A 56,724-nucleotide genomic window follows, 5' to 3' on the forward strand; every position below is an offset into this window, starting at 1 on the left:
ACCGCCTTCGCCGAGCGGCTCGGCCCGGACCGGCCCGAGGCGGCAATCGGCCTGGTGCCCAACCTCGCCGCCTCGCGCGTCGCCAACCGGCTCGACCTGCGCGGGCCCGCGTACACCGTGGACGCCGCCTGCGCGTCGTCGCTCGTCGCCGTCGACCAGGCGGTGGGCGAGCTGGCCTCCGGGCGGTGCGATGTGATGCTGGCGGGCGGTGTGCACCACTGCCACGACATCACCCTGTGGAGCGTCTTCACTCAGCTGCGCGCGCTGTCACCGAGCCAGCGGATCCGGCCCTTTCACCGCGCGGCCGACGGCCTCCTGATCGGCGAGGGCACCGGCGTGGTCGTCCTCAAGCGGCTCGCCGACGCGCAGCGCGACGGGGACAGGGTCTACGCGGTGATCCGCGGCACCGGCGTGGCCTCGGACGGCCGCGCCACGGGCCTGGTCAACCCGGACCCGGGCGGACAGACGCGGGCGGTACGGCAGGCGTGGCGCGCGGCCGGCCTCGACCCGCGCGCGCCGGGCTCGATCGGGCTGCTGGAGGCGCACGGCACGGCCACACCCGCCGGGGACGCGGCCGAACTGGCCACCCTGGCCGACGTGTTCGGGCCCCGGGCAGCGCGTGGGGACACGGCCGTCATCGGCTCGGTGAAGTCGATGATCGGCCACACCATGCCCGCCGCCGGTGTCGCGGGCTTGGTCAAGGCCGCCCTCGCGGTCCACCACGGGCGGCTGCTGCCCACGCTGCACTGCGACGACCCGCATCCGGCGCTGGCGTCCACCCGGTTCCGTACGCTCGACTCGGCCGCGCCCTGGGAAGCGCCCGTGCGGCGCGCGGCGGTGAACGCCTTCGGATTCGGCGGGATCAACGCCCATGTGGTGCTGGAGCAGCCGCCGTCGGCTTCGGTGAAGCGGCGGCCCGCGACCGTCGTCACGGAACCGGAGCAGGTCCTGGCTCTCGCGACGGACACCCCGGAGCGGCTGGCCGAACTGCTGGCGGCGGACGACGCGACCGTACGGTCCACCGTGACGGGGCGGGATGCCCGTACGAGGCTGGGCCTCGTCGAGCCCACCGCCAAACGGCTCGCGCTCACGCGGCGCATGGTCGCCAAGGGCCGTCCGTGGCGCGGCCGCAACGACATCTGGTTCACACCGGCGCCCCTGCTCGCCGCGGACCCCGCGCCCGCCGGGAAGCTGGCCTTCGTCTTCCCTGGTCTCGAAGCCGAATTCGAACCCCATGTGGAAGGCGTCGCCGAGTACTTCGGGCTGGCCCGCCCGGCCGGCGACCGCTCCGGCGGGGCGGCGCGCGTCGGTGACATCGGCCGCCATGGCGTGGGCGTCTTCGGCATCGGGCGACTGCTGGACGCGGCGCTGCGGCGGATGGGGGTCGTGCCGGACGCGGTGGCCGGGCACAGCGTCGGCGAGTGGACCGCGATGGCCGCGGGCGGCCTCTACGCCGGCGAAGCGGTCGACGCCTTCCTCGACTCCTTCGACCCCGACGCGGTGCGCGTGCCCGGCCTGGCCTTCGCCGTCCTCGGCGCCGGCGCGCAGCGGGTGCTGGACGCGCTCACGGAGCGGGCGCGGAGCCGGATCGTGCTCTCGCACGACAACGCGCCGAGCCAGTCGATGGTGTGCGGGCCGCGGGCCGATGTCGAGGAGTTCGTCGGGGCCATGCGCTCCGAGGGGGTGATAGCCCAGGTCCTGCCCTTCCAATCCGGCTTCCACACGCCGATGCTCGCCCCCTGCATCGGCCCCATGCGCTCCGTGGCGGAACGCTTCGAGCTGCTCCTGCCGCCCCGCGTCCCCGTCTGGTCCGGGACGACCGCCGCGCCGTATCCGGCGACCGAGGCCGGGGTGCGCGAACTCTTCCTGCGGCATCTGCTGGAGCCGGTGCGCTTCCGGGAGCTGACACAGGCCCTGTACGAGGCGGGCTTCCGCGCGTTCGTGCAGGTCGGCACCGGTCAGCTGGCATCGCTCATCGGTGACACGCTGCACGGCCGCGACCATCTGGCGGTGGCGGCCAACTCCCCCCACCGCGACGGCATCGCCCAACTGCGCCGGGTCGCCACCGCGCTCTGGACGGAAGGCGCCCAGGTGGACCCGACGCTCCCGCGCATGCGCGCGCGCTCCGCCAGGTCCCTCCCTCCGGTGCGCCTGAACCTGGACGGCGCGCTGATCTCCCTGAGCGAGCCGAACCTGACGGCCCTACGCGCCGACCTGACGTCTGCCGCATCGGCTCTGTCCCCCCACCCACCCCTCCCCGGGGCCGCGGCAGGTGGCGCAACCCCGGCCTCCGGCTCCGGCGACGGCGACGGCGACGGCGACGGCGACGGCGACCGTCCGGTTGTGGGCAATCGTTCCTCCCCCGGCTACCGCCGGGAGGTGCCCCCAGGGCGGAACGGGTGGGCACAACCCGACCCGCACCCGGCGACGGCGAGCACCCACCACGGCGCGACGCCGCACCTGCTCCATACGTTGGCGGCCGGCCACCCCGCCGCGGCCGAACTGAAGGCCCTGCTCCGCGACACAGCCAACACGGCGGCCGAACTGATCGCGGCAAGCCGCACCAGGCAACCCACCGAACGCCGAACCGACCTCCGTGTCTCCACCGAGACGATGCCCTACCTCCGCGACCACTGCTTCTTCCCCCAACGCCCCGGCTGGCCGGACGAGTCGGACCGCCGGCCCGTGGTCCCGGCCACCACGATCGTCCACTACCTCATGGACGCGGCGGAAAAGATGGCGGGCGGCGGCGCCGTGGCCGTCGCCGTGCACGGCGCCCGGTTCGACCAGTGGGTGACCGCGTCCCCGCCCAGCACCGTCACGGTCACCGCGACGCCCTGCCCCGACAACCCCGCCCACCGCACCGTCACCTTCGGCCGCGGCGCCCGCGCCACCGTCGAGCTCGCGCCCCGCTACCCGGAGCGGAACTCCCCCTGGCGTACGGACCCCGGCACCGAGCGCACCCCCGACCACACCGCGGCGGATCTCTACGACGAGCGCTGGATGTTCCACGGCCCGGCGTTCCAGGGCATCACGGAGATCACCGCGATCGGCGAGGCGCACATCCGCGGCACGATCACCACCCCGCCCGCACCCGGCGCGCTGTTGGACAACGTCGGCCAGCTCCTCGGTTACTGGATCATGGCGACCCGCGCCGAGCGGACCGTCGTCTTCCCGGTCGGGATGCGGCTGATGCGCTTCTTCGGCCCGCATCCGCGCCCCGGCACGCGAGTGCGGTGCGTGGTCAGGATCGGTTCGCTGACCGATGCGGCGCTGGAGGCCAACGTACAGCTGCTGATCGGCGGCGAGGTGTGGGCCGAGCTGTCCGGCTGGCGGGACCGCCGGTTCGACAATCACCCGGACACCCGGCCCGTGGAGCGCTTCCCGCAGCGCAATACGCTCTCCCGGCCCCAGCCAGGCGGCTGGTCGCTGCTGCACGAGCGCTGGCCGGATCTGGCGTCGCGCGATCTGATCATGCGTAACCATCTGGGCGGGGCCGAGCGCGCCGGGTACGAGCGGCAGGCCCCGCGCGGCCGAAGGCAGTGGCTGCTGGGCCGGATCGCGGCCAAGGACGCCGTACGGCGGTGGCTGTGGGAGCACGGGGAGGGCCCGGTCTTCCCTGCCGAGATCCGGATACGCGACGACGAGCAGGGCCGCCCGTACGCCGTCGGCGTGCACGGCCGGGCCCTGCCCGAGCTGGGTCTCTCGCTGGCGCACCGGGCCGAGGCCGGGGTCGCCCTGGTGGTGCCGCGCCGCGCGGGCGGGGGCCCTGGCCCCGGCATCGGTATCGCGGAGTTCGCCGATCGCGAGGAGCCCACCCTCGCGATCGCCTTCGGACCATCGGAGCTCGCGCTCCTCGCGGCCGTACGCGCCGCGGACGGCGGGTCGAGCGCCCGGTGGGCCGCCGCCTTCCGGGCCGCGAAGGAGGCGGCCGCGAAGGCGGAGGGCACCGGCATCCGCCTTCGGCCTCGGGACGTCACCGTGGTCGACGCGGAGGTGGCACCGGGCGACAGCGAAGGAGACACGCGAGGCGCCCGGCTCGTCGTCGAGGTGGCCACGGCCCCCGGGCACCGGCCGCGCCGCTACGAGGTGGACACCACGACCCTCGCCAACCCGCCCGGGTTGCCGAGCAGGAACTACGCCGTGGCTTGGACGACCGGCCCGGACCATGGCGAACAGGACGAGGAGAGGGATCAGTGACCAACGTCAAGCAGACCGCCCCGGCGCCCGTGGCCGATGAACCGATCGTGCTCGCCGGCATCGCCGGGATGCTCCGGAGCATGCTCGACGAGTACGGCCTCGACGACATCGAGGTCACGATGGAGACCCGCTTCGCCGAGGATCTGGAGCTGGAGAGCATCGACCTGGTGACTCTGGCGGGCAGTCTGGAGGCCCGGTACGGGCGGCAGGTCAACTTCGCCGCCTTCGTGGCCGATCTGGAGCTTGACGCGATCATCGACCTCAGCGTCGGGCAGCTCGTGAGGTACGTCGTGCGGTGCCTCAGGACAGCCGAGGAGGGCTGACCCATGGCGGTGATCCACACCGGCGGCGGGCCGGACGGCGTCGGACTGCACGTACAGCGGCTGTCCTCACCGGAGGACCGCCCGCCCACCGCCACCGCCGTGCTCGTCCACGGCCTGCTCACCGACTCCCTGGCCAGCTGGTACTTCACCGTGGCACCGGGTCTCGCCGCCGCCGGGCTGGATGTGGTGATGTACGACCAGCGGGGGCACGGCCGCAGCGAGCGCCCGGATTCCGGCTATCGGCTGGACGCGTTCGTCACCGACCTGGAGCGGCTGCTCGACCGCCTGGAGATCACCGGTCCGGTCCATCTGGTGGGCAACTGCTTCGGCGGAACGGTGGCGTTCGGGTACGCCATGCTCCATCCGGAACGAGTGGCCGGCATCTGTGTGATCGAGGCGAAGCCCGCCACCGAGGGCTGGCTGACGGAGATCAGCGGGATATTCCGGCGCGTCGTCGCCGAACTGGTGGCGCACGAGGCGGAGTCGCTGGCCTGGCTCAGCGCCCACCGGGGCGCCCACACCGCGCGGCTGGCCAAGTCGGCGGCCCGGCTGGTCCGTACGACCACCCTCGCCGAGGACATACCGGCGAGCCGGACGGTGAGCCAGGAGCAGGTCCGCCGGGTGCGCTGCCCGGTGCTCGCCGTGTACGGCGCCGACTCCGAACTCGCCGGACATGAGGGGTGGCTGGAGTCGGCGCTGCCCGGCACCCGGACGGTCGTGCTGCCGGGGCAGGGGCACTCCGTCCTGGCCGAGGCCCCCTCGCACATATCCGAACTGCTGGTGTCCTGGATCCGCGAGCCGGGGACCGGCGCCCCGGCAGCGGTCCCTCTGCTGGAGGCCGACGCCTCATGAGCGAGCCCACTGGCGCAACACCACCCCCTTCCCCGAACCGCTTTCTCTTCGTCGTGCCGCCGCTCGTCGGGCATATCAACCCCACCGTCGGCGTGGGAGCCGAACTGACCGCCCGTGGCCACCAGGTGGCCTGGGCCGGGCTGCCGGAGGTCGTCGGGCGGCTGACCGGGGACGGGGCGAGGATCTACCGCTGCCCCGGGCCGCTGCTCGGCGAGGGCGGGGCGGAGCGCCCGCCGGACGTACGCGGACCGGGGGCGCTGAAGTTCCTGTGGGAGCGGTTCCTGGTGCCGCTCGCCGAGGCCATGGCCCCGGGTGTCCGTACGGCGATCGAGGAGTTCCGCCCGGATGTGGTGGTCGCCGACCAGCAGACCGTGGCGGGCGGACTGGTGGCCGAGCGGCTGGGCGTACGGTGGGCCACGTCCGCCACCACCTCGGCGGAGTTCACCGGCGCGCTGGACGGCATGCCCAAGATCGACGCCTGGCTGGACCGGCTCCTGGGCGAGGTGCGGGGCCGGATCGGCGATCCGGCCGGCACGGCCGACCCCCGGTTCTCGCCCGATCTGGTGCTGGCCTTCACCACCGAGGAGCTGGCCGGGCGGCCCGTCCGGGCGGGCGACCGCATCCGGTACGTGGGCCCGTCGATCGCCGAGCGCCCGGCCGCGGCGGACTTCCCATGGGAGTGGCTGGACCCCGCGCGCCCCACGGTCCTGGTCACGCTCGGCACCGCGAACGTGGGCGCCGGGGCGCGGTTCCTCGCCGAGTGCCGGGAGGCCGGACGGGCCCGCGCCGACCGCTTCCAGACGGTCGTCGTCGATCCGGCGGGCTCGCTCGGCCCGGCCGCCCCGGACGGCAAGGACGTCCTCGCGCTCCCCTACGTCCCGCAACTCCCACTGCTGGAGCGGGTGGGCGCGGTCGTGTGCCACGCGGGGCACAACACCGTGTGCGAAGCCCTGTGGCACGGCGTCCCGCTCGTCGTGGCCCCGATCCGGGACGACCAGCCCGTCGTGGCCGCACAGGTGGTGGGCGCGGGCGCGGGCATCCGGGTCAGGTTCGGCAGGGTACGGGCGCCGGCGCTCGGCGAAGCGCTCGACGCCGTCCTGTACGAACCGGGCTACCGCGCGGCGGCCGAGCGCGTCGGCGCGTCCTTCCACGCGGCGGGCGGCCCCGCCGCGGCAGCCACCCATCTGGAACGGCTGGCCGGCGAGGCCACCGCCCGGACCACTCCCACCTCCGAGGGGGAACGATGAGCCACGGCACCGACGTACCCAAGACGCCTGGGACGACACCCGGGTTGTCCGTCGGGCCCGGGGCGCCCGCGAAGCCGTCCCGCGCCGAGACCGTCGCCGGGCTGCGCCCCCGCTACCAGGCCGACCTGGCGCACGGCACCGGGCGGTTCTTCGAGCCGCGCCGTACGGACTGCCCGTGGTGCGGCTCGGCGCGGCTGAAGCGGCGGCTGCGCACCAAGGACCGGTACCAGAACAAGCCGGGCCGCTGCCTGCTCGATGTGTGCCGGGACTGCCGCCATGTCTTCCAGAACCCCGCGCTGAACGGTGACGGGCTGGAGTTCTACTACCGGGACTTCTACGACGGGCTGGGCGAGAAGGACCTCGGCAATGTCTTCTCCGGCCGGGAGAAGATGTACCGGAGGCGCGCCGAGTCCCTGAAGCCCCAGGCCGACGCCCCGAAGACCTGGCTCGATGTCGGGACCGGCCACGGCCACTTCCCCGAAGTGGCCCGCACCGTCTTCCCCGGCACCCGCTTCGACGGGCTGGACTTCACCGATGGCGTCGACCTGGCCGAGCGGGCGGGACGGATCGATCACGGTATCCGGGGCAGCTTCCGGGAGCGGCTGGCCGAGAGCTACGACGTGGTGAGCATGTTCCACTACCTGGAACACAGCACGGACCCCCGCGCAGAACTGCGCGCCGCCCGTCGGTCCGTCCGCCCCGGCGGCCATGTGCTGATCGAGGTCCCCGACCCGGAGTGCTGGTTCGCCCGCCTCTTCGGCCGCTTCTGGCTGCCCTGGCTCCAGCCCCAGCATCTGCACTTCCTCCCCGTGGCCAACCTGCGGAAGGAGCTGACCTCGCTCGGCTTCACCGTGGTCGTCGAGCAGCACCGTGAGCCGTCCGACACGGTCGATCTGCTCGGCGCGGTATGGCTGACGGTGAACGCCGTCGCACCGCCCGAGGACTCCCCCTCGCTGGCCGAGCCGCCCGGTCGGGCGCGCCGGCTGCTGCGCTGCGCGCTCCTGCTGGCGGCCGTTCCCGCCCTCGTCGCCGCGACCGCGCTGGACCGGCTGCTGCTCAAGCCGCTTGCGGGGCTCGGAAAGGTGTCCAACGCCTATCGGGTGGTGGCCCGGCGCGACTGAACCGGGCCGGCACACCGCGGCGCGATCCGCGGTGTGCCGACCGTGGCACCCGCCATCAGGCGATGAGGCGGGCGCGGGGTGACGATGGAGGTGTCGGGGTTCGGCCATCCTGTTCTCTCGAGGAGGTGGACGACCATGAGTTTCTCCTCCGACAAGCCTCATGGTGCCGATCAGCATGGTGCCGATCAGCATGGTGCCGATCAGCGGGACGAGCGCCCCCATGGCGCCGACAGCCCGTACGCAGGTCTCCTGAACACCCTGTCCAATGCCACCTGGCAGGTGGTGCTGACGGCGGGCGTGATCGGGATAGCGGTGGGCATCCTCGTGCTGGCGTGGCCGGGGGCCACCCTGGTGGTGGTCGGCGCCCTGTTCGGCGCCTATCTGCTGGTCAACGGGATCTTTCAGCTGGCCGGGGCCTTCGGCGTGCATGTACCGGGGCATATGCGCGTGCTGAGCTTCGTCAGCGGCGGGCTGAGCGTGGTGCTCGGTCTGCTCTGCTTCCGGGGGCCGGCCCAGTCGATCCTGCTGCTCGCCCTGTGGATCGGATTCGGCTGGCTGCTGCGGGGCGTCATGCTCACCGCCACGGCGATCACCGCCGAGGGGCGTCCGGCCCGCGGCTGGCAGCTGGCCCTCGGCATTGTCACCGCCCTGGCCGGTATTCTGCTGATCGTCCTGCCGTTCGGCTCCATCACCGTGCTCACCATAGTGGCCGGAATCTGGCTGGTCGCCCTGGGTGTCATCGAGGTCATCCACGCCATCCAGCTGCGGGGCGAGCTCGGCCATGGCACCCCCCGCAAGGCACATCGCGGCCTGCACTTCCGTTCACAGCCCCATCCTCAGCCGTAGGCAGGCGGCCCTCGCGGCTGCGAGGCCGCAGCGTGGGGCGTAGCGTTGATCTACGGCGGAGCGGCGCAGGGGGGCCGAGCCGGCAGGGAGAGCACGAATGATCTTGGCAGAGCAGATCGACCGGATCATCCGGTTCGACGGACGTGGACTTCCGGTGGTGTCCGCCTATGTCGGGCTCCGTCCGGAACCCGCCGATCTCGTCGCCCGCCGCGCGCATGTGAGGGACGTGCTGAATGAGCACGTCAGGCCGCTGACGGAGGACAAGTCGCTGGCCCACGACGTCCGGATGTCCCTGCGCGACGACATCGAGCGCATCGCGGTGGAGGTGTCGCAGGAACAGTACAAACCGGGAACGGTCGCCGCCTTCTCGTGCAGCGGACACGACTTCTTCGAGGTGGTCCAGCTGCCGAGGTCCATACGGGACCGGGGCCTGGTGGATTCGACGCCGTGGGTCCGGCCGATGCTGGCCGTCCTGGACGAGTACCACCGCATCTGTGTCGTGCTGATCGACAAGGCCTGGGCCCGCGTATGGGAGCTCTACCTGGACGATATCCGCGAGCTGGAGAAGGCCCACGACCGGACGTTGCGGAAGAAGGACTACGCGCGCGGTCTCGCCGAGGACCGGGTCCGCAACAAGGCGGACGAAATCACCAAGCGGCACTTCCGCCGGGCGGCGGGGATGCTGGACGAGGTGTTCCGGACGCACGACTTCGATCTGCTCGTCATCGGCGGCCACTCGTACGAGGTGAAGCACTTCGTGGAGTTCCTGCCCCGCGACCTGCGTGAGCGGATGGCCGGCACCTTCGATGTCGACCCCAGCACCGCCTCCCAGGGAGACATCCGGGCCGGCGCCGGACCCGTCGTCGAGCGCTACGAGCTCGAAGAGCAACAGCGCATGGTCGGCGATGTCCTGGAGGCGGCGGCAGCCCGGAAGCCCGCCGCCGTCGGCCTGCGGTCCTGTCTGTGGGCGGGATCGGTGGCCGCCATCCAGCAGCTGCTGGTCCAGGAGGGCGAGACCGCTCCCGGTGTGGTGTGCGACCAGAGCGGCTGGCTGGCCACCTCGGGGGACACCTGCCCGCTGTGCGGAGAACCGACGCGGCAGACTCCCGATGTGATCGACGAGCTCGTGGAGGCGGTGATCGACGAGGGCGGCGGGATCAAGCATGTGCGGGCGGACACGGAGCTGCGCAAGCATCTCACCGCCGCGTCGCTGCGCTTCCCGCTGCCTCCCGAGCCGTAGGCGTGGGCGTCAACCCAAAATCCGCCCCTGGGGCACTTGACTTCGGACAAGTCCGGGCAAACCCTGTAAGTAGGAGCCGGACCCTCGCAGGCGCGGGGGCGACGTCAGTGGAGACGTCCCACTGATGCATCCGCGCATGCGATTCCGGCCAGGCTCCCGGCGGCTCCCATTGAGGTCGGAGCCTTCAGTGACGACTGGACTTCTGACGTCGATGGTGAAATTCCGGGGGCCGTTTCATGTCCAAGCCCGTGCCGGCCGGGGCCACCGGCGGCACAGCCATGGTCGCGGCGCGCCGCACCGACGGCAGGCGCTGACGGCGCGGCGGGCCCCACGACGGCGGGGACCGCCCCGTGTCGGAATAACGGTGCGCGGCGGCCCCGGTACGGGCCACTATGCGAGGAGGCACACCAGGGGCGGGGAAGGGCCGGAATGCTCAACTCTGAAAGGCCCGGGCGGAGTTCGGATATAGCGGCACTGCGGGCCGGCGAATTCGGGTACCTCGACGCGGGCGGACATGTCTACCTCGACCACACGGGTGCGGGGCTGCCCCCGCGCTCGCTGCGGCGTGGTCATGTGCGGCGCATCGAGACCGGCTGCTTCGGCAATCCGCACTCGGAGAATCCGGCCTCACGAGCCTCCGGCGAGCTCGTGCGGGGTCATCACCCAGCTGATCGCCCGGCCCGCCCACGCCATCCGCGGTACGGGGACGAAGGCGCCGGAGAACAACACCTGGGGGAAGCACAGCAACGGCAGCATCAGCGTGGCCTGCCCCGGTTCCCGCACCGCGGCCGAGGCGAGCAGTCCGAGCGCCAGAGCCGCCGCGGAGGCCAGCACGCTGGTGACGAACAGCGAGCCGTACGTCGGCCAGTCGGCGGTCGGCAGCCGGTCGAGCGCCCGCAACACGGCGAGCAGCACCGCGTCGGCGACGGCCAGGACCGGCAGCATCACAGTGAGCTTCGACGCCACGTAGGGGCCCAGGCGCATCCCGGCGAGCCGTTCCCTGCGCAGCACCGGCAGTTCGGTGCAGATCTGCAACAGGCCGTCGCTGAGCCCGAAGAAGAACGCCCCGAAGGCGATCCAGAACAGGATCATCGCGGAGCTTCCCGGATCGGGCGAGCGCGGGTCGAAGGCTCCGGCGCGGAAGAGCACCGCGAACATCGCCACGATCATCACGGGCGAGCCCACCAGCACCGCGACCGAGAGCCGGTTGCGCAGCAGCGTCTCCGCCCCGCGCCGGGTGAGCAGGGCCCACTGGCGCAGGGTGCCGGCGCCCAGCCGGACCAGGGGCGCGGCGGCGCGGGTTTCGGTTTCCGGTCGGGTGAGTTCGCCGAGCGGCTCGGCGGCCACCCGGGCCCCCGCCGCGACAGCGCCGTACACCTCCTCGACGGAGGGCACCGCGAAGGCCGCGCACAACCCCGCGGCCGGCCCGGTGTAGGCGGGAGTGCCGTGCGGGGAGAGAAAGACCACCTGGTCGCAGACGGCCAGATCGGCCGGGGTGTGGGTGGTGACGAGCACGGTCGTGCCCTGGCCGGCGAGGGTCCGCAGGGTCCTCATGAGGTCGGCGCCGGTCACCGGGTCGAGCCCTGAGGTCGGCTCGTCGAGGAAGAGGACGCGCGGCCGGGTGAGCAGCTCGACGGCGATGCTCGCGCGCTTGCGCTCCCCGCCGCTGAGCGAGCCCACCGGTACACCGGTCCGGCGGGAGAGCCCCAGAGTCCCCAGGGCAGCGGTCACGGCCTCGTCCACCACGGCGGGCGGGGTGCCCGGCGCCATCCGTAAGCCGGCCGCGTACCGCAGCGTCCGGCCGAGCGGCAGCTCGCGGTGGATGATGTCCTCCTGCGGTACCAGCCCGAACTCCGGCCCCGCGGGCCCCGGCCGGCTCCCGTCGTGCAGCACCACGCCCTGCGCGGGCGTCCGCAGTCCGGCCAGGGTCTCGAGCAGCACGGTCTTGCCCGCCCCGCTGCTGCCCGCGATCGCCGTCAGCTGTCCCGGCAGGAGATCGAGGGACACGTCCCGCAGGATGTCCCCCGCCTTCTTGACCCGCTGTGTCACGTGTCGCGCCTGAATGCGGAGCCCTTGTATCGGCATGGGCCGCAGCATGCCAGATGGCGCGGCGGGTGTCCGGGCCGCGGACCATGCGGTGGCTGCAGCGGCCCGTCCGGCGGCGTCGCCGCGCGGCTCCACCGCGCGAGTGGAAAAGGAGGCCGGGAGGACGCCCTGTGTCGCGACGCGTGGCGGGCGACGTTAGAACGGGACCATGAACGAAAAGGCCTACCGCCCGGGTGAGCAGGTTCCGGAGAGCGGCATCTACCGATGTGACTGCGGCCAGATCCACGAGTGGAGCACCGACGTCAAGGGGAAGAAGTTCCCGCCGCTGCCTCCCGGCTGCCACGGCGCGACCTGGGTCCTGCAGACCCCCGCCCACCGCCACTGAGGCCGACTGTTCAGTATGAGGGGCGGTAGTTGAGTCGCCGCGAAGGGGCAGGGGGGGAGGCACCTCGGCATGGGCGGCGCCTTGTACCTGGAGCCCCGGCTGGGGTCGCTGGAGTCGGACCGCCTCCTGCACACCCTCGCCGACGCGCTCGGTTCACCGCTGGGCGTGGTGCTGCCCGACCAGATCACCGAGAACGTGGAGCGGTTCCGCTCGGTGTACCGCGGCCACCGCCTCGCGGGCCAGATATTCACCGAGGTCCGGGGCCCGCACGGCCGAGACGTGGCGCAGGCAGTGGCCGGGAGGCAGAATGTCCGAGGGGGAGGAAGAAGGTTCCTCATGGCCACCAGCGCACACGCCCCCCACTCGGACCACGCCCACCAGCATGGAAGCGGCTGCGGCCATGTGGCCGTACCGCACGAAGACCACATCGACTACGTGCACGACGGTCACATCCACCGGGCGCATGACGACCACGCCGATGAGTGCGAGTCCACCGGTCACACCGTCCACGACGGACATGACCACCGGCACCATCCCGACTGCGGGCACGTCGCCGTACCGCACGGCGACCATGTGGACTACGTCCACGACGGACACCGCCACGCCCAGCACGGCGACCACTGGGACGACCACTGACCACTGGCACCCCGCACCGGTACCCCGGACACGGCGAAGCCCCGGGCCGACGGCCTGGGGCTGACGCATGCGGCAAGGACATCAGCGACGCGCGCGGCTGACCACCATGTCGTTGTAGGGGTCCTTGGGAGTGGGGACGCGCTTGACTGTCGCGGCGTCCAGGGCCGGACTCGCGTCGTCCGTACCGAGCTTTCCGGTGGGGTGCCAGGTGCCGGTGACGGACACCCAGGCGTCGGCGGGCGGGGCCGCGGCCCCGTGCACGCGCACCTTCCGCACCTGCGCGTCGGCGGCGCAGCAGCTGATGGCGAGGCGGCTGACGTACCAGGTGCCGTGATGGCCGGGGGTGACGAATCCGGTGAGACGGACGGTGCGCCCCGTCAAGGTGCGGCCGGTGTCCCAGACCGCCCGGGAGCTGAAGTCGTTCAGCGACATCTCGACGGTCCCCTTGGCCGGGAGGGCCGGGAAGAGGCTGCCTCCGGTGGTGGGGGGCTTCGTGTCGTCGCGGGAGGCGGTGTACGAGCCGAGGGCGGGCGGCGCCAGGAACAGGACGGTCAGGGCCGGTACGTACAGCAGCCAGGCGACCCGGGGGCCCTGGGAGTGATCGTGACCATGGCCGTGCTCGTGGTCGAGGTCGTGGCCGTGCTCGGGGTCGTGGCCGGGAGCCGTGCGCGGTCGGTCGAAGGGGAAGCCGTCGCGGGCGGCGCTGACCGCGCCGAGCACGATCAGCAGCACACCGGAGGCGATGAGCGCGGGCCGCAGGCCGGGCCGGACGTAGCGCAGATACAAGTCGGTCAGCAGGGCGATGTGCAGCAGGCCGACGCCGAGGAACAGGAGCAGCAGCACCTGGAGGTTGCGCTTCACAGCAGCCACCACCCCACCAGCGCGCTGCACAGCATCGCCATGAGCCAGGTGGCCGCCGAGAAGCGCAGTGCGAAGGCGCGCCCGAAGGTGCCCGACTGCAGGGCGATGAGCTTCAGGTCGACCATGGGACCGACGACCATGAAGGCGAGCCGGGCGGACGGGGAGAACCCGGTGAGGGAGGCGGCGACGAACGCGTCGGCCTCGGAGCAGACCGCGAGGATCACCGCGAGCAGTCCCAGCGTGGGCAGCGACAGCCACAGGGAGTCGGAGAAGAGCCGCAGAACGGAGTGCGGCACCGCGACGTTGAAGGTGGCCGCGGCCGCCGAGCCGAGCACGAGAAAGCCTCCGGCGTGCAGGAAGTCGTGCTGGAGCGAGAGCCGGAACTCCTCCGCGCGGCCCGCCCCGGGGGCGTGCCCAGTGGGCCCCTTCGGCAGGCGCAGCCACTCCTCACGGCCCACCCGGAGCCACAGCCAGCCCATGGCGACGGAGGTGAGCAGCGAGGCGACGAGACGGGCCGCGACCATCCACGGGTTGCCGGGGAAGGCCACATACGTCGCGACCAGCACGATCGGGTTGATGGCGGGGGCCGACAGCAGGAAGGCCAGCGCCGCCGCCGGGGTCACCCCGCGCCGCATCAGGCTGCCCGCCACCGGAACCGACGCGCATTCACAGCCCGGCAGCACCGCCCCGGCGACACCCGCCACCGGCACGGCGAGTGCCGGATTGCGCGGGAGCACCCGGGTGAAGACCCAGGCCGGTACGAAGGCGCTGATCGCGGCCGACACCAGGGTGCCGAGCAGCAGAAACGGCACACCCTGGATGACGATCGCGGTGAACACCGTCCGCCAGGCCGCCACCGCCCGGTTGTCGAGCGCGGCGGTGATCTCGGGCCTCAGCACGAGGGCGACGACGCCGAGCAGCGCCACAGGGAGTCCCGCGATCAGCGCGTGGGAGGTGACGCGTAGGGCCGCGCGCAGCCCGTCGGGACCCTCGGCCCCCTCGGCCCCCTCGGCCCCGTCGGGGCGCGGGGGCGACGCCCGGTTCCCGTCGCTGCGCTCGCGCAGCGACGGCGCTATGTCGACATCACTGTCCATCGTGTCTCCCCCACAGGGCTTTTCGCCACGGCGACATCCGGAGCTCACCTTAGCGGCGGCCGATGGGCGGCAAACGCGCCCCGACCCTGCCCCGCAAGGGAACCGGCCGGACGGTCAGGAGGTCAGCAGCAGGACGTTCAGGAACACCAGGACGGCCACGGCGGCCACGGCGTAGGCCACGACACGGCGTTTGAGGTGCTCATAGCGGTGCTGGTACTCCTCGCGAAGCTGGAGTGCGCGCGCGGCGATACGAGAGACGATCATCCGCGAGAGGTCGAGCTGCCGACGGGCCAAGAGGTCCACCAGCTCTTCCCGCTGGGCGGCTGTCGGCCAGTCGAGCGCGTCCACGAAGGCTTGGGCCTCCGTGCGCGTACGCTCGATCTCCGCCTGCCACAGCAGGTACCCCTCCATGGTGGCGATGCCCGCCTCGACGCTGCGGCCGTCCGGCGTGCGGCCGTCCGGCGTGCGGTTGTCGGTCATGGCGCGGTCCTCTCAGTGCCCCTCGTCCCCCGAGGGGCGTTCAGACCGTCGCTCGGGTTCGACCACGTCACGCCGGCCGCGGTGCGTGGCCAGTTCCAGGGCTGTGACGTCCGGGTGATGCAGGTCGAAGGCCGGCGATTCGGAGCGAATACGGGGCAGCGTGAGGAAGTTGTGCCGCGGGGGCGGGCATGCGGTGGCCCACTCGAGCGAGCGCCCGAAACCCCACGGGTCCTCGACCTGTACCTTCGGCGCGTACTTGGCCGTCTTCCAGACGTTGTAGAAGAACGGCAGCGATGAGAGGCCCAGCAGGAACGCACCAATGCTGGAGATCGTATTGAGCGCGGTGAATCCATCGGCCGCCAAATAGTCCGCGTAGCGGCGCGGCATGCCTTCGGCGCCGAGCCAGTGCTGGATGAGGAAGGTGGTGTGGAAGCCGATGAACAGGGTCCAGAAGTGGATTTTGCCGAGGCGTTCGTCGAGCATTCTGCCGGTGAACTTGGGCCACCAGAAGTAGAAGCCGGCGAACATCGCGAAGACCACGGTGCCGAACACGGTGTAGTGGAAGTGCGCGACGACGAAGTACGAGTCGGAGACTTCGAAGTCCAGCGGCGGTGAGGCCAGCAGGACGCCGGTGAGTCCGCCGAAGAGGAAGGTGACCAGGAATCCGATGGTCCACAGCATGGGGGTCTCGAAGGAGAGCGACCCGTTCCACATGGTGCCGACCCAGTTGAAGAACTTCACTCCCGTCGGGACCGCGATCAGGAATGTCATAAAGGAGAAGAAGGGCAGCAGTACCCCTCCGGTCACAAACATGTGGTGGGCCCAGACCGTGGCGGAAAGCCCCGCGATGGCGATCGTCGCGGCGATGAGCCCGATGTAGCCGAAGAGCGGCTTGCGGCTGAACACGGGGAGGATCTCGGTGGCGATGCCGAAGAACGGCAGCGCGATGATGTACACCTCGGGGTGGCCGAAGAACCAGAAGAGGTGTTGCCACAGCAATGCCCCGCCGTTTGTGGGGTCGAAGACGTGCGCACCGAATTTCCGGTCCGCCTCCAGCGCCAGCAGCGCGGCGGCCAGGATGGGGAAGGCGAGCAGCACGAGAACACCGGTCAGCAGGATGTTCCAGGTGAAGATCGGCATCCGGAACATCGTCATACCTGGCGCCCGCATGCAGATGATCGTCGTAATGAAGTTGACCGAACCCAGGATCGTCCCGAAGCCGGAGAAGGCCAGGCCCATGATCCACAGGTCGCCGCCGACCCCGGGCGTACGGACGCTTTCCGACAGCGGGGTGTAAGCGGTCCAGCCGAAGTCCGGAGCGCCCTGCGGGGTGAGGAAGGCGCTCATCGCGATCAGCGAACCGAACAGGTAAAGCCAGTAGGCGAACATGTTCAGGCGCGGGAAGGCCACATCAGGCGCGCCGATCTGCAAAGGCATGATCCAGTTCGCGAATCCGGCGAACAACGGGGTGGCGAACATCAGCAGCATGATCGTGCCATGCATGGTGAACGCCTGGTTGTACTGCTCAGTTGAGATCATCTGCAGACCCGGGCGGGCGAGTTCTGCCCGGATGACCAACGCCAGGAGGCCGCCGACCAGGAAGAACCCGAACGAGGTAGACAGGTAGAGGGTGCCGATCTTCTTGTGGTCGGTGGTTGTCAGCCACTCCACCACCGCCCGCCCGGCATTCTGCCGCCGCGCGGTCGGCCCCCGCGCTTCCGTCTCCTGAACAACAGTCACTGCCCGAGCTCCTCACCCCTGATCGGTCTTCTCGCCGGGCTGACGGTACAGATGCCTCACAGGGCGCCAAAGAGGCTCGCCGCCGTTCACGATCAGTCACATCAATCAACGTCAAGGGCTGGAGATTCTTCCGGTCTCGCCTACCACTCGGTCAGAGAGCCATCGATGGTGCGCCACACGGGGTTGCGCCAGCGCTGCCCCACTGCGGCGGCCTCGCGCACGGCCGCCTCGTCGATCTCGATCCCGAGTCCCGGGCCGGTCAGTCTGTTGACGTGGCTGTCGGCGAAGTCGAAGACGCTCGTGTCGACCAGATAGTCGAGGAGGTCGGAGCCGGTGTTGTAGTGGATGCCCAGGCTGGTCTCCTGGATCAGCGCATTGGGGGTCGCGAAATCGATCTGGAGGCTGGCCGCGAACGCGATCGGGCCGAGCGGGCAGTGCGGGGCGAGCGCCACGCCGTACGCCTCCGCCATCGCCGCGATCCTGCGGACTTCGGAGATGCCGCCCGCATGGGACAGGTCCGGCTGCGCGACGGCGATTCCGGAGCCCAGCAGATCGCGGAAGTCCCAGCGCGAGTACAGCCGCTCTCCGGTGGCGATCGGCACGGTGGTGGACGAGCAGATCCGTCCGAAGTCCGCGGTCAGCTCGGGCACGATCGGCTCTTCGACAAAGAACGGATGCAGCGGCTCCAGCAGGCGCAACGCCTCGCGGGCGACCGCGGGCGAGACACGGCCGTGGAAGTCGATGGCGATGTCCGCCGTGTCACCGATCGCCTCGCGTACGGCGGCGACACGCCCCACCAGCAGGCCGAGTTCGGCCTTGGACTCCAGCGCTCGGGTCTTCCCGGTGCCGTTCATCTTGACCGCGTCGAAGCCCTGCCGCATACGCTCCAGCGCGTGGTCGGCGACCCGGTCGGGCTCGTCGCCGGCGATCCATGAGTAGGTGCGCACCCGGTCGCGGACCGCGCCGCCGAGCAGTTCATGAACGGGGACGCCGAGGGCCTTGCCCTTGATGTCCCACAGGGCCTGGTCGATGCCGGACACCGCGCTGGACAGGATCGGTCCGCCGCGGTAGAAGCCGCCCTTGGTCATGACCTGCCAGTGGTCCTCGATACGGAACGGGTCCTGGCCTATGAGGTAGTCGGAGAGCTCCTCGACGGCTGCGGCGACCGTCGCCGTACGCCCCTCGACGACAGGCTCGCCCCATCCGGTGATGCCCTCGTCGGTGCGTACGGCCAGGAACAGCCAGCGGGGTGCGACGGAGAAGGTCTCCAGTGCGACGATCTTCATTGATCCGCCCTTCCTGTGATGGCCTCGATGAGCCCGGGCACTGCCCGGCGCCGCCATCATGGTCAACGGACCGGCCGTCGCCTCGGCATCGACCAACCCTAGGCGACGCCCGGGGCGACCGGTTGCTATACCGTCCTTGGTGAGCCGCGTTCCCGAAACCGGAGGCCACCGCCTTGCCCCGACGTCCACCGGCGATGTTCGCCATGAGCGCCGAGGTCCTGCCCAGCGTCTATCCGCCTGACGTGCTGGACCGGATCCGGGCCCACGTGGACATCGACACCACGCTGACGGCCGAGGACTTCCACGACCCCCGGGTGCGAAGTGCCCTGGCCGAGGCCGAGATCCTGCTCACCGGATGGGGCTGTCCGTACATCGATGCCCCGGTGCTCGATGCGGCCCCCAGGCTGCGAGCCGTGCTCCACTCCGCGGGATCGGTGAAGGGGATCCTGGCGCCCGGCTGGTGGGAGCGCGGTCTGGTCGTCTCGTCAGCCGCCGCCGCCAACGCCCTGCCCGTCGCCGAGTACACCCTGGGCATGATCATGCTGGCCGGGAAGGACGTGTTCGCCGCCCGTGAGCGCTACCGCGCCCAGCGCACCTTCACCGCCGAAATCCAGGCCGGCATCGGCAACTTCGGGCGGCGCGTCGGAATCATCGGAGCCTCCTGCATCGGCCGCCGCCTCATCGAGCTTCTGCGGCCCTTCGACTTCCAGGTGATGCTGACCGATCCCCATGTCGGCGAGGACGGGGCGGCCGCCCTCGGGGTGCGGCCGGTCCCCCTCGACGAGCTGATGAGGACCAGCGACATCGTCACCGTCCACGCACCCGCCATCCCCGAGACCCACCACATGATCGGCGGTCGCGAGCTGGCGCTCATGCCCGACGGGGCCGTGCTCATCAACACCGCGCGCGGGAGTCTCGTGGAGACCGACGCCCTGGTCGAGGAGGTGGGCACGGGCCGGATCAGCGCGGTGCTCGATGTGACAGACCCCGAGCCGCTGCCCGCCCACTCCCCGCTCTTCGGGCTCCCGAACGTCTTCCTCACCCCGCATCTGGCCGGGTCGCAGGGCAACGAGGTGCGCCGGCTTGGGCTGTACGCGGCCGACGAACTGGAGCGGCTGTTGACCGGCCGTCCGCTCGTCCACCAGGTCGATCCCACCGCACTCGAGCGTGCCGCATAACACGTGGCGCGCGAGCCACGGACACGTCGCGCACCTGATCGGCTAACCCTGATCCAGCCGTCCGCGCCCCCACGCGGCCGGAGCTCCTTGTCGTGATTCCCCACTCGGAATGGCGGGCCCTCGTGAGCGTTCCAGGCGAACTCTGCTGACCACCGCGGCCGGTACGGCGGTGGCGGCAGCCTCGGCCACTCCCCCGGCCCAGGCCGCGGAGGATGTTCCCGGCCATGCCTCCGCGCTACGGACATTCCGCGCGACGGCGGACTACGCGGTGGCGAAGCTGCACGCGGTCGCACCGGGGGCGCGGGGTTTCCCGGTCGGTACGAACGGCCGTTTCATCCGGGCCTGGGGCCGGGTTGCAGAAGGACCGGCGTCCTTGCCGAGCATCCGGACGCAGCGGCCGGTGGCGGGCGAGGGAAGCTTGACCGAGTCGTGGCGTCCCACGGCCTCGGCCGTGGACTTCACGTCGGCGCGGCGTGCGGCGACATCGGCCGCGGAGGGGCGGTAGTCGGTCGTCCAGCTCTTGTTGTCGTCGGAGACCTGGAGCTCGTAGTCGACCGCGTACGCGGCCTCCCAGCAGAGGTCGACGGTGTCGATCGTGGAGCGGGCGCCGAGGTCGACGGAGACCCAGCGGTCCGCGTTCCAGTCGCTGGACCAGCGTGTCTGGTCGGCCTTGAGGTCAGCCGGCCAGCCACCGTCGGTGACGAACGCCGGTGAGTTGCCGGCGTGCTGATACGTGTTGCTGTAGGCCGGGTGGTGCAGCGCGAGGTTGGCGCGGGCCGTGGTGGCGGGGGCCGGTGTGCCGCCGTACACCTTGAAGGCGTACAGCGAATAGCCGTGCGGCGTGGCGCGTTCGACACCGCGCATGCGGACATAGCGGCCCGTCACCTCCTGGGGGTAGGTGTGGGCGGTGACGGTGCCGCCGGTTCCGGCGTCCTCCCGTAGAAGGGCTGCCAGTCGGCGCCGTTCCTGAACACCTCTAAGACGCACCTCTTGCCGTACGCGGCCTCCCAGTCGAGGGTGACCCGGTCGATGCGGAGGCCGGCGCCGAGGTCGATACGAATCCAGGCGTTGTCGGCGGCATCGCTCGACCAGCGGAGGGGGGAGGCAACCAACTCATTACGCACACCGCCATTTCGACACGTTGTGAACGCGGATCGCAGACAACGAGGCTGCCCGACGGTGCCTCGAATCAAACGCAACCGGCACCTATAGCCGCAATCTGACGGCGCATTCGCTCAGATCCAGACGAAGTTCTGGATAGAACTATTGACGCCTGGTTCACACGGCTGAAGCATGCATCGGCAAGAGAGCGCTCCCCCACCTTCCTCTCGTTCATGTTCTGAACAAGGAGAGTTGCGCATGCCCACACCCCCCACCCCCGACGGCTCGGCCACTCGCAGACCACCGTTCCCGCGCCGGAAGATGCTCGCCACGATGGCCGCGGCGGCCTCTGCCCCGAGCCTCCTCGCCCTCTCCTCCGCGGCTTCCGCGGCACCCGCGGCGTCCCCGCCCGCCGCGGCCACCGGCCGGTCCGCCGCCGCGCTGCCCGGCGGTGGCGACCTCGGCCCGAACGTGCTGGTCTTCGACCCTTCCACGCCGGGCATCCAGGCCAAGCTGGACCAGGTGTTCAAGCAGCAGGAGTCGGCCCAGTTCGGCACCGGCCGCTATGCGCTGTTGTTCAAGCCGGGCACGTACCACGGCCTCAATGCCCAGCTCGGCTTCTACACCTCCATCGCGGGCCTCGGCCTGTCCCCCGACGACACCACGATCAACGGGGATGTCACGGTCGACGCCGGCTGGTTCAACGGGAACGCCACACAGAACTTCTGGCGCTCGGCGGAGAATCTCGCCCTCGTTCCGGTGAACGGCACCAACCGCTGGGCCGTCGCACAGGCCGCGCCGTTCCGGCGGATGCACGTCAAGGGCGGACTCAACCTCTCCCCCGACGGCTACGGCTGGGCCAGCGGCGGCTACATCGCCGACAGCCGGATCGACGGCACGGTGGGCCCGTACTCACAACAGCAGTGGTACACCCGCGACAGCTCGGTGGGCGGCTGGCTCAACGCCGTGTGGAACATGGTGTTCTCCGGCGTCGAGGGCGCCCCGGCGCAGAGCTTCCCCGACCCCCCGTACACCACCCTGGCCACCACCCCGGTCTCCCGTGAGAAGCCCTTCCTCTACCTCGACGGCGGCAACTACAAGGTCTTCCTGCCGGAGAAGCGCACCAACGCGCGCGGCACCACCTGGGGCAGCGGTACTCCCCGGGGCACCTCCGTGCCGCTCACCCAGTTCTACGTCGCCAAACCCGGGGTCACCGCGGCGACGCTCAACGCCGCGCTCGACCAGGGCCTCCATCTGCTGCTCACGCCCGGGGTCTACCACCTCGACCGGGCCGTCGAGGTCAAGCGCGCGGGCACCGTCGTCCTCGGCCTCGGATACGCCACCCTCGTTCCGGACAACGGAGTGACGGCGATGAAGGTCGCCGACGTCGACGGGGTGCGGCTCGCCGGATTCCTCATCGACGCCGGACCGGTCAATTCCCCCACCCTCCTGGAGGTCGGCCCCCAGGGCGCGTCCGCGGACCACTCCGCCAGCCCGACCACCGTCCAGGACGTCTTCATCCGCATCGGCGGCGCGGGCCCCGGCAAGGCGACCACCAGCATGGTGGTCAACAGCCGGCACACCATCATCGACCACACCTGGGTCTGGCGCGCGGACCACGGCGACGGCGTGGGCTGGGACACCAACCGCGCGGACTACGGCATCCGCGTCAACGGCGCCGACGTCCTGGCGACCGGCCTGTTCGTCGAGCACTTCAACAAGTACGACGTCCAGTGGTACGGCCAGCGCGGCCGCACCATCTTCTTCCAGAACGAGAAGGCCTACGACGCCCCCAATCAGGCGGCCATCCAGAACGGGTCCATCAAGGGTTACGCCGCCTACAAGGTCGCGGACTCCGTGACCGCGCACGAGGGCTGGGGCCTGGGCAGTTACTGCTACTACAAGGACGATCCCACGATCCGCCAGGACCACGGATTCGCAGTACCGAACACCGCGGGCGTGAAGTTCCACAACCTCCTCGTCGTCTCGCTCGGCGGCAAGGGCCAGTACGAACACGTCATCAACACCACCGGAGCGGCCACCTCCGGCGACACCACGAAGCCGTCCACCGTGGTCTCCTATCCCTGACCGGACCGCCGGCCCCACCACCATCGCGGTGGGGCCGGCCGAAGGCGTTCAGGATCTGTTCAGGTCGCGCATGGCAGGGTCGGCGATCATGAGCAAGGAGAGATTGCATTCGAAAGGCCGGAAGTCCTTACCGATCTGGACGTCGCCAGCACCGACAGATATGCGATGAAGAAGCTGCCAGAGGTCACCCTGGCCTTCTGGATCATGAAGATCGCAGCGACGACGCTCGGCGAGACGGCCGGTGACCTCTTCGCTCAGACCCTGAAGCTCGGCTACTTCCTCACCACCATCGCGCTGTTCCTGATCTTCGTGGTCACGCTGGTCGTGCAGCTCAAGTCCAAGCGCTACAACCCCTTCTTCTACTGGACCGTGATCCTGTCCACCAGCATGGCCGGCACCACGATGTCCGACTTCATGAACCGTGACGCCAGCGGCAAGTACCTCTCGAACGGGGCCACGTCCCTGGGCTGGGGGCCGCAAGGCCTGGGGCTGGGTTACCCCACGGGTGCCGCGATCCTGATCTCGCTTCTGATCGCCATCTTCGTCATCTGGAAGTTCACGGGGCTGACGTTCTCCATCCGCGACATCGTCACCTTCCGCGCGGAGGCCCTCTTCTGGGCGGCGATTCTCGTCTCGAACACGCTCGGCACATCCATGGGTGATTTCCTGTCCGACAGCTCCGGGCTCGGCTACGCGGGTGGCGCGCTTCTGGTGAGCGGGCTGCTCGCAGGTCTCCTCGCCCTCATGAAGGTGCCTGTCGTGCCGAACGTCCTGCTGTTCTGGATCGCCTTCGTGCTCACCCGTCCCCTCGGCGCCACCGCCGGCGACTTCCTCACCAAGCCCGTCGCCAAGGGCGGCCTCGACCTCGGCACGGCAGGCTCGTCGGCCGTGCTCCTCGCGATTCTCGTCGGCCTCATGGGCTACGCCCAGGTGCGAGAGCGCAGGCACACCGTCGAGCGGGACGAGGTCCTGGCCGACAGGTCCTGAGCACGCTGTCGCGGTGAAGCGGCCCGGGTGGTGCTGGTCGGCGCCACCCGGGCCGCGCGAGCGCCGGGCTCTCAGCCGACTTCCGACGCTTCGAGCAGGTCGCGGACCTCTTCGGCGGTGGTCTCCTGGATCTCGTCCCCGAGGAGCAGCCAGCGGGTGATGCCGACCGATTCCAGGAAGGACAGGTCGTGGCCGGCGATCACCAGCGCGCCCTGGTAGGCATCGAAGACGCTCGTGCCGTCCGGCCACTGGAAGGACAGGGCGGAGCAGGTCACGGAGGCGCTGGGCGTGATGGGGTTGGCCATGATGATTCTCGCAGTCGCAAGCGCAGCGGATAGGGGGCTTCCGTATGCGAGCACCACGCGGCGACCAAGCCGAGAGAGGGTGCGGCCCTCCGAAGGGTGAGGGACGGCTTGTGCACCGAGGTCGCATCCACGCGGGGTCACGGGCGGCAAAGAGCCGGCGGCAGCGTGACGGGCGTACGGCCCATGCCGTACGGGCGGTGATCGCGAACCTCAGATGCGCAACGTCCACCTCTATCGGAGACAACAGGACCTGAAAACCGTACCTCAACCGCGTGCTCCCCGACCGCGAAGCGCATCGTCCGGACCCGCCGCGTAGCGGCCGGATCACGGTGCGATCCGAGTACGCCGGAGCTGGTGACGATCACCGTCGACGGCCGCGAGGCGAAGCCGCGAGGCGCCGGCTGGCAGCCCCGCACGGATGAGGTCCTGAGGCCGCGTCCGATCCAAGCGGTTTCGTCCGGCGAGACAGGGAAACCCGCTCTGGTCGGGCCGTCCCTCCGGGCCGACCGACAACGTACGGAGCGCACATGAAGCTGTCGTTTCTCGATCCGCTCTACGCGCGGCCGGGCCCCTGGGCGAGCGCCTATCTGGACACCTCCCGCGACATCGAGGATCCGGACAAGGCAATCGAGCTGCGCTGGCGGCACCTGCGCGAGAGCCTGTCCGCCCAGGGAGCGGACAATGCCACCATCGCCGCTCTGCACGCCGCCGTGGGGAGCGACCGGGACGTGTCCGGGCGGCACGGGCAGGCCCTGTTCGCCGCACACGGGCGGCTTGCGCTGGCCGAGGAGCTCCCGGAACCGCCGGCGGCCGACTCGGCCCGCGTCACCTCGCTTCCCGATGTGCTGCCCCTGGTGCTGCAGCACGCCCCGGACATCCCGTACGTGGCCGTCGCCCTGAGCCGGGTCTTCGCCGAGACCGACCTGCAGGAAGACGTGGCGGTGCACTTCCAGGCCGGGCGGTGGCCCATGAGCCGGGTGGCGCCGGAACCCAGCCTCAGCCATGTCGGCGCGGCCAGGGACTGGCCGCAGAACGCGTTCGCGGTCGCACACGAGGTGGAGAACCTGCGCCAGTGGAGCGACGCGGAGACGATCGTGGTGCGCAGCGGGGAGGGAGACGTATGGCTGCGTGGCGTCCTCGTCAATCACCTGCCCAAGTCCACGCAGCAGCGTGTCGTCACAGTGCCCGACCGTGGGCGGCCGATGGCCGAGGCCGGTCGGGCCCTGTTGGAGGCGGAGCTGAGCGAGATCCTGTGGGGAACGGTGAACGAACGGGACAGGACCCTGATGCACAGGTACCTGGCGCAGCGGGCCCGGCATCCGGACACCTCCGAGGGAATGGCGGCCGTTCTCACCGCCCTGCAGCGCGGCCAGGCGCACGCTCTCCTGCTCAACCGCCCCGTGGAGCTTCCGGAAACCTTGTGGACGGGGCCCGAGCCCACCCACATCACCCTGGCCGAACCGGATCTCCATGACCTCGGCGTGGACTTCGGACAGCAGGAGCCCGCCGGGGCCGCGCTGGTCCGGGCCCTCATGGGCACCGGCGCCGAGCTGATCGTGGTACCGCGGGAGGAGCTGCCGCTGGAGGGCGGGGTGGGGGCGCTCCTGCGCTACCACATCCCCTACGCGTAAGCGCCGGTAAGCCTCTTCAGCAGCCCCCGGAAGCCCTCAGAGGACCTCCAGGGGAACGGGCTCGGTGGGCGGAGGGAAGGCCCGGTCCAGCTCGGCCAGGTCCTCCGGGGTCAGCTCCAGATCCAGCGCGTCGCGGTTCTCCCGTACGTGCTCGGCCCGCCCGGCCCTGGGGATCGCCGGCACCGACTGCCTGAGCACCCACGCCAGTGCCACCTGCGCGGGTGTCGCGCCATGGGCGCGTGCGATGTCCCGCAGCACGTCGGAGCCCAGGAGGCGCCCCTGCTCGATCGGCGAATAGGCCATCACGGGGACGCCGCGTTGGCGGCACCAGGGAAGCAGGTCGTACTCGATACCGCGCCGGGTGAGGTTGTACAGCACCTGGTTGAGGGCGACGCCCTCACCGCCGGGCAAGGAGACGAGCTCCGTCATGTCGGAGACGTCGAAGTTGCTCACGCCCCAATAGCGGATCTTGCCGGCCTCGACCAGCACGGCGAAGGCCTCGAGGGTTTCCACCAGCGGGATGCTCCCCCGCCAGTGCAGCAGATACAGGTCCAGCCGGTCCGTGTCGAGCCGCCGCAGGCTGCCCTCGCAGGCCGCGACCGTACCGCGGAGGTCGGCGTGGCCGGGGAGCACCTTGCTGACCAGGAAGACCTCGTCGCGGCGGCCGGCGATCGCCTCGCCCACGAGCTCCTCGGAGGCGCCGCTGCCATACATCTCCGCCGTGTCCACGAGCGTCATGCCGAGATCGAGCCCCAGTCGCAGTGCGGCGATCTCCTCGGCGCGGCGCCGGGGATCCTCCCCGAGATACCACGTGCCCTGGCCGAGCAGCGGAATCCGCTCCCCCGAGGGCAGCGGGACCGTGTCCGGTGCGTCTGTCGGCATGGTCCGCCTCCCCGGCCTTCCACGATCAGCGATTCCGCACTTTCCACGGTAAGGGCATCCACGAGGGAGGGTGCCACTCGAAAGGCGGAGCCCACCGCGAACCGACGGCGGCATCGTGTCCATTCTGGGAACAACGATTGACCGGAGATCCGAACGGCGCAGCGCGCGGGCTCCGGCCGGCCTTCGATCTGCGGTGAGGCCTTTTATGACGGCAATCAGAGCGACAGAGGATCCGGGTATCGCCATTGAGTTCCTACACGACGAGGTGCAGGCGATCAGCGAGTCCGATGACGCCGCAGCCACCATTCACGAAAAGATCCTGCCGGCCGCACTCACCGTCCCGATCGCGGGCGACATCATGACCGAGGCCGCCGAGACGATCGCGGAAGCCATCGCCGACCGGCAGGCCGACCTCGAGGCAACCGACGAGGGGCACGGGGTCGAAGTCGTATTCCCCCCGTCCGCACTGTCCGTCGGCCGCTGGGAGATCGTGGACATCAGGCCCCTTCCCAGCACGGTCCGGTCCGTCTCGATGGCCGAGACGTTCTCCATGCGCAGCGACTCCGCGCCGACGGCGGCGGGCCGTGGGGAGGATCTCTATGTGTTCGCCAGGGAGGACGACGGCCGCGTCATGTTCAACCGGGGCGGGCGCGATGGCGCGTTCGAGGGCTGGGAAGAGGTGCCTGGCGGCATCGTGAGCCGCTCTTCGCCCTCGACGGTCAGCCGCGGCGAGGACGTGCTCGTGTTCGTCACGGACACCGACGGTGGCATTCTGGCCAACCGGGTCGGGGCGGACGGAACGTTCAGCGGCTGGGAAGAGGTGCCCGGCGGCGTCAGGACCGACTCCACTGTGGGAGTCGGCTCCCAGGCCGATTCGGTCTTCGTCTTCGCGAGGGTCGCCGACAACCGCATTGTGTTCAATCAGCTGTTGCCGGACGGAACGTTCACGGGGTGGCAGGACAAGAGCATCGCGTTCCGATGACGAGCTCGGCGGCCTCTGCGGCCCCGTCGTCGGCCCCGCTGATCCCGTACGACCTCCGTACCGTCAGCGGCCGGCCGCCCCGCTCAGCCGCTCGGGCTGTTCCCCTCCCCCGGCGGCACGGAAGCGGGGGGATCGAGCCGGTAGCCGTGCCCGCGCAGCGTGGTGAAGCCGGGCAGGACGAGGGGGGCGGTGGAGGCCGCCGTGGCCGCGTGCAGCCGTCGGCGCAGGGAGGACATGGTGACGTCCAGCGTCTTGGTGGGCCCGAACCAGTTCTCGTCCCACACCCAGGCCATCAGTGACTCCCGGGACACGGCCTCCCCGGGGTGCTGGGCCAGGGCGGCGAGAAGTTCGAACTCCTTGGGGCGCAGCTCGACCTCGCGGTCACCGAGTCGGCAGCGGCGCGCCGCGATGTCCACGGTCAGGTCCCCGATGCGAACCGGTTCGCTCGGCGCCACCGGGCCGGCCGGGCGGCGGCGCAGATGGGCGCGGAGCCGGGCGAGCAGTACGGTCAGGGAGAAGGGCTTGACCAAGTAGTCGTCCGCGCCCGCGTCCAGACCCACGATCACATCGATCTCCTCGCTCCGGGCGGTCAGGATGAGGATGAGGAGGTCGGGGAACTCGTCGCGCAGCTGCCGGGCGACGTCGATTCCGTCCATGTCGGGGAGCCCGAGGTCGAGAAGGGCGACGTCGACGGGGAGGCGGCGGGCCTCGGCGAGCGCTGAGCCGCCCGTCCGGGTCCAGTTCACCGCGTAGCCGTTGCCGCGCAGCCCCGCTTCCAGATGTCGGCCGATGACGTCGTCGTCCTCGATGATCAGTACGGATACGGCGTTCGCGGCCCCAGTCGTACGCATGCTCCGAAGGGTAGGGCCGGCGGTCGCGCCCCGGCGGGCAGGCGGGCCGACGTCACAGCTCACGGAGTTCTTCGACAGCCGGCCGGGTGGATCTGCGGACCCCGCTGAGCGCCGCGGCGGCGATGGCCGTAAGGGCCGTGAGGAGGGTCAGGTCCAGATATGGCCATGGCACGGCCACGGCTTCGGGTGGCGGATCGAAGACACCGGTCAGCACCTTGACGAGCATCTGGGTCAGGGACCAGCCGATGAGCGCGCCGCCGGCCATCCCGGCCGCGGTGAGCGCGGCGGCCTCGCTGAACACCAGTCCCCTCAGCTGGCGGCGGGTGGCGCCGAGCACGGTGGCGATGGCGAAGGTCCGGCGTCGTTCGGCGAGACCGAGTGCCAGCACAATGCCGCCCGCGCCCGCGGCCAGCAGGACGGCGAAGGCGAGTTCGATTCTGGTGAGTCCGGCCAGGTCCACGGAGGTGAGGCTGGAGCCGACGGCGGACCGGGTCCGGGTGATGTCGGTGACCTTCGCCGTGGTGCCGAGGCGGTGGTGCAGCCGCGCGGCGACGGCTTTCTGGTGGGTGCCCCCGGTGTCGACGAGGAAGGTACCGACCGTGTCGCTGCCGGTGGTCCTGGCGATGTACGAGGCGTTGGCGACGAAGAAACTGTCACGCGGCGCGGTCGGGAACTCCTTGACGATGCCCGCGTAGTGGAAGGGCACCGTGCGGAACGCCTTGGTCCTGGAGTCCTGCAGTCGCAGGTTCAGCGTATCGCCCGGGGCCAGTTGGAAGTCCTTGACGGTCTCCTCGCTGACCAGGACGGAGTCCGGGCGGGCCGCGAGCTTCGCCATCAGGCTCTTGGCGGTGCCGCCGGCGAAGTAGGCGTTCTGGAGGGAGGTGGCGGAGGTGACCGTGGACGGCCGCACCCCGTACAGATCCTGCAGGTCCGCTCCGACGTAGGCGAACCTGTGCTGGAGCGGTTCGACGTGGCGCACCCCCGGGATCGACGCCAGCGGGTTGGCCGCGCTCGGGCCGACGCGGGAGCCGGGCGACTGGGTCACCGTCACATCGGCGCCGTTGGTGAGCCGGGCGTCGACTTCCGCCTGCTGCCGGTAAGTGGCGTTGAACGCCGCCGTGGACACGGCGAACGAGAGAGCCAGCGCGAGCAGGACGACGGCCCGCGCCAGCGGTCGGCGCTGCCGGGACAGGCTCGCCGCGGTCGTTCCGGCCAGGGCGCCGGTGAGCGGCCGGACCAGCCGGGCGAGCGGGCGGCGCCCGTAGGTGAGGGCGAGGATGACCAGCCGCCACAGCAGGAGGGCGGAGCCGAGCCAGAGCAGGGCCGGGCCCAGGAAAGCCCAGTACGACACGGAGATGGTGGGCACTCCCTCCGGCGCGAGGACCAGGGAGTACTGGTTCCCGCTGGAGGCCCGGAAGACGAAGAACGAAACGGCCAGCAGGATGAAGTCCGGGCAGAACTTCATCCATCTCGGGGTACCGGCCCGGCCCACGACCCGGCGGGCCTCGGCGACGGTGCCCTGCCGCAGATCGCGCACCGTCGGCACCAGCACGGTCGCTGCGGCGATGACCAGCCCCAGCAGCAGAGCCAGAACGAACCAGCCCACCGCGGCGGACGTGGTGGTGCCGAACGACGCCGTGCCGAACGCGAGCCGACCCGCGACCGCCGCGATGCCGAGGCCCAGCAGGCCGCCCACCACTCCGACGACCGCGGCCTCGGTCGCCGCGATCCCGACGACCTGGCGGAACCCGAGCCCGCGGGTGCGCAGCAGGGCCTGCTCCCGCCGGCGCCGGTCGGCGCCGGCGCTTGCCAGCGCCGCCGTGAGCAGGGCTGCCAGCACGGCGCCGGGCGCGCCGAGGAAGAGGAAGAGAATCTGGGCGTAGAGGGCGTCCTGGCGTGCGCTGTCGAGCGCGGCGCCGAGGTTGTCGCCGACCAGCGCGCCGCCGGCGGTGCGTGCCTCGGTGTTGTGCGCGGCGCCGGTCACCGCGGTGTACGCGGCGGCGGGGTCGGCGGGCAGGCGGGCGTCCCGGGCGACATGGATCTGCGTGGTGACCGCGGCCGGGTCCGCGGTGCGGACGGGCGCCGTGACCTTGGCGAACTGCTGGGCGGGCAGCAGGATGACGTTGTCGGGCGGTGCGGTGGGCTGGGTCTGGGGCGGGGCGCCGACCTTCTGGAAGAGGGAGTCGGCCTGGGGAAGGTCGACCACGCCGGCCACCTTGACGTGCGCCGGGCCGCTGCCCGGGCGGCCGAAGGTGACGGTGTCTCCGGGAGCGACATGCAGGTTGGCCGCGGTCTGCTGGGCGATGAGGGCCCCGGACTGACCGCCGGTCAGCTGCCGGATCTCCCCGGGGAAGGCGGAGCGGTATCCGGGCGGCAGGCCGAGGACGACGCCGGGGCCGGTGCTCTGGGTGGATCCACCGGTCCTGGCCTGGAAGCCGGTGCTGTGCGCGAACCCGACCGGGAGCGCGGTGTGCACCCCGGGAGAGGACCGTACGGTGCCCAGCACCTTGGCGGGGTTGGCACCCGGCTGGACCTCGACCTGCCAGACGACGGCGACCGAGCGCACCGCGCGGTCGGTCATCGTCGATTTGGAGGCCGTCAGAAACGATCCCAGTGCCGCGATGAGCGCGACGGCCAGCGAGACGCCGAGCGCGGCGGCGAGCAGCCTGCCCCGGCGGCGTCTGACGAGCCCGGACAGCCATGTGGTGATCACGGCTTCTCTCCCCGCCTCGCGGGTGTGTGCGCGGACGGCGCGGTGTCGGGCCCGGATGGGATGGGGGCGGCCAGCCGTCCCTCGTGCATGGGCCACCGCTCGGCGAGGCGCTCGCCGACGGTGGGGTCGTGGGTCGTCACCACGAGCGCGGCACCCAGTACGCTCGCGGCGTTCAGCAGGACGTCCACGACCTGCCGGCCAGTCGCGCGGTCGAGCTGGCCGGTGGGCTCGTCGGCGAGCACCACGCGTGGCCCCAGGGCGAGGACCCGGGCCACGGCCACGCGCTGGGCCTGTCCGCCCGAGAGTTCCTCGGGCAGCTTGTCCGCCAGGTCCGCGACGCCGACGGCCTCGAGGGCCGACAGCGCGCGGGGGCCGGCTTCGGCTTCCGCCGTGCCCGCCAGGACCAGCGGCAGCGCCGCGTTCTCGGCCACGTCCAGGGCCGGGATCAGGCTGGGCGACTGGAAGACGACGCCGACGTCCCGGGCCGTGGCCCGGCGGCCGATCCCGGGCCAGCCGATGTCGCCGCTGGTCGGTTGTTCCAGTCCGGCCATGAGATGCAGCAGCGTCGATTTGCCGGAGCCGGAGGGGCCCATGATCGCGATACGGTCGCCGGCCCGCACCTGGCAGGTCGCGCCGTGCACCGCGACGACGGCGTTCTCGCCCTGCCCGTACGTGCGGGCGGCGTCCCGGCAGCGGATGAGGACTTCGGTGCTGGGGGCGTTCACGGTTCGATCCTCCCGTCGCGCAGGACGAGCACCCGGTCGGCGAAGCTGACGACCTCGGTGTTGTGGGTGACGACCAGGACCCCGCGGCCGGCCCCGGCACGGCGCTTGAGCAGGTCCAGTACGCGCCGCTCGGTCCGCCCGTCCAGCTCGCCCGTGGGCTCGTCGGCGAGCAGCACATCGGGGTCGTTGGCCAAGGCGACGGCCAGGCCCGCGCGGGCGAGTTCGCCGCCGGCCAGCTGGTGCGGCAGGGCGTGTGCCCGGCCGCCGAGATCGACCCCGTCGAGCAGTTCGGCGATGTCGGGCGCGGCGGAGCCGCGGCGCCGTCCGGCGGCCGCCTGCGCGAGGCGGATGTTCTCCCGTACGTCCAGATGCGCGATGAGGTTGCCGGACTGCAGCAGGACGCCGATGCGGCGGGCGCGCAGCCGGGCGCGCTGGACCTCGGGTCGGTGGCTGATCCGCTCTCCGCCGACGTGGACGAAGCCGCCGGCCGGCTCGTCCAGTCCCGCCAGGCACGCCAGCAGGGTCGACTTGCCCGAGCCCGACGGGCCGACCACGGCCACGGTCTCACCCCGCCCTACGTGGAGGGACACCCCGCGCAGCGCGAGGGTCTCCTCCTCGCCCGTACGGAAGAACCGGTAGAGATCCCTGGCGTCGAGGGCGGTCTTCTCCGCCGCCGGAACGGAAGGCGCCGCGGTGCCGGTCGTCATCACTGCCACCGGAGCGAATCGCTGACGATCCGCCAGGGATCCACGTTGTCGGCGCCGGTCGGCCCCGAAAGGGTCAGGGTGACCTGGTGGCCGTTGTGGAAGAAGACATAGGTCTCCACGGAGTCACGCACGGCCTTGCCGGTCACCGGGTTGGGGGCGGAGTCCGCCTGGTAGGTGACCCTGACGGCGTGGCCGCCCTTGCGGGAGACCATGGTGACCTTGCCCAGGGCGAAGTGGCGCGTCTGCTTCTTGAGCGTCGGGACCACCTGTGTCCGGACCGACTGGACCGTCGGTGCGGACGAGGCCGAGGCCGGGGTGATCTCGATCTTGTTGAGCTTGTCGCTGAAGCTCGTGGTGGTGCGGGCGGAGGAGCGGGACCAGCCCTCCGGGACCTTGACGGTGAATCCGCCGCCGGACGGCCGGTAGGCGACGTACACCTGGTTGTCGGGGATGTCGCCGGGCGGGTTGGACTCCTTGGGCGCCGGGCCGGGCTTGTGGGCCGACGACGAGCCGGAGGATGCCGGGGAGCCACTGTGCGAGCCGGAGCTCGAGCAGCCCGCGACGACCGCGGCCGTCAGGGCCATGGCGGCGGGGAGGGCGACGATGCCTCGTTTGGTCATGATGTCCTCCGCGTACGGGCAGTCCAGTGATGTTCACGACGCTAGGGAAGCGGCGGTAAACGCGCTCTGCGACGAGGGTTAGACGACGGCAAAACTCGGTGGCGAGCCGCGGCGCCACGGTCACGCCGGGCGAGGGCGGGGCACCCGCGCGGTCATGATGGGCGCATGAGAAAGCGCGTGGTGCGCGTGGCCGTGGTGGCGGTTCTGGTGGCGCTCGTCCTGCTCGCCACACCGCTGGCCGTGGGGATCCAGAAGTCCTTCTTCGCGGATGAGCGCGGTGAGCTCGAGCGCATCGCCCTGGCAGCCGCCGTCCGTGTGGACCCGAAGTTCGCGGTCGGAGACCATGTGGAACTGCCCGCACCGGAACGGGGGGTGCGGGTGGGCGTCTACGACCTCTCCGGGCACCTGCGCGACGGCTCCGGGCCCATGGCCGCGGACGCGGTCACCCGGCGTGCCCTGGCCGGAGTCGTGGCCCGGGGACACGGCGATCACGAGCTCGTCGTCGCCGTTCCCGTGTCGACGAAGGAGCAGGTGATCGGCGTGGCCCGCGCCTCGACCGGGACGCAGGGGGTCTGGCACCGCGTCATCCTGGCCTGGCTGGCCCTCGCCGGCACCGCCCTGGTCGCGCTCGCCACGGGCGTGCCGGTGGCACGGCGCCAGGCACGCACGCTGACCGCTCCCTTGGAGGCCCTCTCGACCACCGCCGAGGCCGTCGCCGGCGGGGATATGACCGCGCGCGCCAAGGGCAGCGAGATCGCCGAGATCGACCAGGTGGCGCGCACCCAGAACACCATGGTCGACCATCTGACCAGGCTGCTCGAGCACGAGCGGCACTTCAGCTCCAACGCGTCCCACCAGCTCCGCACATCGCTGGCCGGTCTGCACCTGGGGCTCGAAGCGGCTGCCGAGGGCCCCGGCGCCGACCTCAGGGCGGCCGTGGAGGAGGCCCTCACGCAGGCCCGTCACCTTCAGCGGACCGTCGACGAGGTCCTCCGCCTGGCCAGAGCGGCGCCCGGCCCGCACGTTCCCACGACGTCCCGGCCTGCCTCCGATGTCGTCGACGGCGTGGAGCGCCGCTGGCACGGCACATTCGCCGCCGAGGGCCGGCATCTGGGCTTCGGTGTCGAGCCCGGCAGCGAGGGCCTGCGGATTCCTGACCGGACCGCCGAGCAGGTCCTGGATGTGCTGCTGGACAACGCGCGGCGGCATGGCCGCGGCGCGGTCGAGGTCACGGTGCGCGAGATGAGCGGCGCGGTCGCCGTCGACGTGACCGATGAGGGCTCTTTGGCCCTCGACCCGCGAACGGTCTTCGAGCGGGGGGCGACGACGTCCCGCTCCGGCGGTGGCATCGGCCTGACGCTGGCACGGGAGATGGCCGAGGCGGCCGGGGGCCGTCTCACCCTCGTCCGGGCGGCACCCACCACCTTCACCCTGTTGTTGCCGACCGTGGAGCCACCGCCGCCACCCGGATGAGGCGGGCGGCTGGTGTGCCGCCCGCCTCACGAGGTGCGCTTCTTACTCCTTGCCCTCGAACTCGTGGTTGGTCTTGGCGGAGGGGTCGGCATGGCCCCCGGGGCCGTCCGACTGGTTCTCGTGCTCGCCGTTCTCCTCGTGCTCGCCCTTGTCCTCGTGCTCCCCGTGTTCGCTCTTCGAGTCGCCGGACTTGTGCGTATCGGGGCCCGGAGGAGTGGGCTTCTCCACCGTGGTGGCCACCGAGGACGACGCAGGAGCCGGTGCCGCGGACGCCATGGTGGCGCCCCCGCCGAGAACGGTCGCGACGACGGCAGCCGTGGACGCGGCGAGAAGTGCCGCCTTCTTACGCGTATTCATGATCACCTTCACTTCCGTACCGGACGGGCCTTCCATCCGGAACGTGTTTCACCCTGCGCCGCCCCTGCTGAGAGGAGGCTGAGGGGAGGTGACAGAGGCCACGGAACCCTCCGGGGGGCTCTCAGCAGGCTCTCAGCTTCCTTTCAGCCACGGTTGCCTAGGCTGGAATCGGATATTCAGAAGCAAAAGGGGGAAGGGAGGCGCGCCATGCGTGTCCTGGTCGTGGAAGACCATCCCGCGCTGGGGCGTGCCCTGGTCCACGGACTCACGGTGGAGGGGTTCGCCGCGGACCTCGCCACCGACGGGGAAGAAGGGCTCTTCAAGGCCGAGGACATCCCCTACGACGCCATCGTGCTGGACATCATGCTGCCCCGGGTCAATGGCTACGACGTGTGCCGGCGGCTCCGGGCCGCGAAGAACTGGACACCCGTCCTGATGCTCACCGCCAAGGACGGCGAGTACGACGAGGCGGACGCCCTGGACATCGGAGCGGACGACTACCTCACCAAGCCCTTCTCCTACGTCGTGCTGACCGCCCGGCTCCACGCTCTGATGCGGCGGGGGCGGCGCCCCAGGCCCGCCGTACTGCGCGCCGGCGATCTTCTGCTGGACCCCGGGGGCCGCACCTGCCTGCGCGGCGGGGTCTCCGTCGATCTGACCACGCGGGAGTTCTCCTTGCTCGAATACCTGGTGCGCCACCAGGGGCAGGTACTGAGCAAGCAGGACCTCCTGGCCCACGTGTGGACGGACCACTTCGAGCTGGACCCCAACGTCGTCGAGGTCTACATCGGCTATCTGCGCCGCAAGGTCGACCACCCCTTCGGGACGCGGTCCATCGAGACGGTGCGAGGGTCGGGGTACCGGCTCGCCACCGACGGCGGGTGAACCGTGCGGGACACCGCCGCGTCCATGGCCTCCGGCGACATCGGGGCGGCACCGCCTCCGCGCGGGCCTCTCCCCCGCTGGCGCCGGTTCAGCCTGCGGGTACGGCTGACCGTCGCCGCCACCGTGGTCGCCGCGCTCGGCCTGTCCCTGGCGGCCACGCTGCTCGTGGTCAGCCAGCGCGCCTCGCTCATCCACGGCCTGGACGACAACGCCCGCCAGCGCGCGCTGATCATCGCCGCCGCCCTGGACAAGGGCCGGGCCGTCCAGCCGCTTCCCGCTTCCGGCGCGGGCGACGACGCGGCCCAAGTGGTCGACCGCCATGGCCGTGTGATCGCGGCGTCCGCGAACGTGGCCGGAGAAGGCGCGCTGTTCCACACGCGCGCAGCCGCCCCGGGCAGCGAACCATCGGTCCACACCGTTCGCGGGGTACCGCTCGGCAGCCAGGGAACGTACCGCGTCGCCGCCGTGTCGGCGGGACCGGCACACTCCCGCAAAACCGTGTACGTCGGCCTTGCCACCGCCCAGGTCGAGCACAGTATCGGCCGGCTCACCACCGAACTGGCCGTCGGCCTGCCGGTCCTGACGGCCCTGCTCGCCGCCGCCGGATGGCACATCACGGGTCGTGCGCTGGGGCCGGTGGAGAGGCTGCGCCGGCAGGCGGACGAGATCACTGCCACCGACTTGCACCGGCGGCTCGACCTGCCGCCCCACGCCGACGAGGTGTGGCGGCTGGGCTCCACCCTCAACGATCTGCTGGCCCGGCTCGACGAGGCGACCACCCGGCAACGGAAGTTCGTGGCGGACGCCGCGCATGAACTGCGCAGCCCGGTGGCCGCCGTGCGGGCAGAGCTCGAGACCGCCACCCGGCACCCCCATGCCGATGCGTCGGCCCGGCTGCCCGAGTTGCTCGAGGAGACGGTCCGGCTCGGCCGGCTCGTCGACGACCTCGTCCGGCTGGCCCGCCTGGACGCCACCTCAGGCACGCCGCGCGAGACGGAGATCGACCTGGACGACCTGGTGGCGGCGGAAGTCCGGCGGCTGCATTCCCGTCCCGGCGCGGCCGTCACCTGTGGTCACCTCCGGCCCGCTCGCATCCGCGGAGATCCCGACGCTCTGTCCCGGGCCGTACGCAACCTGCTCGACAACGCCGTCCGGTACGCACGCCACCGTGTGGAGGTCACCCTCGAGACGGCGGGGGGCGAGGCGGTCCTGTGCGTCCGCGATGACGGCGTCGGCATCCCGCCCGCCGACCGCGAGCGGGTGTTCGACCGCTTCACCCGGCTGGATGACGCACGCAGCCGGGACGCCGGCGGCTCGGGACTGGGCCTGGCCATCGTGCGGGACGTGGCCACTCATCACGGTGGCCGCGTGTCCGTGGAGGACGGCGGCCCGGGCGCCCTGCTGGTCCTGCGTCTGCCCCTGGCGCCATGAAGGTGCCGGCACGTTTTGCCGTCGCCTAAGCCTCGTCGTGGCGAGCGTTAACCGCCCCCTGCCTAGCGTCGGAAACATCAGGGGTTCGCCCACGCGGAGGGCATCATGAGCAAGCGAACCATCCTCGACACCGGGGGCGACGGGGGCGAAGGCCGGGCCTGCGCGGAGCAGCCGTCCGCCGACCGCCTGCCTAATATCCCGGATGCGGCTGGACCCACGGCTGCGGAGCGTGGCCATGGGTGATCTGTACGCCCATCCCACCGTCCGGGGCCAGGCCGCCTTCATCGAGGGCACTGTCGACGGTCCGGCCGCGACACCGTCTCCCGGCGCCGCGGCGCCACCCACCCCCCGGCGCCACTCCACCGCCCGGGTCATGGCCTGCGGCGTGGCGCAGCTCGCCGGGCTGTACACGTGGTTGCTGTGGCCCGGTCTCGCGGTCGTCGTCCTGCTCTACCGGCAGTTCGACGCCTGGCACATCCCGGTACGCACACTCGTGGCCGGCAGCGTCCTGGACACTCTCGTCCGTCTGCCACTGTCCGCGTTCCTGCTGCTGGAAGTGGTGTGGCTGGCGGTCACGTTGCTCCTGCTGCCGCTGGTGGCCTGCCGGCTGCTGATGGCCGGTGTGCGCCCGGGGCACTATCCGCTGTGGGGCGTCGTCTATCTGCGGTTCTGGCTGCACAGCAAGTTGCTCGCCATGACGCCGCTGCGTCTGCTGGCCGGCTCGCCGATCCTTCCTCCCTGCCTGCGGCTGCTCGGCGCCCGTATCGGCCGGGGCTGCCATCTGCAGGCCGTCCTCGCCCCGCTGTCCCTGGTGGAGATCGGCGACGGAACGAGCATCGGCTACGGTGCCCGCCTCCAGACGTACACGGTCGAAGGCGGCTGGCTGCGACTGGCACCGATCCGCATCGGATCCGGCGGCTTTGTGGGGGCCAACAGCGTGGTGCTGCCCGGTGCCGTGATCGGTGACCATGGATCGGTGGGCGAGCAGTCGCTCGTACCTGAAAACTGTGTCGTACCGCCGGATGAGCACTGGGAAGGTTCTCCGGCCACCCTCCAGGACGCGCCCCCGCCGCTGCTGCGGGACCTGGCCATCCGCGCCGACAACCGCCGCTGGCCGGCCCTGGTGCTGGCCGGCTACGGCGTGGGCACCGTGCTGCTCCTGGTCGCTCAGGGCCCCTCCCCCGGCAGGATTCCCCTGTCCAGGGGAACGTTCCCCCCTCCGCTATCGTCTACAGTTCCGTAGACCCGTCTACAGGATTGTAGTCAGTCGGGGCGCCGTCATCACGGGCGTCCACCCGTCCATGATGAAAGGGCCCGCGACGATGACCGCGCCCCTGTCCGCCGCGCCACAGCTCGCGGTGAACGTTCTCGATGCCCAGTTCCTGCTGTCCGCCTTCGGAGTGCTCGGCGTCTGCATGGTGCTGTTCGCCGAGACAGGGCTCCTGATCGGCTTCTTCCTGCCGGGCGACTCCCTGCTGTTCACCGCGGGCCTGCTGTGCACCGGCTCCGGCGGCGGCGGGGTGAAGCTGTCGTTGCCGCTGCTCCTCGTCGCATCGGCGGTCGGGGCGCTGGCCGGCTCCCAGTGCGGCTATCTGATCGGGCGCAAGGCGGGCGGGGCGCTGCTGACCCGCAGCCGTTCGGCGCGCCTTCACGAGGGCGCACAGCGCGCCGAGGAGCTGTTCGGACGGTACGGCCATGCGAAGGCGATCGTCCTCGCGCGTTTCGTCCCCGTCGTACGGACCGTGCTGAATCCCATGGCGGGCGCACTGCGGGTACCGGTGCGGACCTTCACCGTGTGGCAGGTGGCCGGCGGGCTCCTCTGGAGCCAGGGCCTCACCCTCGCCGGATACGCACTCGGCTCCTCCCTTCCGAATGTGGACCGCTATCTGCTGCCCATCGTCGCGGGGATCGTCGCGGTGTCGCTGCTCCCCCTCGCCGCCGAGTTCCACCGCTCCCGCAAGGCCGTCACGGAGGAGAAGGAGATGGACGGGTGAACCTCGCCTTCAACGGATCCTCGATCGACGGCTCCGCCTACACCGACGTCGTGGCCCTCTCCCACCACTCCCCCTCGTGGTGGAACACCCTCGTCTCCGCGTGGTCGACCTACGGACTCGCGCTGTTCGGCGTGCTCATGGCGCTCGGGTGGTGGCGGGCGCGGCGCGAGTCGGCGACGGCGGCCGTGATGGCGCTAGCGGCACCCGTGATCGTCCTGGTGGCCTTCGCGGTGGACGCCGCGCTGAAACTGGTGGTGCGGGAAGACCGCCCCTGCCAGAGCCTGCGGGTGGCGCCCCTGGAAGCGTGTCCGGCGCCGGGCGACTGGTCGTTCCCCAGCAACCACGCCGCCATCGCTGCCGCCGCCGCGGTGGCGCTCTTCCTCGTCTCCCGCTCTCTCGGCACTGTCGGGGCGGTGGCCGCCTGTGCGATGGCGGTCTCCCGGGTGTGGGTGGGCGCCCACTATCCGCATGACGCCGTGGCCGGCGTCGTCGTGGGTTGCCTGGTCGCGCTGCCACTGACAGCGCTGGTGCGCAGACGTCCCGAGGCCGTGGCGCGGCGGCTGACGGTCACGCGGCTGCGTCCGCTGCTGGTCGCGTCATGAACCGCGAGGACGCCGCCCGCCTGGCCGGTCGCACCGGCCTGGCGGCCCTGGCGGGGTTCGGGCTGCTGGCCGTGGTCGTCGTCGCCACCGATGGCACCGCGCTGTCGCTGGACGACGGTTCCCACTCCTGGTCCGTAGCGCACCGGCCGGAGGTGGCCTTCGCGGTGGCCCGAGGGCTCACCGCCACCGGGACCGGAGTGATCCCGTATGCGCTGGCCGTCGTGGCGGGCATCATCGCCGGGCGCACCGCACGGCAGAGGCTGCTCGCCGCCGTCACCTCCCTCGTCTGCCTGGGTGCGGGCCAGGGGCTCCGGTATGCCGTCATGAGCCTGATAGCTCGGCCCCGCCCACCGCGGGAGGACTGGGTGACGCACGCCTCGGGCTGGTCATTTCCGTCCGGCCACACCACCACGGCGGCCCTCGCCGCGGGGCTGCTCGTCATCGCGGTGCTCATCCGCGCCCCCGGCCGTGGCAGGCCGATCGCCCTGCTCATCGGCTGCTGGGGCGCGCTGGTCGGGCTCACACGGGTCTACCTCGGGGTCCACTGGTTCACCGACGTCATCGGCGGCTGGCTGCTCGGCGTCGGCTGGCTCGGGCTGTGCGTCGGCGCCGCGCTCCGCTGGTTTCCCGCGGAGTTGACCGTGGGGTCGATGCCGTCTTCGCGTCCGGACGCCGCGGGCGACGCACAGTCCACGGCGGAGTGACGCACGGAGGAACCGCGGAGAAGGCCGCCTCCGCATCTCGGCGGAAACGGCCTCCGGCCTGTGAACACGCTGGTGGGGTGTCACATCTCGCGCCCTACGAGGAAGGCCAGCAGCGTGCGCAGCTCTTCGGTCGCCCGCGGCGCCAGCGGCACGCCGGCGAGGCAATCCTCCACGGCGGCGATATGGCGGTGGGCCTCGTCCAGCGCCGCGGAGCGGCCGCCCGCCTGCTCGATCAGAGCGGCCGCACGGCGGTTGGTGGCGTCGTCCGGCGTGTCCGGGGACTCCAGGAGCGTGGCCAGCCGCCCGGCGGCGGGTCCGCCGAGGCCACGGGCGTTCAGGGCGGCGAGCACGGGGAAGGTCTTCTTCCGCTGCCGCAGATCCCCGTGGACGGGCTTGCCCGTGACGCCCGGGTCGCCCCAGATGCCCAGCAGATCGTCCACCACCTGGAAGGCCACCCCCATGTGCCGTCCGGCCCGGTCCAGGGCGGCGACCGTCTCGTCCGGTGCGCCGGCGAGCGCGGCGCCCAGGGCGGCGGCGCACCCGAGGAGTGCGCCGGTCTTGTGCTCGGCCATCGCCCGGTATGCGTCGGGCCGTACCGCCTCGGGGCCGGTCCAGGGGCGTGCCTCGAAGAGCAGATCGTCCGCCTGTCCGCGTACGAGGTCGCCCAGCGCCGCGGCCAGGTGGCGGACCGCGACCGGGCCGCGCGCGCCCGGCACGGTGGCCAGTGTCTCCACGGCCAGCGCGAACAGCGCGTCACCGACGAGCACGGCCGGGCCCGTTCCGTAGGCCTTCCACACCGTGGGACGCGCACGCCGCGTCGGGTCGCCGTCCATGATGTCGTCGTGCAGCAGCGAGAACGTGTGCACCAGCTCCACCGCGACCGCACCGGCGACCGCGGCCTCGCCAGGCGCCCCGGCCGCCTCCGCGCACAGCACGGCCAGCGCCTGCCTTACCCCCTTGCCACCCGCCCCTGCGGCGGGTGCGCCACCCACCTCGCACCAGCCGAAGGAGTACGCGGCCATCTCGCCGGGCCACGGGTGCAGCCGCTCGACCGCTTGAGCCAGCGCGGGCCGCACCAACGCCCGGCACCGACCGAGGATCTGACGCGCCGTCGCGGTGTCCTCGCCCACCCCGCGCGGCGCTGGCACCGTCGCCGTCACCGTCCGTCCTCCGCACCCGCGGCCGCGGCACCGATGAGGCCCGGGCGTGTACCGTCCTCGACGCCCTTGGGGAAACCGAACTCCACCCGCGCACGGTCCACCATCCGGCGGGCGTGCCGCAGCCCGATGCGGTCCAGTACACGGGCGAGTTCAGCCAGGTCAGCGGCTGTCTCGGCCCGATCGCGGCCCAGCTGCGCCAGGGACTTGACGAGCCCCAGCCGGGCGAGCGCCTCGCCGCGCGGCTCGCTCATGGCACGGAACTCCTCCAGGGCCTGCCGGTAGACGTCCCGCGCCGCTTCGAAGCGGCCCACGCGATAGAGCACATTGCCGCGCATTTTGTGGTTGTACGCCAGCGCGCTCGACAGGTTCATCTCGCGGCAGGTCACTTCCGCCTCGGCGAGCAGCTCCAGCGCGCGGTCCGCGTCCCCGTCGCGTACGGAGACGATGTCGGCCATGCCCCGCAGCGCCCAGGCGTGGCCGCGCCGGTCCTCGGCCTGCTCGGCTATCTCCGCGGCCTCCTCGAACATCGCGTAGGCCGTGTCGTACGAGCCGGTGTTGCGGTGCATCTGAGCGATGCCCTCCAGCGCCCACACGGTGTGCCGTGCCTCGCCACGCTTCCGCGCCTCGGCGAGGAGTTGCTCATGCAGTGCGCCGACGGCCTCGTAGTCCCCCTGGATACGGCCTGTCTCCGCCATCCCGGCGAGTGAGTAGCCGCGGACGACGATGTCCCCTCCACGTTCGCCGAGTTCGGCCGCGAGGCCGAGCAGGCGCCACGCCAGCGCCAGCGCGCCCCGCTGCCGGGCGAGCGTGCCTCCGCTCCACAGCGCCCACGCCATCGCCCCGATGTCCCCCGCCGACCGGGCCGCGCGATAACTGGCCTTCCACTCGCGGTCGGCGTCCGTCACCTGCCCCAGCCTCCGGTGCGCCTCGGCGACCGCCAGCCCCGAGCGGGCCGCCTCGCGCGGCGAGCCGGTCCGCTCGGCCGCCCGTAACCGCTCGGTGCCCGCGGCCAGTACGTCGACCAGCGAAGAGTTCACGGAGAGGGCGGTGAGGGAGCCCTGATACTCCGGTGCGAATGCCTTGCCGTACATGGATTGCCTTTCCGTCTGCGATCCGAGGGAGCGCGAGGCCCATCTATACACCATGTGTATACACAAGGCTTATAGATGGGTGGACATCAGCCCTGTGAAGGTTGGTCCGCCACCGCGCGCACTCGCTGGTGATCAAGACGTCGGTCGGCTCGGTGAGGTTCACCGTGCGACGCACATCACGCCCGAGAGTCCGGGGGCGCGTCCGGGCGTCCGGGCGTCCGGGCGTCCGGGCGTCCGGGCGTCCGGGCGTCCGGCCATGCTCGCGAAGAACGACCATGGCCAGGGGCTCACCGGCGAGCAGGTCGCAAGGATCGTGGGCGGCTCGACGCCGCACCCGGGCGCCACACTGACCGAGCCGTCCGTGCTGGCGCGCCCGCTCGGCGAGCTTCCGGCGACCTACATCACGTGCCTGCTCGACGGCGCCGAGCCGATGGACGAGGTGGCCGAGCTGCTGACCAGCGAGCACTGGCGGTTGGTCGAGATGGACACCGGCCACTGGCCGATGTTCTCCCAGCCGCGCGAGCTGGCACGGATTCTGCTCGGACCGGCCGTGGAATCCTGAGACCCGGTTCAGCGTCGCCGGCACTTCCGGCCAGGCCACCGCTGACGGCTGCGCATGCGTGCAGCGAGCTGCCGCACGCACCGACCCCCGCGCTCCCAGGCTCCGCTGCCTGCCCGCGAAAACCCCTCGTTGACCGGGAGTTACCCTCAGAAACCCTTTTCCCAAGGCTCCCCCTCCATCACTATGGGCACTCCTATTACCGCCGGTGACGGCCGGTGTGCCGGGACGCGCACCCGTCGCCACTGTCGGCTCCCGTGCCAGTGTGTGCGCGGGCGGCCCGCACGAACGCGAACGAGGAGTCGAGAGGGTGTCCGACCAGCATGGGACCGAGCCGAAGGCTACCGCCGAGAAGCGGCCGTACGCCCAACTGCCCGACGCGGGACTTACCGAGCGGATCCGCGCCGGCGCGCCGACTGCCCTCCCCGCCACACAGGAACTGCGGGCCCGCCACCTTCCCGCGGTGCTGTCCTACGCCCGGCTCTGCGGCAGGAGTCAGACCGACGGGAACCAGCTCGCCGAGCTGTCCCTCGGCCTCGCCGCGCAGGAGACGTGCCGCGGCATCGACCCGTTGGGACCGTGGCGCCACCATCTGCTGCTGCTCGTCCAGCGGGTGGGCGCCACGTGGGCGGCGGGCAACCGGAGGGAGAGGCTGGATCCCGAGTTCGCCGAGTGGCTCGACGGCTCCGGCATCACCACGGACGACGGCCCCGGGCGGCCACGCCCGGAGGAGCGCTCGGCCATGCTCGGCGGCTTCCTGACGCTGTCGGCGCGCACGCGCGGCGTCCTGTGGTACAGCGTGGTGGACGACGAGTCCACCGCCACGGTGGCCACCTACCTGGGCACCGCGCCGCACACCGTTGCCACCCTCGAGGACACGGCACAGGGTGCCCTGCGCGAGGCGTGGCTACGGACCCATCTCGAGCGCACCGGCGACCCCACGTGCCAGGGGTTCCGCGGCATCATCGAAGCGGCGGTACGGCCGGGTGCCGCCCGGCGCAGCGAGGACCTGGACCGGCATCTGGCCGCATGCCCGTCGTGCGCCGGCGTGTTCGGCGACCTGGTGCGGATGGGCGAGGATCCTCGGACCGTGATCGCCGACGGCCTCCTCGGGTGGGGCGGAACGGCCTACGTCATGGCGGGACCGGTCCGCGCTCTCCCCGCGGCGGAGGCCGTGGCGCAGTCGCACACGGCGGTGGAGCGGCCGGCCATATCCGCGTTGGCGGGCCCCGTGCTCGCCCCGGCCCTCCCGCCCGTCGGCGTGGCCGCGGACGGGCCGGCGGGCCCCGGATCCGCCGGGACGGGCCGGCAGCGCACCTGGACGGTGTCCTGGCCGTCCGCGGCGGTCGGGCTGGTGGTGGTGGCCGCGCTGACCGCGGTGGCCACTACCGTCGCCGTGCTGGCGTCCGACTCCGGCGACATCAGCCCGGCTGGTGGCCGTGCACCACTGCCGACGGCCACCACGGCCCCGCCCACCATCGCGGCTCCGCCGCCGACTGCCACCGCCACGCCGACGAAGAAACCACCCCGCCCGTCGCCCCCCGGCCGCGCGACGGAAGCTCCCCCCACCCCCACGCCCCCCACGACCGCTCCCCCGAGCACCAGCCAGCCGACTGCCGTCCCGATTCCGGGCGACGCCTACACCGTGGTGGTCAACTCCGCTTCCGCGCTGTGTCTGGACATCCGCGACGCGCGGCTGGAAAAGCGCACGGACGTCATCACGGCCCCGTGCACGGGGGCGGACACACAGCGGTGGCGGCTGGATTCCCGCGGTCTCCTGCACACAGCGGCAGACCCTGACTTCTGTCTGGACTCCCGCGGGGACACCGACCGGGGCGTCGGGATCTGGCCGTGCTCGTCCGCCGACGGCGACAACGGCCAGAACCTGCAGTTCGTAGTCGACCGCGACGGGGTGATACGCCCCTTCATCGCGCCGGACTTCGCCGTCACCCCGGGCGACGACAGCCCGGGCAGCTCATTGGAGCTGCAGTCGGCTGACGGCCGGGACGACCAGCGCTGGAGCGCGAGGTAGAAGGGACGGCTGCCGACCTGGAGCCTGCCGGGCGCCAGGTACGACAGGGCGCCGGTGACCGTGCCGAACGGCCCGGCGGGTGCGATGTGCGGGGCCGCCGGGCCGGTTTGCGCTGCGATCGCTCCGAGGTCAGAGGATACGCAGGCGGGTGATGTGGAACCTGGCCCCCTCGATGTCCACCTTCGTCGTCTGAATCCGACAAGGCGTCCTTGACGGCCTCGCGGACCCCTACGTCACTGTGGGGGACGGTCACGATTGTCAGCGCCCACCTCGCAGGTTCCTGCCCGCGTGGGTCATCGGCCCCGACCCGCTGACAGGCAACCCTTCTCCCGCGACGGGGTGCCCCCGGGTGACGACCGGGTCCCGCCGGGCCCGCACCCCGGCCCGGGGTGCAGGCCCGGCCCGCACCCCGGGCCGGGCCTGGCACGGCGGCTGGCCCATGTGACCTGCCGCAGCGAGCCGGAACTGCAGGCCCGCTTCGGCAGGGCCCCGCAGGGCGCCGAGGACCCACAGTCCGGCGGCCGGTACCAGGTCGAGTCCTATCTCGACCACCACGCCGCCAAGCTGGTCCGGCGCTTCGACGCTGCAAGCTACGTGGTACTGACGCAGGCCATGAACGGCCACGACGTCGGCCGCTCCCGCGGCGGCACCCGGGCCGCCCTGCGCAGGGTGACCGCCGAGACCCTGGTGGCCGGAGTCGACTCCGACCGCCTCTACCCGCTCGCCCAGCAGGCGGAGCCGGCAGCCGGCATCCCCGGCGCCGATCATCCGCGGTCATCGACTCCGCTCACGGGCACGACGGTTTCCTCACCGAAACCGAACAGGTCGCCGCGCCCGTACGCGAACTGCTGCGCTAGGGTGCGCCGTCAGGGGGCGGGCTCGACTTCGAGGTAACGGCGGCCGCGTGGCCCCCGGTACTCCAAGGCCTCCCAGCCCAGCCGGCGCAGCACCGCCGCGCACTTCCGCAGCTCATCGGGTGCCGCGTACGCGACACCACTTCCCGGCGGGCCCAGCCAGTCGACGCGCACCACCCCGGCCTGATCGGCCACCCTCACGCAATAGCCGGTCGTGACGCGGCCGCCGTCCGTGCCGACCGCTGACGGCGGGATGCCGGCCGCCTCCAGGGCGAGGGCCACGGCGCGCACCGGCCGGCGCCGTTCCCATTCAGCGGGCACGGCGTCAGGGGCGGCGGTCCCGGTGTTCATCAGCCGCCGGATCTGCAGCAACCCCTCGAACGCCGACCGCACGGCGGCCTCGCGGTCCCGGGCGCCCCCGGCGGGGACCCCTCCGGCGCCGGTCGCCACCTCGAACCCCGCCGTGCGGTCGGCGTCGCCCTCAGCTGTCACCCCGCCATCCTTCAGCCGGAGGGGACGGGGGTCCAGCCCTGGGCGGCTCTCAGAGGGCCGTCATGACGTGCTTGATCCGGGTGTAGTCCTCGAAGCCGTACGCGGAGAGGTCCTTGCCGTAGCCGGACTTCTTGTAGCCGCCGTGCGGCATCTCGGCGACGAGGGCCATATGGGTGTTGATCCATACGCAGCCGAAGTCCAGGGCCTTGGACATCCGCATGGCCCGTGCGTGGTCCTTCGTCCACACGGACGAGGCGAGCGCGTACTCGACGCCGTTCGCGTAGGCGACGGCCTGGGCCTCGTCCGTGAAGGACTGGACGGTGATGACCGGGCCGAAGACCTCGTTCTGGATGATCTCGTCATCCTGCTTCAGGCCGGAGACGACGGTCGGGGCGTAGAAGTAGCCGCGCTCGCCGACTCGGTGGCCGCCGGCCTCGACCGTGGCATGGCCGGGCAGGCGCTCGATGAAGCCGGAGACCTGGGCGAGCTGGTTCGCGTTGTTGAGGGGGCCGTAGAGCACGTCCTCGTCGTCGATGCCGCCGGTCTTCGTGTCGGCGGCGGCCTTGGCGAGGGCCGCGACGAATGCGTCGTGGATCGACTCGTGGACCAGGACGCGCGTCGCCGCGGTGCAGTCCTGTCCGGCGTTGAAGAATCCCGCGAGGGAGATGCCCTCCACCGCCGCGGCGATGTCGGCGTCCTCGAACACCACCGCCGGGGCCTTGCCGCCCAGTTCGAGGTGGACGCGCTTGACGTCCTTCGACGCGGACTGGGCGACCTGCATGCCCGCGCGGACCGAACCGGTGATGGCCGCCATCGCGGGGGTCGGGTGCTCGACCATCAGCCGGCCGGTCTCGCGATCGCCGCACACCACGTTGAAGATGCCGGCCGGAAGGCCCATGTCCTTCAGGATGTCGCCGATGATCCCCGCGAGCAGCACGGTGGACGCCGGGGTGGTGTCGGACGGCTTGAGGACGACCGTGTTGCCCGCGGCGATCGCCGGGGCGAACTTCCACACGCCCATCATCAGCGGGTAGTTCCACGGTGCGACCTGAGCGCACACGCCGATCGGCTCGCGCCGGATGATCGATGTCATGCCCTCCATGTACTCGCCCGCGGACCGGCCCTCCAGCAGCCGTGCGGCCCCGGCGAAGAACCGGATCTGGTCGACGACCGGGGCGATCTCCTCGGCGAGGGTCAGGGCGCGCGGCTTGCCGGTGTTACGGCACTCCGCCTCCACGATCTCATCCGCCCGGGCCTCCACGGCGTCCGCGATCCTCAGCAGCAGCTTCTGCCGGGTGGACGGCGTGGCGTCGCGCCAGACGGGGAAGGCCGCTTCCGCGGCGGCCATCGCCGCGTCCACGTCGGCGGCGCCCGAGAGGGGCGAGTGCGCGTACACCTCGCCCGTGACGGGGTCGGTCACGTCCAGACGGCGTCCGTCGGCCGCGTCGACGTACTCGCCGTTGATGTAGTTGCGCAGCGTTCGAAGCTCGCTCATCGCAATGTCCTCATTGTCCCTGCCCCGCCGCGCTCAGCGCCGATGGCATATCCGTTTCCGTTGTCGTCCGGCGATGCGTGGCCTCGCGCCACGCGGGGTCAGGCCCCGGCCGCTGCCGAGAGGTGTTCGTGCACGGCGAGCCAGCGGCCCGAGTCCTGGCGGCGGAACACGATCGTCTCGCGCTCGTGAAGGGTCTCCTCACCGGCCGTGGTGGCGACCGTGGTCTCGACCTGGTGGCTGAACACCGCGGTGTCGCCGAGGTGTTGGACCAGTCGGTCGGTGGAGGTGCAGGCGAGGACGCGGAAGTCGTCCTCCGCGACCCAGCGGTTCCACAGGGCGCGGTAGTCCGCGGTGGAGGTGAGGCGTTCGGGGATGGCGTAGAAGACGAACGTCGCGTCGGGCGCGAACGCCGCGAAGTAGTCGTCGAGTCGGCCTTCGCCGAACGCGGACACCAGGGCGTCGGCGGCCTTCAGGACCTCGTCGTTCATGGGTGGTGCTCCTTGCGGGGTTCGGGTGGTTCAGCCGACGCGGGCGACGGCCCGTACGGGCGCGCCGTCGGCGGCGGGCAGCCGCAGCGGCAGCAGGGAGACCTCGATGGGCTCTCCCGCGGCCTGCGCGGCGAGCAGCGGGGCGAGACCGGTGAGGTTCTCGGCGATGACGGCGTGGGCGCCGCACAGGACCCGGTGGGCGGGGAAGTCGTCGGCGGGGGTGGGGTCGACGCTCAGCGCGTCGATGCCCACCGTGCGGACTCCGGCGGCGACCAGGAGTTCGGCGGCTTCCCGGGTCAGATACGGATGGGTGAGGTAGTCGTCCGTGCCCCAGTGGAGCGACCAGCCGGTGGCCACGAGCACGATCGCCCCGGGCAGCAGGCGGCCCTCGAAGAGGGACGGCCCGAGCGGCGCGCGGGGCCGCGCGCCGCGGGCGTCCACCACGACGGCCTCGCCCCAGAAGCGCTCCAGGGGCAGCTGGTCGAGGGTCGGCAGTGCGTCGTCGATGTGGAACGGCGCGTCGACATGGGTACCGGACTGCGAGCCCATGTCCAGGTGCAGGACGTTCACACCGTCGGCGGCGGCACTCAGCGCCGGGGCGACGGCCACCCGAGGATCGCCCGGGTAGACCGGCATCCCGGTGGCGATCTCCACGGAGAGGTCGACGAGGCGCACGGTGGCCTCACACTCCTTCCGCCACCGCGACCACGGGTGCGCCGCTCTCCGTGGTGATCGGCGGAACGGGCGTGTCCGAGGCGCGGACCAGGCGCGGCCCCTCGGGCCCGTAGACCTCGCGCGGCTCGGGGAAGATCCACAGCAGCGCCATGTAGACGAGCGCGGCGAGCCCGAGGCCCACCGGCAGCGAGAGGTCGACGCCGTCGGCCAGATTGCCGAGCGGACCGACGAACTGCCCCGGGACGTTGACGAACGTCAGGGCGAACACCGCCGAGACCAGCCAGGCGCCCATGCCGCGCCAGTTCCAGCCGTGCTCGAACCAGTAGCGGCCGCCGCGCTGGCGCCGGTTGAACACCTGGAGCGAGTCCGGGTCGTACCAGCCCCGACGGGTCACAAAGCCGAGCACCATGATCACCATCCAGGGGGCGGTGCAGGTGATGATCAGCGTCGCGAAGGTGGAGATGGACTGGGACAGGTTGGCGGCGAAGCGGCCGAGGAAGATGAACCCGATCGACAGCACACCGACGAACAGCGTCGCCTGCACCCGGCTGAACCTGGTGAACACGCTGGAGAAGTCCAGGCCGGTGCCGTAGAGCGAGGTGGTGCCGGTGGACAGGCCGCCGATGAGCGCGAGCAGGCACACCGGCAGGAAGTACCAGCCGGGTGCGATGGCCAGCAGGCCGCCGACGTAGTTCGGGGCGGCCGGGTCCATGTACTTCGCCGCCTTGGCCGCGATGATCGAGGCGGTGGCCAGGCCGAAGAAGAACGGCAGGATGGTGGCGATCTGGGAGGCGAACGCCGCCGTGATGACCTTGCGGCGCGGGGTATCGGCCGGGATGTACCGGGCCCAGTCGCCGAGGAAGGCGCCGAAGGACACCGGGTTGGACAGCACGATCAGCGCCGAGCCGATGAACGCGGGCCAGAACCCCGTCGTGGACGCCGAGGGGAACGCTCCCTGGTAGCCGGGGTCGAAGTCCCCGGCGAAGGCGAAGAAGCCGAGGACGAACAGCGTCGAGGCCGCCACCACCGCGATCTTGTTCACGAAGAGCATGAAGCGGAAGCCGTACACGCACACGACCAGCACCAGCAGCGCGAAGACGCCGTAGGCCAGAGCGAACACCCCGTCGTTCTGCGGTACGTCCATCAGCCGGTGCGCGCCGCCGACGAGCGCGTCGCCGGAGGACCACACCGAGATCGAGAAGAACGCGATGGCGGTGAGCAGCGACAGGAAGGAGCCGACGACCCGCCCGTGCACACCCAGGTGCGCCGAGGACGAGACCGCGTTGTTGGTGCCGTTGCGCGGGCCGAACACCGCCAGCGGGGCGAGGATCAGCGAGCCGGCCACGAGACCGAGCACGGTCGCCGTCAGGCCCTGCCAGAAGGACAGTCCGAACAGGATCGGGAAGGCGCCGAGTACGCAGGTGGCGAAGGTGTTGGCACCGCCGAAGGCGACCCGGAACAGGTCGAGGGGGGTCGCGGTGCGATCCGCATCGGGGATGCGTTCGACACCGTACTGCTCGACTTCGGTCAGGGCTGGGGAGTCCGTCATCTGTTCTCCTGGAGAGCGAGCAGGCTGATCAGGTCGTAGGCGACGTGTGACGCCGCGACCGAGGTGATCTCGGCGTGGTCGTAGGCGGGCGCGACCTCCACGACGTCCGCGCCGATCAGGCGGCTCCCGGCGAGACCGCGCAGGATCTCCAGGAGCTCCCGCGAGGTCAGGCCGCCCGCCTCCGGCGTGCCCGTGCCGGGGGCGTGGGCCGGGTCGAGGCAGTCGATGTCGATGGAGATGTACAGCGGCCGGTCCCCGATGCGCTGACGCAGCTGGTCGGCGACCTCGTCGGCGCCGCGCCGGTAGACATCGGCGGAGGTCACGATGCCGAAGCCCAGCTTCTCGTCGTCGGTGAGGTCCTGCTTGCCGTACAGCGGGCCGCGGGTGCCGACGTGCGAGAGGGCGGAGGTGTCGAGGATGCCCTCCTCCACCGCCCGGCGGAAGGGGGTGCCGTGCGTGTACTCGGCGCCGAAGTAGGTGTCCCAGGTGTCGAGGTGCGCGTCGAAGTGCAGCACCGCGACCGGGCCGTGGCGTCGCGCGGCCGCCCGCAGCAGCGGGAGGGCGATGGTGTGGTCGCCACCGATGGTGACCAGGCGGGTGCCGTCGGCCTGCAGGCCGCCCGCGGCGTCCTCGATGGTCTCGATGGCCTCGTTGATGTTGAAGGGGTTGACGGCGATGTCTCCGGCGTCGGCCACCTGCTGGGTGACGAACGGCGACACGTCGAGGCCCGGGTGGTAGGGGCGGAGCAGCCGGCTGGCCTCACGGACCGCCGTCGGTCCGAAGCGGGCGCCGGGCCGGTAGGAGACACCGGCGTCGAACGGGACACCGACCACCGCTACATCGGCGCGGGCCACCTCGTCCAGTCGCGGCAGCCGGGCGAACGTGCCAGGCCCCGCGAAGCGCGGGACCCGGGAGGAATCGACGGGCCCTCGGGGTTCGGTCATCTGTGGTGCAGTCCCTTCTCACATGCGCCGGTACGCGTCCGGTCGGCCGAGTGTGCACAGCGGGGGAACCACACGACAATCGTTTCATAAACAAAGAGCTACGCTGTTTTTGTGGCCAACAACAAACAACAACGGGTGACCGTCGGAGACCTGCTGTCGTCCCCGGCGCTCCAGCTGCGCCTGCTCGCGGGCTCGGCCGGCCTGCATCGTTCCGTCTCCTGGGCCCATGTCAGCGAGCTGGACGATCCCACGCCCTGGCTGCTCGGCGCCGAGATGATCATGACGACCGGGATAGCGATGCCGCGTTCGGCCGCCGGACAGCGGGCCTATCTGGAACGGCTCGACGACGCCGGAGTCGCCGCACTCGCCGTCTCCGCCCAGCTGCACATGCCCCCGCTGCGCCAGGCCTTCTTCGACGCGGCCGAGGAGCGGGGCATACCGGTCCTCGAGGTCCCGCTGGCCCTACCGTTCATCGCGGTGGCGCAGGAGGTCGCCGCCGCCGTCCAGGAGGACGCCCGCCACCGGCTCGGCGCACAGCTCCAGGTCTTCGGGGCGCTGCGCTGGCTGACCTCGGAGAACCTGGACACCGCGACGCTGTTCAACCGCCTGGAGAAGCTGTCCGGGTACGACATCTACCTGTGCACCACCCAGGGCCGCCCCCTGCTGCCCGGTGTGCCCGCGCCCGACGCGTCCGTGATCCCCGGCTCGGCGGACGCCCCGCCGACCATCCCCGGCGGATTCGCGCTCCCGGTGCCCTCCCCCGGTGGCGCGGCGGGCTTCCTCATCGCGTTCGAACGGGAGGGCGCGCGCCCGGCGGGGCTCGCCGTCGTCCAGCACATCGCCACGGTGGCCGCTCTCCAGCTCGCCATGGTCCGCACCGAACGCGAGACACTGCGGCGCGAAGGCGCGGAGATCCTCGCCGAACTGCTACAGGGAGCGCTCGACCCCGCCGTCGCCCAGCGCCATCTGCTGCGGCACTCCATCGAGGGCGAGACCGTCCTGGCGGTGGTCAGGGGCGTCACCGAGGACGCCGTCCTGCGCGCGCTGGAGGATCAGCCGTGCCTCCTGCTCAACCGCGGCGAGGACCGCTATCTCCTCGGCTCGCCCCGTCTGGGCGACGCGGTCGCGGCCCTCCCCGGCGTCGCCGCCGGAATGAGCCGCCCCTTCAGCCCCGGCGCCTCGCTGCGGCTGGCGCAGCGCGAGGCCCTGTGGGCGGCCTCCCACGCCGCCGCGTGCGGCCGCGCCCTCGTCCGGTACGGCGACGACGCCACCGGCCGCTGGCTGCCCGACGACCCCGCCGCGCTCACCTCCCTCGTCGACCATGTGCTGGGCGAGGCACTGCGCTACGACGCCGGTCACGGTTCACGGCTCCTGCCCTCGGTACGCACCTGGATGGAGCGCGACCGCCGTACGGAGGAGGCCGCCGCGGCGCTCCACGTCCACCCCAACACGCTCTCCTACCGCCTGCGCCGCTTCAGTGAACTCACCGGCCGCGACCTGTCCGCCACCAGCGCCTTCGCCGAGGTCTGGCTGGCCATCCGGGCCGCGGGGCAACTCGGGCTGCTCGACTGAGCCTCAGCGTTCAACCGAGCCCCCGCGTTCAACGGCCTGGTGTGCACCCTCAAGTATCACGGCTTGATCGTTTCAGCAACGTCCCCCTTTTCGTCATGGCTGGTTATGATCGGCGTCCCTCTCATTGCCGCTGAGCCGGACCGACCACCCCTGCCTCCCAGGTAGGCAGTCGGGCCCAGCTGTCGGTTTGCCCGCCCCTCCGCCCACGAGGACTGATGACTTCCACCGACCCCGAGGCCCCACGCAGGCCCACGAGAACCGGCCGACAGCGTGTCGTGCGACTTCGCACCTTGCTCATCTGGCTGGCGGTGGTGCCTACCGTCGCGATGGGCGCCCAGGTCGCCATCTCCGCGGACCGATTGATGCAGCAGTCAGCGAATCTGCGTGTCGAGGTGGGGGCGGGCCACCTCGCGGGTAAACCTTTGTACAAACTCATGGTCGCGATGCAGCGCGAGCGCGCGATAACGGCCGCCCGGTGGGCGGGGTCCCCGGTCTCCGCGGCGGATCTTCGGACCCAACGCGCGGCCACCGACCGGGCCGAGGCCGCGTTCCGCCGTTCCACCGACCACGGCCTGCCGAAGTCCGGGCAGGCGGAACACCACCTGTCCATGGTGAGGGACCAGCTGGACAATCTGGCTGCCTACCGGGAGCGCGCCGACGCTCGCCGCGGCGGTGTGGACCGCACCGTTGGCTACTACACGGGCACGATCAGCCACATCATCCGGGTGTACGAGGCGCTCAGTCATATGGACGACGCCGAGCTCACCCAGGCGACCCGTCCAGTGGTCTCGATGTTCTCGGCGTCGGAAGTGCTGGCGCAGGAGGACACGATTCTCTCCTCGGCCGGTCCGGACCAGAAGCTGACCCGCTCCGCCTTCGGCGCGTTCACCAACGCCATCGGAGCCCACCGCTTCGTCTACGACACCTGGGTCGTCCCCTATCTGCCCGCCGAAGATCAAAAGTTCCTCCGGCAGATCCTCGGCTCGGACGCGTGGAAGACCAAGACCCGGGTCGAGAGCGCGGTCATCTCCGACCACCGGGACACCTCCACCGGCGTGGCGCTGCCCCGGCAGGTCGACAGCTGGCCGACCGCCTACCACACCTTCGCCCCGGAGCTGGACAACCTCAACGTCGTAGAGCTGGACGAGGTGCTCGCGGACGCCGACGCCAAGGCCGACCAGCTGGACGCACAGGTCGCGTGGCTGATCGCGGGGAGTGCCGCCGCGCTCCTCGTCGTCGTGGCCGTCGTCGTGTTCACCACCCGCTCGGTGCTGCGCCGCATGGACAGGCTGCACCGGCGCACCGTCACCATCGCCGAGGAAACGCTGCCGGAGGTCGTATCCCGCTTGCAGCAGGGCCGGCCCATCGACGTCGACGCGCTTCCCGAGCCCCGAGGGGAGCGGGACGAGGTCGGGCGCATCAGCGACGCGTTCGCCCGAGCCGTTGCCGTCTCCATCGACGGGCACCGGCAACTGGCCGATGAGCGTCAGGGCTTCGGCATGTTCGCCGCGGGCATCGCCTCCCGGACCGGGAACCTGGTCAGCCGCCAGTTGAGTCTCACCGAGGACCTGCAGGACACCTTCGGCCACGACGAGGCGCTCCTGGCCCAGCTGATGAGGTCCGACCAGCTGACGGTCGGCATGCGGCGGCAGATCGAGAACCTGCTCATCCTGGCGGGCGGCGAGATCCCGGACCCGCACACCGAGCCCATGCGCGTCGCCGATCTGCTGCGCGAGGCCGCCTCGGAGGTCGAGGACTTCCGGCGCATCGACCGGCACGCCATGGACGAGGTCAGCGTTGAGCCGCGAGTGATCAGCCAGATCAGCCATCTCCTGGCGGAGCTGCTGGACAACGCCACTCGGTTCTCCCCGCCGGCCTCGAAGGTCATCATCAGGGCCGAGCTGGTGTCCGACGGGCTGTCGGTGGAGGTCGAGGACCGCGGTCCGCGGGTGGCTCCCGAGCGCTACGAGGAGATGAACGGGCGGCTGAGCTCCGCGTCGTACGCCGTCCTGGCGCAGAACGCCCACCGCCTCGGCCTCTTTGTGGTCGGCCACCTCGCCGACCAGCTCGGGGCCAAAGTCACCCTGCGCCGCTCGGTGTTCGGCGGGACATCCGCCGTCGTCGTCATCCCCGAGGAACACCTCGTGAAGACCGAGGAGGGACCGGCCCCCGAGCCGGCGCCCTCGCCCCCCGCACCGCGGTGCGCGGACGAGGCACCGCGGCTCGCGAACGAGCGCAAGCCCGACCTCGTCCCGCACGTCCGGTCCGCCCCTCCGGCCGACCCTGCTCCCACCCGGTCGGAGCTGCCGCGCCGGCAGAGCACCAAGCCGAAGGCGGACCGGGCCCAGGCGGCGGACCCGGCCCAGGCGGCGGACCGCCCCGCCCGGCCACCCCTCCCCGAGCGCGTCCCACAGAGCCACCTCGCCGGGCAGCTCCGGGAGCCACGCGCGACGGATCAGATCGGCCAGGACGCCGCGACGCCGGAAGAAGTGGCCGAGGCCTGGGCGGACTACGAAGACGGCACCGAAAAAGTAGAAGCAGAGCTCCGACGGGATCAGCCATGACGACGCCTAACGATGCGATCTACAGCATCCTGGACAACAACCTGAGCAGAATCGCCGGAATCGAGGGGGCCGTACTCCTGTCCAACGACGGGATCAAGCTCAGCGCCTACTTGCTGGAACGGGACCAGGCGGAGCGGGTGGCCGCGGCGTCCTCCGGTATCGCGGCCACGATGAAGGCGATCTCCCGGGAGATCGCCGGCGGCCGGGTGATCCGCCAGCTGGTGGAGATGGACGACAGATATCTGTGCATCGTCGGGTGCGGGGAGGGCAGCACGCTCATCGTGGTGACCTCCCGCAAGGCGCGCCTCGGTGAGCTGGGTGGCGAAGCGGTGCGGGCGTCGCAGGCGCTCGGTGAGTGGCTGGGCACCCCCGAGCGCGTACGGGGCGCCAAGCCGTAATGGCGGACGACCCGGCACCCGGAAAGCCCCGCCGACCGCGGCTGTACGCCCTGACCGATGGGCGTACAGCCGCCCCCCGCACGGTGCTGACCATGGACACGATGATCACGGCGACGGCCGCCGCGGACGCCCAGAGCAGCCTGTCCACCGAGTGGCAGGCCATCCTCGACATGTGCCGGCCGCCCAACGGGCGCGCGGTCGCCGAGATCGCCGCCCGTATGGGGATGCGCCTCACCCCGATGGCGGTCCTTCTCGGCGAACTCGCGGACCGCGGTCTG

Annotated in this window: 48 protein-coding genes, 4 pseudogenes and 1 riboswitch (2 of these 53 running past the window's edge); of the genes and pseudogenes, 29 read left to right on the forward strand and 23 right to left on the reverse strand. The window is 71.5% G+C overall.

Annotation, left to right across the window (positions count from 1 at the left end; translation table 11 throughout):
• From ABZS71_RS19030 to ABZS71_RS19060, 7 genes are all read left to right on the forward strand, one after another.
• Positions 1–4,200: the 3' portion of a beta-ketoacyl synthase N-terminal-like domain-containing protein gene (locus ABZS71_RS19030; RefSeq protein WP_356211530.1), read on the forward strand. Its footprint begins 540 nt before the window's first position; only the last 4,200 of its 4,740 coding nucleotides appear in the window; its start codon lies off the left edge, out of view; its stop codon occupies positions 4,198–4,200.
• Positions 4,197–4,523: an acyl carrier protein gene (locus ABZS71_RS19035; RefSeq protein ID WP_356211533.1), complete on the forward strand. Its 327-nt coding sequence runs from the start codon at positions 4,197–4,199 to the stop codon at positions 4,521–4,523. The genes ABZS71_RS19030 and ABZS71_RS19035 overlap by 4 nt, the downstream gene beginning before the upstream one ends.
• 3 nt (positions 4,524–4,526) lie before the next feature.
• Entirely contained in the window at positions 4,527–5,375 is an 849-nt protein-coding gene (locus ABZS71_RS19040) for an alpha/beta hydrolase (protein ID WP_356211536.1), read from the forward strand.
• Complete coding sequence (locus tag ABZS71_RS19045; RefSeq protein ID WP_356211539.1) at positions 5,372–6,622, forward strand: glycosyltransferase; 1,251 nt, start codon at positions 5,372–5,374, stop codon at positions 6,620–6,622. The genes ABZS71_RS19040 and ABZS71_RS19045 overlap by 4 nt, the downstream gene beginning before the upstream one ends.
• The gene (locus tag ABZS71_RS19050) at positions 6,619–7,743 is read left to right on the forward strand and encodes a class I SAM-dependent methyltransferase (protein WP_356211542.1); all 1,125 of its coding nucleotides are present in this window, start codon (positions 6,619–6,621) and stop codon (positions 7,741–7,743) included. The genes ABZS71_RS19045 and ABZS71_RS19050 overlap by 4 nt, the downstream gene beginning before the upstream one ends.
• Before the next feature lie 135 nt (positions 7,744–7,878).
• Positions 7,879–8,589 (forward strand): HdeD family acid-resistance protein, encoded by a 711-nt coding sequence (locus tag ABZS71_RS19055; protein WP_356211545.1) that lies wholly within the window; start codon positions 7,879–7,881, stop codon positions 8,587–8,589.
• Between the two features lie 97 nt (positions 8,590–8,686).
• On the forward strand, positions 8,687–9,829 hold the full coding sequence (locus ABZS71_RS19060) for a hypothetical protein (RefSeq protein ID WP_356211548.1): 1,143 nt from the start codon (positions 8,687–8,689) through the stop codon (positions 9,827–9,829).
• Positions 9,830–10,456: 627 nt separating this feature from the next.
• Here the strand turns inward: ABZS71_RS19060 and ABZS71_RS19065 are convergent.
• Positions 10,457–11,878, reverse strand: a complete 1,422-nt coding sequence (locus ABZS71_RS19065; protein WP_356211551.1) for an ATP-binding cassette domain-containing protein — start codon at positions 11,876–11,878, stop codon at positions 10,457–10,459.
• A gap of 205 nt (positions 11,879–12,083) precedes the next feature.
• On the opposite strand from ABZS71_RS19065, the gene ABZS71_RS19070 reads away from it, so the two are divergent.
• The 3 genes and pseudogenes from ABZS71_RS19070 to ABZS71_RS19080 all read left to right on the forward strand — a co-directional run bounded on the left by ABZS71_RS19070 (position 12,084) and on the right by ABZS71_RS19080 (position 12,896).
• Positions 12,084–12,260: a hypothetical protein gene (locus ABZS71_RS19070; RefSeq protein ID WP_355844609.1), complete on the forward strand. Its 177-nt coding sequence runs from the start codon at positions 12,084–12,086 to the stop codon at positions 12,258–12,260.
• A 69-nt stretch (positions 12,261–12,329) separates the two neighbouring features.
• Positions 12,330–12,509 (forward strand): annotated as a pseudogene (locus tag ABZS71_RS19075) (Y4yA family PLP-dependent enzyme); the annotation flags it as partial.
• 87 nt (positions 12,510–12,596) lie between these two features.
• Positions 12,597–12,896 carry a hypothetical protein gene (locus tag ABZS71_RS19080; RefSeq protein WP_355844768.1) on the forward strand — a complete coding sequence of 100 codons (300 nt, stop codon included), beginning with the start codon at positions 12,597–12,599 and terminating at the stop codon, positions 12,894–12,896.
• Positions 12,897–12,977: 81 nt separating this feature from the next.
• On the opposite strand, the gene ABZS71_RS19085 is transcribed toward ABZS71_RS19080, so the two are convergent.
• From ABZS71_RS19085 to dgoD, 5 genes are all read right to left on the reverse strand, one after another.
• The gene (locus ABZS71_RS19085; RefSeq protein ID WP_356211632.1) at positions 12,978–13,757 is read right to left on the reverse strand and encodes a TIGR03943 family protein; all 780 of its coding nucleotides are present in this window, start codon (positions 13,755–13,757) and stop codon (positions 12,978–12,980) included.
• Positions 13,754–14,851, reverse strand: a complete 1,098-nt coding sequence (locus ABZS71_RS19090) for a permease (protein ID WP_356211554.1) — start codon at positions 14,849–14,851, stop codon at positions 13,754–13,756. The genes ABZS71_RS19085 and ABZS71_RS19090 overlap by 4 nt, the downstream gene beginning before the upstream one ends.
• Before the next feature lie 114 nt (positions 14,852–14,965).
• Complete coding sequence (locus tag ABZS71_RS19095) at positions 14,966–15,331, reverse strand: hypothetical protein (protein WP_355844612.1); 366 nt, start codon at positions 15,329–15,331, stop codon at positions 14,966–14,968.
• Positions 15,332–15,343: 12 nt separating this feature from the next.
• On the reverse strand, positions 15,344–17,071 hold the full coding sequence (gene ctaD, locus ABZS71_RS19100) for a cytochrome c oxidase subunit I (protein ID WP_355844615.1): 1,728 nt from the start codon (positions 17,069–17,071) through the stop codon (positions 15,344–15,346).
• Between the two features lie 140 nt (positions 17,072–17,211).
• Entirely contained in the window at positions 17,212–18,357 is a 1,146-nt protein-coding gene (dgoD, locus tag ABZS71_RS19105) for a galactonate dehydratase (protein ID WP_355844618.1), read from the reverse strand.
• 173 nt (positions 18,358–18,530) lie between these two features.
• Between dgoD and ABZS71_RS19110 the strand changes: the two genes are divergently transcribed.
• On the forward strand, positions 18,531–19,535 hold the full coding sequence (locus tag ABZS71_RS19110) for a hydroxyacid dehydrogenase (RefSeq protein ID WP_355844621.1): 1,005 nt from the start codon (positions 18,531–18,533) through the stop codon (positions 19,533–19,535).
• A 343-nt stretch (positions 19,536–19,878) separates the two neighbouring features.
• On the opposite strand, the pseudogene ABZS71_RS19115 reads toward ABZS71_RS19110, so the two are convergent.
• Positions 19,879–20,629: pseudogene (locus ABZS71_RS19115) on the reverse strand (discoidin domain-containing protein); the annotation flags it as partial.
• A gap of 265 nt (positions 20,630–20,894) precedes the next feature.
• On the opposite strand from ABZS71_RS19115, the gene ABZS71_RS19120 reads away from it, so the two are divergent.
• A complete protein-coding gene (locus ABZS71_RS19120) occupies positions 20,895–22,724 on the forward strand; it encodes a coagulation factor 5/8 type domain-containing protein (RefSeq protein WP_356211557.1) in 1,830 nt (609 codons plus the stop codon).
• 165 nt (positions 22,725–22,889) lie between these two features.
• Positions 22,890–23,711, forward strand: coding sequence for a hypothetical protein (locus tag ABZS71_RS19125; protein WP_355844626.1), 822 nt, complete (start codon positions 22,890–22,892; stop codon positions 23,709–23,711).
• A 71-nt stretch (positions 23,712–23,782) separates the two neighbouring features.
• Here the strand turns inward: ABZS71_RS19125 and ABZS71_RS19130 are convergent, their stop codons facing one another.
• Positions 23,783–24,016 (reverse strand): hypothetical protein, encoded by a 234-nt coding sequence (locus ABZS71_RS19130; RefSeq protein ID WP_356211635.1) that lies wholly within the window; start codon positions 24,014–24,016, stop codon positions 23,783–23,785.
• A 527-nt stretch (positions 24,017–24,543) separates the two neighbouring features.
• Between ABZS71_RS19130 and ABZS71_RS19135 the strand changes: the two genes are divergently transcribed.
• Entirely contained in the window at positions 24,544–25,647 is a 1,104-nt protein-coding gene (locus tag ABZS71_RS19135) for a hypothetical protein (RefSeq protein WP_356211560.1), read from the forward strand.
• Between the two features lie 36 nt (positions 25,648–25,683).
• Here ABZS71_RS19135 and ABZS71_RS19140 read toward each other — a convergent pair whose 3' ends face one another.
• Positions 25,684–26,529: an aldo/keto reductase gene (locus tag ABZS71_RS19140; protein ID WP_355844632.1), complete on the reverse strand. Its 846-nt coding sequence runs from the start codon at positions 26,527–26,529 to the stop codon at positions 25,684–25,686.
• Positions 26,530–26,644: 115 nt separating this feature from the next.
• Between ABZS71_RS19140 and ABZS71_RS19145 the strand changes: the two genes are divergently transcribed.
• Positions 26,645–27,511 (forward strand): hypothetical protein, encoded by an 867-nt coding sequence (locus ABZS71_RS19145; RefSeq protein ID WP_355844635.1) that lies wholly within the window; start codon positions 26,645–26,647, stop codon positions 27,509–27,511.
• Between the two features lie 83 nt (positions 27,512–27,594).
• Here the strand turns inward: ABZS71_RS19145 and ABZS71_RS19150 are convergent, their stop codons facing one another.
• The 5 genes from ABZS71_RS19150 to ABZS71_RS19170 are packed head-to-tail and all read right to left on the reverse strand — an operon-like array spanning position 27,595 to position 33,127.
• The gene (locus ABZS71_RS19150; RefSeq protein ID WP_356211564.1) at positions 27,595–28,362 is read right to left on the reverse strand and encodes a response regulator transcription factor; all 768 of its coding nucleotides are present in this window, start codon (positions 28,360–28,362) and stop codon (positions 27,595–27,597) included.
• A gap of 52 nt (positions 28,363–28,414) precedes the next feature.
• On the reverse strand, positions 28,415–31,075 hold the full coding sequence (locus ABZS71_RS19155; RefSeq protein ID WP_356211567.1) for an FtsX-like permease family protein: 2,661 nt from the start codon (positions 31,073–31,075) through the stop codon (positions 28,415–28,417).
• The gene (locus ABZS71_RS19160) at positions 31,072–31,800 is read right to left on the reverse strand and encodes an ABC transporter ATP-binding protein (RefSeq protein WP_356211570.1); all 729 of its coding nucleotides are present in this window, start codon (positions 31,798–31,800) and stop codon (positions 31,072–31,074) included. Before ABZS71_RS19160 ends, ABZS71_RS19155 begins: the two co-directional genes overlap by 4 nt.
• Positions 31,797–32,507 (reverse strand): ABC transporter ATP-binding protein, encoded by a 711-nt coding sequence (locus tag ABZS71_RS19165; protein ID WP_356211573.1) that lies wholly within the window; start codon positions 32,505–32,507, stop codon positions 31,797–31,799. Before ABZS71_RS19165 ends, ABZS71_RS19160 begins: the two co-directional genes overlap by 4 nt.
• Positions 32,507–33,127 (reverse strand): hypothetical protein, encoded by a 621-nt coding sequence (locus ABZS71_RS19170; RefSeq protein WP_356211576.1) that lies wholly within the window; start codon positions 33,125–33,127, stop codon positions 32,507–32,509. Before ABZS71_RS19170 ends, ABZS71_RS19165 begins: the two co-directional genes overlap by 1 nt.
• A gap of 165 nt (positions 33,128–33,292) precedes the next feature.
• On the opposite strand from ABZS71_RS19170, the gene ABZS71_RS19175 reads away from it, so the two are divergent.
• The gene (locus ABZS71_RS19175; RefSeq protein ID WP_356211579.1) at positions 33,293–34,600 is read left to right on the forward strand and encodes a HAMP domain-containing sensor histidine kinase; all 1,308 of its coding nucleotides are present in this window, start codon (positions 33,293–33,295) and stop codon (positions 34,598–34,600) included.
• A gap of 42 nt (positions 34,601–34,642) precedes the next feature.
• Here ABZS71_RS19175 and ABZS71_RS19180 read toward each other — a convergent pair whose 3' ends face one another.
• Entirely contained in the window at positions 34,643–34,957 is a 315-nt protein-coding gene (locus tag ABZS71_RS19180) for a hypothetical protein (protein WP_356211582.1), read from the reverse strand.
• Positions 34,958–35,164: 207 nt separating this feature from the next.
• Between ABZS71_RS19180 and ABZS71_RS19185 the strand changes: the two genes are divergently transcribed.
• The 6 genes from ABZS71_RS19185 to ABZS71_RS19210 all read left to right on the forward strand — a co-directional run bounded on the left by ABZS71_RS19185 (position 35,165) and on the right by ABZS71_RS19210 (position 40,573).
• Positions 35,165–35,842, forward strand: coding sequence for a response regulator transcription factor (locus tag ABZS71_RS19185; RefSeq protein WP_356211584.1), 678 nt, complete (start codon positions 35,165–35,167; stop codon positions 35,840–35,842).
• Between the two features lie 3 nt (positions 35,843–35,845).
• Positions 35,846–37,273: an ATP-binding protein gene (locus ABZS71_RS19190; RefSeq protein ID WP_356211586.1), complete on the forward strand. Its 1,428-nt coding sequence runs from the start codon at positions 35,846–35,848 to the stop codon at positions 37,271–37,273.
• A gap of 202 nt (positions 37,274–37,475) precedes the next feature.
• Positions 37,476–38,516, forward strand: a complete 1,041-nt coding sequence (locus ABZS71_RS19195; RefSeq protein WP_356211589.1) for a hypothetical protein — start codon at positions 37,476–37,478, stop codon at positions 38,514–38,516.
• Between the two features lie 79 nt (positions 38,517–38,595).
• Positions 38,596–39,267 carry a DedA family protein gene (locus tag ABZS71_RS19200; RefSeq protein ID WP_356211591.1) on the forward strand — a complete coding sequence of 224 codons (672 nt, stop codon included), beginning with the start codon at positions 38,596–38,598 and terminating at the stop codon, positions 39,265–39,267.
• Positions 39,264–39,869, forward strand: a complete 606-nt coding sequence (locus ABZS71_RS19205; RefSeq protein WP_355844671.1) for a phosphatase PAP2 family protein — start codon at positions 39,264–39,266, stop codon at positions 39,867–39,869. The genes ABZS71_RS19200 and ABZS71_RS19205 overlap by 4 nt, the downstream gene beginning before the upstream one ends.
• Positions 39,866–40,573: a phosphatase PAP2 family protein gene (locus ABZS71_RS19210; protein ID WP_356211594.1), complete on the forward strand. Its 708-nt coding sequence runs from the start codon at positions 39,866–39,868 to the stop codon at positions 40,571–40,573. Before ABZS71_RS19205 ends, ABZS71_RS19210 begins: the two co-directional genes overlap by 4 nt.
• A gap of 80 nt (positions 40,574–40,653) precedes the next feature.
• On the opposite strand, the gene ABZS71_RS19215 is transcribed toward ABZS71_RS19210, so the two are convergent.
• Positions 40,654–41,733: a polyprenyl synthetase family protein gene (locus ABZS71_RS19215; RefSeq protein WP_356211596.1), complete on the reverse strand. Its 1,080-nt coding sequence runs from the start codon at positions 41,731–41,733 to the stop codon at positions 40,654–40,656.
• Entirely contained in the window at positions 41,730–42,824 is a 1,095-nt protein-coding gene (locus ABZS71_RS19220; protein ID WP_356211598.1) for a tetratricopeptide repeat protein, read from the reverse strand. The genes ABZS71_RS19215 and ABZS71_RS19220 overlap by 4 nt, the downstream gene beginning before the upstream one ends.
• Positions 42,825–43,101: 277 nt before the next feature.
• Between ABZS71_RS19220 and ABZS71_RS19225 the strand changes: the two are divergent.
• The 3 genes and pseudogenes from ABZS71_RS19225 to ABZS71_RS19235 all read left to right on the forward strand — a co-directional run.
• Positions 43,102–43,386: pseudogene (locus ABZS71_RS19225) on the forward strand (alpha/beta hydrolase); the annotation flags it as partial.
• Between the two features lie 307 nt (positions 43,387–43,693).
• Complete coding sequence (locus tag ABZS71_RS19230) at positions 43,694–45,415, forward strand: ricin-type beta-trefoil lectin domain protein (RefSeq protein WP_356211600.1); 1,722 nt, start codon at positions 43,694–43,696, stop codon at positions 45,413–45,415.
• 247 nt (positions 45,416–45,662) lie between these two features.
• A riboswitch (SAM riboswitch) is annotated at positions 45,663–45,773 on the forward strand.
• 41 nt (positions 45,774–45,814) lie between these two features.
• Positions 45,815–46,272: pseudogene (locus ABZS71_RS19235) on the forward strand (homoserine O-acetyltransferase); the annotation flags it as partial.
• Positions 46,273–46,281: 9 nt separating this feature from the next.
• On the opposite strand, the gene ABZS71_RS19240 reads toward ABZS71_RS19235, so the two are convergent.
• The 6 genes from ABZS71_RS19240 to speB form a co-directional block, all read right to left on the reverse strand.
• Positions 46,282–46,761 carry a hypothetical protein gene (locus tag ABZS71_RS19240; protein ID WP_355844686.1) on the reverse strand — a complete coding sequence of 160 codons (480 nt, stop codon included), beginning with the start codon at positions 46,759–46,761 and terminating at the stop codon, positions 46,282–46,284.
• Between the two features lie 49 nt (positions 46,762–46,810).
• Positions 46,811–48,256 (reverse strand): gamma-aminobutyraldehyde dehydrogenase, encoded by a 1,446-nt coding sequence (locus tag ABZS71_RS19245; RefSeq protein ID WP_356211603.1) that lies wholly within the window; start codon positions 48,254–48,256, stop codon positions 46,811–46,813.
• A 98-nt stretch (positions 48,257–48,354) separates the two neighbouring features.
• The gene (locus tag ABZS71_RS19250) at positions 48,355–48,744 is read right to left on the reverse strand and encodes a nuclear transport factor 2 family protein (protein ID WP_355844692.1); all 390 of its coding nucleotides are present in this window, start codon (positions 48,742–48,744) and stop codon (positions 48,355–48,357) included.
• A 30-nt stretch (positions 48,745–48,774) separates the two neighbouring features.
• Positions 48,775–49,419 (reverse strand): cyclase family protein, encoded by a 645-nt coding sequence (locus ABZS71_RS19255; RefSeq protein WP_355844695.1) that lies wholly within the window; start codon positions 49,417–49,419, stop codon positions 48,775–48,777.
• 7 nt (positions 49,420–49,426) lie between these two features.
• Positions 49,427–50,968, reverse strand: coding sequence for a cytosine permease (locus tag ABZS71_RS19260; protein ID WP_356211606.1), 1,542 nt, complete (start codon positions 50,966–50,968; stop codon positions 49,427–49,429).
• Positions 50,965–51,912, reverse strand: a complete 948-nt coding sequence (gene speB, locus ABZS71_RS19265; protein ID WP_355844701.1) for an agmatinase — start codon at positions 51,910–51,912, stop codon at positions 50,965–50,967. The genes ABZS71_RS19260 and speB overlap by 4 nt, the downstream gene beginning before the upstream one ends.
• Before the next feature lie 111 nt (positions 51,913–52,023).
• Here speB and ABZS71_RS19270 point away from each other — a divergent pair, with 111 nt between their 5' ends.
• From ABZS71_RS19270 to ABZS71_RS19285, 4 genes are all read left to right on the forward strand, one after another.
• Complete coding sequence (locus tag ABZS71_RS19270; RefSeq protein WP_356211608.1) at positions 52,024–53,484, forward strand: PucR family transcriptional regulator ligand-binding domain-containing protein; 1,461 nt, start codon at positions 52,024–52,026, stop codon at positions 53,482–53,484.
• 275 nt (positions 53,485–53,759) lie between these two features.
• Positions 53,760–56,048: a sensor histidine kinase gene (locus ABZS71_RS19275; protein ID WP_356211611.1), complete on the forward strand. Its 2,289-nt coding sequence runs from the start codon at positions 53,760–53,762 to the stop codon at positions 56,046–56,048.
• A complete protein-coding gene (locus ABZS71_RS19280; RefSeq protein WP_355844710.1) occupies positions 56,045–56,446 on the forward strand; it encodes a roadblock/LC7 domain-containing protein in 402 nt (133 codons plus the stop codon). The genes ABZS71_RS19275 and ABZS71_RS19280 overlap by 4 nt, the downstream gene beginning before the upstream one ends.
• A protein-coding gene (locus ABZS71_RS19285; protein WP_355844713.1) for a DUF742 domain-containing protein crosses the window boundary here: on the forward strand, positions 56,446–56,724 show its 5' portion. It continues 87 nt past the right edge of the window; only the first 279 of its 366 coding nucleotides appear in the window; the start codon lies at positions 56,446–56,448; its stop codon lies off the right edge, out of view. Before ABZS71_RS19280 ends, ABZS71_RS19285 begins: the two co-directional genes overlap by 1 nt.

The sequence above is a fragment of the Streptomyces sp. NPDC005393 genome (assembly GCF_040606675.1).
Classification (GTDB): domain Bacteria; phylum Actinomycetota; class Actinomycetes; order Streptomycetales; family Streptomycetaceae; genus Streptomyces.

Bases quoted from the DNA above. Each gene is read 5' to 3' on its own strand.
- ABZS71_RS19040 (WP_356211536.1), top strand. From the start codon at position 4,527: ATGGCGGTGATCCACACCGGCGGCGGGCCGGACGGCGTCGGACTGCAC.
- ABZS71_RS19045 (WP_356211539.1), top strand. From the start codon at position 5,372: ATGAGCGAGCCCACTGGCGCAACACCACCCCCTTCCCCGAACCGCTTT.
- ABZS71_RS19050 (WP_356211542.1), top strand. From the start codon at position 6,619: ATGAGCCACGGCACCGACGTACCCAAGACGCCTGGGACGACACCCGGG.
- ABZS71_RS19055 (WP_356211545.1), top strand. From the start codon at position 7,879: ATGAGTTTCTCCTCCGACAAGCCTCATGGTGCCGATCAGCATGGTGCC.
- ABZS71_RS19060 (WP_356211548.1), top strand. From the start codon at position 8,687: ATGATCTTGGCAGAGCAGATCGACCGGATCATCCGGTTCGACGGACGT.
- ABZS71_RS19070 (WP_355844609.1), top strand. From the start codon at position 12,084: ATGAACGAAAAGGCCTACCGCCCGGGTGAGCAGGTTCCGGAGAGCGGC.
- ABZS71_RS19080 (WP_355844768.1), top strand. From the start codon at position 12,597: ATGGCCACCAGCGCACACGCCCCCCACTCGGACCACGCCCACCAGCAT.
- ABZS71_RS19090 (WP_356211554.1), bottom strand. From the start codon at position 14,851: ATGGACAGTGATGTCGACATAGCGCCGTCGCTGCGCGAGCGCAGCGAC.
- ABZS71_RS19095 (WP_355844612.1), bottom strand. From the start codon at position 15,331: ATGACCGACAACCGCACGCCGGACGGCCGCACGCCGGACGGCCGCAGC.
- dgoD (WP_355844618.1), bottom strand. From the start codon at position 18,357: ATGAAGATCGTCGCACTGGAGACCTTCTCCGTCGCACCCCGCTGGCTG.
- ABZS71_RS19120 (WP_356211557.1), top strand. From the start codon at position 20,895: ATGCCCACACCCCCCACCCCCGACGGCTCGGCCACTCGCAGACCACCG.
- ABZS71_RS19125 (WP_355844626.1), top strand. From the start codon at position 22,890: ATGAAGAAGCTGCCAGAGGTCACCCTGGCCTTCTGGATCATGAAGATC.
- ABZS71_RS19130 (WP_356211635.1), bottom strand. From the start codon at position 24,016: ATGGCCAACCCCATCACGCCCAGCGCCTCCGTGACCTGCTCCGCCCTG.
- ABZS71_RS19135 (WP_356211560.1), top strand. From the start codon at position 24,544: ATGAAGCTGTCGTTTCTCGATCCGCTCTACGCGCGGCCGGGCCCCTGG.
- ABZS71_RS19140 (WP_355844632.1), bottom strand. From the start codon at position 26,529: ATGCCGACAGACGCACCGGACACGGTCCCGCTGCCCTCGGGGGAGCGG.
- ABZS71_RS19150 (WP_356211564.1), bottom strand. From the start codon at position 28,362: ATGCGTACGACTGGGGCCGCGAACGCCGTATCCGTACTGATCATCGAG.
- ABZS71_RS19165 (WP_356211573.1), bottom strand. From the start codon at position 32,507: ATGACGACCGGCACCGCGGCGCCTTCCGTTCCGGCGGCGGAGAAGACC.
- ABZS71_RS19170 (WP_356211576.1), bottom strand. From the start codon at position 33,127: ATGACCAAACGAGGCATCGTCGCCCTCCCCGCCGCCATGGCCCTGACG.
- ABZS71_RS19175 (WP_356211579.1), top strand. From the start codon at position 33,293: ATGAGAAAGCGCGTGGTGCGCGTGGCCGTGGTGGCGGTTCTGGTGGCG.
- ABZS71_RS19180 (WP_356211582.1), bottom strand. From the start codon at position 34,957: ATGAATACGCGTAAGAAGGCGGCACTTCTCGCCGCGTCCACGGCTGCC.
- ABZS71_RS19185 (WP_356211584.1), top strand. From the start codon at position 35,165: ATGCGTGTCCTGGTCGTGGAAGACCATCCCGCGCTGGGGCGTGCCCTG.
- ABZS71_RS19195 (WP_356211589.1), top strand. From the start codon at position 37,476: ATGCGGCTGGACCCACGGCTGCGGAGCGTGGCCATGGGTGATCTGTAC.
- ABZS71_RS19200 (WP_356211591.1), top strand. From the start codon at position 38,596: ATGACCGCGCCCCTGTCCGCCGCGCCACAGCTCGCGGTGAACGTTCTC.
- ABZS71_RS19210 (WP_356211594.1), top strand. From the start codon at position 39,866: ATGAACCGCGAGGACGCCGCCCGCCTGGCCGGTCGCACCGGCCTGGCG.
- ABZS71_RS19220 (WP_356211598.1), bottom strand. From the start codon at position 42,824: ATGTACGGCAAGGCATTCGCACCGGAGTATCAGGGCTCCCTCACCGCC.
- ABZS71_RS19245 (WP_356211603.1), bottom strand. From the start codon at position 48,256: ATGAGCGAGCTTCGAACGCTGCGCAACTACATCAACGGCGAGTACGTC.
- ABZS71_RS19250 (WP_355844692.1), bottom strand. From the start codon at position 48,744: ATGAACGACGAGGTCCTGAAGGCCGCCGACGCCCTGGTGTCCGCGTTC.
- ABZS71_RS19260 (WP_356211606.1), bottom strand. From the start codon at position 50,968: ATGACGGACTCCCCAGCCCTGACCGAAGTCGAGCAGTACGGTGTCGAA.
- speB (WP_355844701.1), bottom strand. From the start codon at position 51,912: ATGACCGAACCCCGAGGGCCCGTCGATTCCTCCCGGGTCCCGCGCTTC.
- ABZS71_RS19280 (WP_355844710.1), top strand. From the start codon at position 56,045: ATGACGACGCCTAACGATGCGATCTACAGCATCCTGGACAACAACCTG.